The organism is Arthrobacter sp. MDT1-48-3 (assembly GCF_054511015.1).
Window position 1 is genome coordinate 171,233 of record NZ_JBTNDL010000005.1, and the last position, 57,671, is coordinate 228,903.

Consider the following 57,671-nt stretch of genomic DNA (forward strand, 5'->3'; position numbering starts at 1 on the left):
GCGCCTCGCTCGTCGCAGGATTCGCACCCTTCGCCCTGCTCGGCCCGGCCCTCGGCGCGACGTCGGTGACCCCGGCCATGGACGTCACCGCCCCGCGGACCCTGACGGCGCGGGCACTGGCCGATGCCGCGGCCGCGATCGACGCCACCGTCGTCTTCGCGTCGCCGGCGGCGCTGCGCAACGTCCTCGCGACGTCGGCCGACCTCCCTGCGGCCGGCCGGGAGGCACTGGAGCGGATCACCCTGATGCTCTCCGCCGGGGCGCCGATCCCGGTACCGCTGCTCGAGGAGGTCCAGGCACTCGTCCCGTCCGCGGCCCTCCACACGCCCTACGGCATGACCGAGTCCCTCCTCGTCGCCGATATCGACCTCGACGGCATCCGGGCCGCCGCGACGGCGGACGAGGCGGGACTGGACGGCGCCGGCAACGGCGTGTGCGTGGGTCTCCCGGTGCACGGCGCACGCGTCGCGGTCAGCCCGCTCGACGGCACGGGTGAGGCAACCGGCGAAGCCACCGGGACTCCCGGCGTGACGGGCGAGATCCTCGTCGACGCTCCGCACGTCAAGGATCGCTACTTCCGCCTCTGGCGCACCCAAGAGGACTCGGCACGGACGCGCCCGTGGTATCGCACCGGCGATGTCGGCCACTTCGACGCCGACGGCCGCCTCTGGGTCGAAGGACGGCTCGGCCACGTCATCACCGCACCGGGAGGGGTGGTGACCCCGGTGGGACTCGAGCAGTCGCTGGAGGCACTCGACGGCGTCCGCCTCGCCGCTGTCGTCGGCGTCGGCCCCTCCGGCGCGCAGGCTGTGGTGGCGGTCGTCGAGACGACGACGCCGGGTCGTCGCCCCCGGCTCGCTGATGCGTCGCTCGCCGCTGCCGCCCGCGATGCGGCCGGCGCGCGCGGCGTGGACCTCGCTGCGGTCGTCTCGGTCCCCGCGCTGCCGGTGGACATCCGGCACAATGCGAAGATCGACCGCGCACGGGTCGCGGCCTGGAGCGGACGGTTCCTCGCCGGCGGGCGGGCCGGCTCCCTGTGACCGTCCTCGTGACGGGCGCCAGCGGGATGCTCGGCCGCGCGGTCGCCGGACAGCTCCTCGCCGACGGCCACGACGTTCGGTGCTTCCAGCGCCGCCCGTCGGGTGTCGTCGGTGCCGCCGACGTCCTGGGCTCCATCGAGGACGACGCGGCGGTGACCGCCGCGGTCCGGGGGTGCGACGCCGTGATCCACCTCGCGGCGAAGGTCTCCTTCACCGGCCGCGCCGCCGACTTCGACAGGACCAACGTGGACGGGACCCGGCGCCTGCTCGATGCCGCCCGGCGCGCCGGCATCCCCGACGTCGTCCACGTCTCCTCGCCCTCCGTGGCGCACGACGGCACGTCCCTGGTCGGCGCGTCCGCCGGTCCCGCGGACCCGGGGACCGCACGAGGCGACTACGCCCGGACCAAGGCCGCGGCGGAGGTGCTGGCGCTGCGACGCTCCACGGCGTCGTTCCGCGTCGCCGCGGTGCGCCCGCACATCGTCTGGGGACCCGGTGACACGCAGCTCGTCGAGCGCGTCGTCGACCGGGCCCGGCGGGGACGGCTGCCGCTGCTCGACGGTGGCACCGCACTGATCGACACCACCTACGTGGACAACGCGGCGTCGGCGATCGTCGCCTGCCTCGCCCGTATCGGCGAGGCGCAGGGCCAGGCCTTCGTCGTGACCAACGGTGAGCCGCGGCCCATCGCGGAGCTGCTCGCAGGGATCTGCCGCGCCGCCGGCGTCCGCCCACCGGCATGGTCGGTGCCCGGATCGGTAGCACGGGCGGCGGGGACGGTCATCGAACGCGCCTGGCTGGCGCTCGGCCGCGCCGAGGAGCCGCCCATGACCCGCTTCCTGGCCGAACAGCTGTCCACCGCACACTGGTTCGACCAGCGGCGGACCCGGGCCGTGCTCGACTGGACGCCGGGGGTCAGCATCGACCAAGGGTTCCAGCGCCTCGCGGCGCACTACGGCGGCTGAGGACGCGGGCCGGGCGGGAACGCGCCGCCACGGCCTCTCGCCGGGTACGCGGAAGGGCGGGATGCCCCGCATCCCGCCCTTCTGCGTACCTGTACCTGGGACGACCGGCTGACGCCGGTCGCGATTCCTAGCGGGTGTAGTACCCGTCCACCGACATGGCGTTGACCGAGTGCACCAGCGTGCCCTGCGAGGGGTTCAGGGCGCTGACCATCTGGCCGTTGCCGAGGTAGATACCGACGTGGCTTCCACCGTTCTGGCTCACCAGGTCGCCCGGCTGCGGGTTGCTGGTGGGGGTGAGAGCAGCGAACTGCGACCAGGTGGTGCGCGGCAGGCTGATGCCGTTCTGCGCGTAGACCCACTGCACGAAGCCGGAGCAGTCCCAGCCGCCGAACGAGGTTCCGCCGTACACGTAGCCCGAGCCGATGCCCTGCATGGCCGTGCCGACGATGCCTCCGCCGGCGGGGCTGATCGAGGCGGACTGCGTGCTGAGTCCGGTGGTGTTCCCCGAGAAGACCGCGGGTGCTGCCACGGGTGCGGGTGCCGCCACGGGTGCCGGTGCCGCGATAGCTGCGGGGGCAGCGACGATCGTTGCGGACTGGGCGGAGTACTGCTGGGGAGCGGCAGTGCCGGTGAGCGCGAGGGCCTGACCCGGGTAGATGACCGAGCTGTAGCCGAGTCCGTTGGCCGTGAACAGCGTGTCGAGGCTGACGCCGTGCGAGGCAGCGATGCTGCCCAGCGTGTCGCCGGCCTGGACGGTGTAGGTGCCCGCCGCGACGGTGGACGCCGCGACCTGCTCGGGTGCGGCCTGCAGGGTGATCTCGCCTGCGGCACTCGCGGGGAGCGCTGCGCCGAACATGATCCCGGATGCTGCGACGACGACGGCGGCGGGCTTGCCGGCCACCGAGGCACTCGCGGAGATCGCGCGGGAGGCGGTGAGAAGGGGGTTGGTGCGCGTGGGGACGGCCCGGTGGCGCGCTGAAGTGCTCTTGGACATGATCATGCCTTTCCCAATGCCTGCGAAGTTAGCTGTCGGGTTCGGATGGGACATCCGGACGTGCTGTTCTCGTTCCAGCGAACATGCGCTGGTCGACGCGCGTCTTTACCCCTAGGACTCAGGACTGAGTCCGCTATCGGTTCCCCCGCCCCTGTCGAATGTGTAGTGCGAACGGTCCGTCCTCATCGACAGGGTTAGGCAGAGTGAGGAGGGGCGCCCCTCCGTTGTGGAGCGGGCGCGGGGTCAACGGTACCCGTTGAGCTTCCGGTTGTCACGTTTGGGTTACGGCGCCGACGGTGCCATAATCCCCCCGCGCCGACTAGGCCCGAGCGTTCCGCGGCCTCGGCTGGCAGTACGGGCAGAGGGACGATGACCTGTTCATGAAGGCTTCGCGCCGGATGAGGGTCGAGCGCCCTTCGGCTGCGCAGCGACGGCACGGTTGCCCGGCACGGCCGTAGGCTTCGAGGTCGCGGGCGAAGTAGCCCGACGCGCCGTTGACGTTGACGTACAGCGCGTCGAAACTCGTGCCACCGGCGTCCATGGCCCGGGTCATGACCGTGGTGACCGCCTCGACGATACGGAGGGTGTCGGGACGGCGCAGAGTGTCCGTGGGGCGCGCGTAGTGGAGTCTCGCCGCCCACAGCGCCTCGTCCGCGTAGATGTTGCCGATCCCCGAGATGAGGCCCTGGTCGAGGAGGGCACGCTTGAGGCCCGTCCTCCGCTCGCGGAGACGCCGGTGGAAGGATTCGACGGAGAACGCGGGATCGAGCGGGTCACGCGCGATGTGCGCGGCCTGGTGCGGGATGAGAGGCAGATCCGTGTCTCCGCGACCACCCGGCGCGCCGTCGGCGGTGGGCTCGAGATCGGCGACGAACATGCCCCCGAAGATCCTCTGGTCGACGAACCGGAGGTCGGCGGGGAGCGGGGCACCCTCGTCGTCGACGGCGGTGGAGAGCCGAAGGCGTACCTTCAGGTGTTTCTCGAGGGGGGCCTCCGGCTCCTCGATGAGCAGCTGACCGCTCATGCCGAGGTGCGCCATCAGTGCGACGTGCGGGACGTCACGGGGGGCGTCCGGGTCCTGGAGGGTCATCCAGAGGAACTTCCCGCGCCGCACCACGTCCGTGACGCGTGCTCCGGTGACGTTGCCGCGGAAGTCCTCGACGCCTGCGACGTGGCGTCGCAGCGACCGCGGGTCCACCACCTCGACGGCCTCGACGGTGCGGCCCGTGACCCAGCGCGCCAGCCCACGCCGTACCACCTCGACCTCGGGCAGTTCAGGCACTCAGGGTCCGGGGGGCGCTGCGGGCGCGTCGTGCGGTTCGCCGTCGGGCGTCGTCCCGGCCCCGGGTGCGAGCAGCTTCCAGGAGGCGGCAGCAGCCTCCTGCTCCGCCTCCTTCTTCGAGTGGCCGCACCCGGAGCCGTACTCGACGCCGCCGATCACGAGGCGCGCGGTGAACGTACGGGCGTGGTCGGGACCGGCGCCCACCACCTGGTAGTCGATCAGGCCGAGCCGGCGGGCGGCCGCGGTCTCCTGGATGCGGGTCTTCCAGTCCGTGCCTTCGCCGAGGACAGCGGAGTCGCGCAGGAGCGGCCCGATGAGCCTCATGACCATGGCCCTCGCGATCTCGATCCCGTGGCTCAGGTAGGCGGCACCGATGACGGCCTCCATGGTGTCCGCGAGGATGGATGCCTTGTCCCGGCCGTTGGTGAGCTTCTCGCCCTGTCCGAGCAGCACGTGGCTGCCGAGGTCGAGCGTGCGGGCCACTCCGGCGAGCGCCCTGGTGCTGACGACGGCTGACCGCCGCTTGGCGAGCTCACCCTCGGAGAGGTCGGGGTTGTCCCGGTACAGGGCGTCGGTCACCGAGAGGCCGAGCACCGAGTCGCCCAGGAATTCGAGCCGCTCGTTGGTGGGGATCCCGCCCTTCTCATAGGCGTAGGACCGGTGCGTCAGGGCAAGACGAAGCGTCTCGGTGTCGATATCGACACCGAGACGCCTCGTAAGTTCTTCTGTATTTTTCACAACCGCATCAGCTGATCCAGCATCGAACGGGTGCCCACTGCAGCACCGGGCATGCAGCGGGCCGCACCCCGTTGTCAGACGTCGGCTACCTTGCGGCCCTTGTACTCGAGGAACAGCGGGGTACCGGCTGAATCGGTGACAACCTTGGCCTGGTGGGCGAGGCTGTAGGTGACGCGACCGTTCTCGAGGGTCTTGACCAGCTTGGGGGCGGTTGCCTTCCACTGGGACCGGCGTGCACGGGTATTCGCGCGGGACATCTTCCGCTTCGGGACAGCCACGGCTAACTCTCTTCTCTCTCGTCTGACTCTGACTTGGTTGCCGCGTCGTTACCGGCGGCGGTGCCCGTCAGCCCTGCAAGGGCTGACCAGCGAGGGTCCAAAACTTCATGGTGGTGGTCCGGATCGTCATTGAGCTGCGCTCCGCATTCGGAGCACAGACCCTTGCAATCCTCCCGGCACACCGGCTGGAATGGCAGCGACGTAACCACTGCATCCCTCAGCACGGGTTCCAGATCGACCGAATCGTTCTCCACCCTGTGCTGATCTTCTTCCTCTTCCACCGACAGCGACTCGGAGTCGCTGTAGAAGAAGAGCTCCTGGACGTCCACCTCACGGTCGAACCGCAGGGGCTCCAGGCAACGGCCGCACTCGCCGGTTACCTCGACGTTTGCCGTACCCGACACCAGGATTCCCTCGTGCACCGATTCGAAACGCAGGTCCAGTTCCATCTCGGAACCCTCCTGCACGCCGATCAGCGCAACGCCGAAATCCTTCGGTGCCGGTACATGTTCTTCCACTGTCCGCATGCTTCCCGGACTGCGTCCGAGATCCTTGACGCTGAAAGTCAAAGGCGAACTGAGATCGCTGTTGATGATGACTCCTGTAGAACATATGACCGACGTACCATCCTAGCCCGATGAGGCGGGCAGTCCCAAAACGGGCGGACCCGTCTACGCTCGGACGATGACGTCCGATCCCCGCCCGGCACCGGCTGACCCGCGTCGCCGTCGGGCGGTCCGCGCCCTGCGGACAGCGGCCGGGATCGCCACCGCCTGTCTCCTCGCGTGGCTGATCCTCGCCTATGTGCTGTTCTACAACCCTCCGCTGCGGACGGTCGGGACGGCCGATGCGGTGGTGGTGCTGGCCGGAGCCGCGGGCGAGAGGCTTCCCGCGGGCCAGCGGCTGATCGAGCGCGGCGTCGCCGACGAACTCGTGCTCTCCTCGACGGGGCTGCCGGGCAACTCCGCGGCCGATGCCCTGTGCGCCGCGGAGTTACCAGGCACGACCTGCTTCCGTTCGGATCCCCTGACCACGAGGGGTGAGGCGCGTGCGATCGCCGCGCTCGCCCGCGACCGCGGCTGGGACAGGATCGTCGTCGTCACCTCGACCTACCACGTGACTCGCGCCTCCACGAACATCTCCCAGTGCTCCGAGGCCGACGTCACCATGGCCGAATCGACGCCGGACCTCGACGCCCTGGAGTGGCTCGGACGGTTCGTCGAGGAGACCACGGCACTGGCCGCCGCCCTGGCCCGCCCGGCGTGCGCTCGACCGGTCTGAGGTCCCGCCGGATCAGTGCAGGGAACGGTAGACGGCGTCCGGAACGAACGGACGGACGTCGCCGCCCAGGGACGCGACCTCCTTCAGCAGCGTGGAGGAGACATGGGCGAACGTCGTACCGGTGGGGACGAAGACGGTCTCGACGTCGGTCAGGTGGCGGTTCATGGTCGCCATGGGGAGTTCGTAGTCGAAGTCGAGCCCTGATCGCAGCCCTTTGACGAGTGCCGCCGCGCCGTGCTCCCTGCAGAAGTCGGCGACGAGGCCGGGGCCCATGGGCAGCACTGTCACGCCGGGCAGGTGCGCGAGGCCGTCGCGGCAGAAGGCGATGCGCTCGTCGACGTCGAACCGGTACTTCTTGGCGTAGTTGGTCGACACGGCGACGATCACCTCGTCGAACAACCGGGCGGCACGACCGATGACCTCGATGTGTCCGTTGTGGAGGGGGTCGAACGATCCGGGGCAGACGGCGCGGCTCATGCCCCCACGGTACCCAGTCCTCCCCACCTGCGCGCACACCCCGCCCCCCGGCATACCGCGGAGGGCACGGCGGTCTGCGGCCGGACGCGCGGGACCGGCGATACTGGTGTCATGACCACAGACGCGCGGGCGGCAGCCATTCCGAGCAGCAGTACGGCACCCTGGACGAGGGCCGCGCGCGGTGCGAACCTGCTCGGCGGCGACGGCACCCTCGGCATCACCATCTTCGAGGAGGTGACGGCGCTCGCCCAGAAGCATTCGGCGATCAACCTCGGACAGGGGTTCCCGGACGAGGACGGTCCACGCGAGATCCTCGACGCGGCCCGTGCAGCGATCGCCGACGGCGCCAACCAGTACGCACCCGGTCAGGGCCTCGCCGTCCTGCGCCATGCCATCGCCGCACACCAGGAACGCTTCTACGGACTGCACATCGATCCGCAGACCGAGGTGATCGTCAGCACGGGCGCCACGGAGTCGATCGCGGCGGCGATCCTCGCCTTCGCCGGCCCGGGCGACGAGGTGCTGACCTTCGAACCCTTCTACGACTCCTACGGGGCCGTCATCGGGCTCTCGGGCGCCACCCACACCACCGCTCCCCTGAACGCTCCGGACTTCCAGCCGGACGCGGCAAGCCTGGAGGCCGCGTTCAGCGAGCGCACGCGGATCGTCGTGGTGAACAATCCGCACAACCCGACCGGCAGCGTCCTCGCCCGGCCGGCGCTCGAGCGCATCGTGCGGCTGGCGGAACGCCACGGTGCCATCATCGTGACGGACGAGGTGTACGAGCACCTGACCTTCGGTGTGCCGCACGTCCCCATCGCCTCGCTGCCCGGGGCGGCGGAACGCACCCTCACGATCTCCTCCGCGGGCAAGACCTTCTCGGTCACGGGCTGGAAGGTGGGCTGGCTCAGCGGACCCGCCGACCTCGTGGCGCAGGTCCGTACCGTGAAGACCTTCCTGACCTACACCTCGGGAACGCCGTTCCAGGGAGCCGTCGCCCTCGGGCTGGGGCTGCCGGAGGAGTTCTTCACCTCCGCCGCGGCCATGCTGCGGAAGAAGCGGGATCTGCTGGGCGAGGGCCTCCGCGCCGCCGGGTTCGAGGTCTTCGAGCCGAAGGGCACGTTCTTCACGATGGTCGATGCCGCGCCGCTGGGTATCGACGACGCCACGGACCTGGCACGGCGCCTGCCGTCGCTGATCGGGGTCGCGGCGATCCCCGTGGCGATGTTCTGCCACGAGGAGGGTGCCCGGCGTACGCGCTCGATGCTGCGGTTCGCGTTCTGCAAGCGGTTCGACGTCATCGAGGAGGGCGCACTGCGCCTCGCGACCCTGCGGGAGCGCGTGTGAGCACGGCTCCCGGCACGGACGAAGAGTTCGAGGTCCCCACGCGCTGGCTTCCCGGCGCGGGTGCCTACGCCGAGATCGACGAGGACGCATACATCGACGGCGCGCTCATCCTCAGCATCGGAGGGGCGCAGCAGTCGCATGTCGACGTGCACCACCCGGAACGGGTGTTCTACGAGTACCTGCGTCGCGTGGCGGCAGTTCTCGACCTGGTCAAGCCACCGGGCGCTCCGCTGCGGATCCTGCACCTGGGCGCGGGAGCCCTGACCCTCGTCCGGTACGTCCAGGCGACGCGTCCGGGATCCGTGCAGGTCGCCGTCGACCTGGAAGCAGAACTGGTCGACTTCGTCCTCGATGCCATGCCGCTGGCCGAGGGCACGGTGTGCGAGGTCGTCGTCGGCGACGCCGCCGACGCCGTGCTCGAGCAGCCGGATGCGGCCTTCGACGCCGTGGTGCTGGACATCTTCGCGGGGGCCGACGCCCCCGCCCATCTCACCGGCCCGGATTTCGCCGCGCACCTCCTGAGGGTCTGCGCCGACGACGGCGTGGTCCTCGTCAACGTCGGCGACGACCCGCCGCTCGCCTTCGCCCGCGCGCAGAGCAGGCAGCTCTCCGCCCTGGCCACCGCGACGGCCGTCCTCACCGAGGCGGGCATGGTCGGCGGTGCGAGCGCCGGGAACGTCATCATCGCGGCACGCAGGACGCCGTGGCCGGAGTCCTGGACCTCCGCCCTGCGTGCCGCGGGTCCGCACCCCGCCGCCGTCCTCGTCGACGCCGAGCGGGCGGCGTTCGAGCAGCCGATGGGCCGGTAGCTCCGCCCCGACCCTTCCGACCCTGATATTCAGCACGCCATGGTCGCCCGGCGCAGTGCTTGTCAAGCACCATTCTTCCGCGCCCGGGTCCGACAGCTCCTCCTAGCCTTAAAGGGCTTGAGCAGCCGGGCATCGAGGACCGCTCTTCGGAGGACCTGGGCCATGAGCCACACATTGCGCATCACCGTCCGCCTGGACATCGACCTCCGCTGGGCACGCATGGAAGTGCGAGGGTGCCTCACAGAGGAGAACTGCCGGGCTCTCCTGCCCATCGTCCGCCGTAGCTTCCGCATCCTGCAGGAGCCGAACGTCGTGATCGATGCGAGCAGCGCGCAGCACATCGAGATCGCGGGGATCGATGCGCTCGAACGCCTCGGGATCAGCGGCCTGGAAGCCCAGCCCGTCGTCGGCGATTCCGCCGGCTCGTGCTCGCTGATCGTGCCCGAGGTCCTCCCCTCGTGCCCCTCCCGGTTCCCGCGCCCGCACGGGAGCCACCGCTTCGCCGCATGAACCTACCCCATCCCTACCCGGCAGGAGCGGACCGTGACCGCTGAATACGCAGATTCGACCCTTGCAGCGACGCCGGCGGCAACGCCCGGAACCCGGTCCCCCGGCCGGATCTTCCTCGAGTGGATGACGACCACCGACCACAAGACGATCGGCTACCTCTACATCATCACGTCGTTCGTGTGGTTCTCCCTGAGCGGCGTCGAGGCCCTGCTGATCCGGGCGGAACTCTTCGCACCGGGCATGCAGATCCTGCAGACCAAGGAGCAGTACAACCAGCTGTTCACGATGCACGGCACGATCATGCTGCTCCTCTTCGCGACACCGCTGTTCGCAGGCTTCGCGAACGTCATCATGCCGCTGCAGATCGGCGCACCCGATGTCGCCTTCCCCCGGCTCAACGCCCTGGCCTACTACTTCTACCTCTTCGGCGGGATCATCGTCGGTCTCGGCATCTTCACCCCGCAGGGCAGCGCAGGGTTCGGCTGGACCGCCTACCCGCCCCTCGCGAACGTCAGCTTCTCCCCCAGCATCGGTGGGGACCTGTGGGTCTTCGGGCTCGCCCTGGCCGGCTTCGGCACCATCCTCGGCTCGGTCAACTTCGTCACGACGATCATCTGCATGCGCGTCCCGGGCATGACCATGTGGCGCATGCCGATCTTCACCTGGAACACCCTGATCACCTCGATCCTCGTCCTGATGGCCTTCCCCGTCCTGGCCGCCGCCCTGTTCGCCCTCGGCGCGGACCGCCGCTTCGGCGCGCACATCTTCGACCCGGAGAACGGCGGGGCGATCATGTGGCAGCACCTCTTCTGGTTCTTCGGCCATCCCGAGGTGTACATCATCGCGCTGCCGTTCTTCGGCATCGTCTCGGAGATCTTCCCGGTGTTCAGCCGCAAGCCGATCTTCGGCTACAAGGGCCTGGTCTTCGCGACGATCGCCATCGCCGCGCTCTCCGTGACGGTCTGGGCACACCACATGTACGTCACCGGAGCCGTCCTGCTGCCGTTCTTCGCCTTCACGACCATGCTCATCGCCGTTCCGACGGGCGTGAAGGTCTTCAACTGGATCGGCACCATGTGGCGGGGATCGCTGACCTTCGAGACGCCGATGCTCTGGAGCCTCGGCTTCCTCGTGACCTTCATCTTCGGCGGTCTGACCGGCGTGATCCTCGCGTCGCCGCCGCTGGATTTCCACGTCTCGGACACCTACTTCGTGGTCGCGCACTTCCACTACGTGGTCTTCGGCACCGTGGTCTTCGCGATGTTCGCCGGCTTCTACTTCTGGTGGCCCAAGTTCACCGGGACCATGCTCAACGAGCGGTGGGGGAAGATCCACTTCTGGATGCTGTTCCTCGGCTTCCACGCCACGTTCCTCATCCAGCACTGGCTCGGCGTCCAGGGCATGCCCCGCCGGTACGCCGACTACCTGCCCGAGGACGGCTTCACGGGCATGCACCAGTTCTCCACCATCGGCTCCTTCCTTCTCGGCGCGTCCATCATCCCGTTCTTCTGGAACGTGTACATCACCTGGCGCAAGGGCAAGAAGGTCGAGGTCGACGATCCGTGGGGCTTCGGTGCCTCGCTGGAGTGGGCGACCTCCTGCCCGCCGCCGCGCCACAACTTCGTGTCCATCCCCCGGATCCGCTCGGAGCGTCCCGCCCTGGATCTCCACCACCCCGAACTGGTGGCGCGCTTCAACGAGACCAGCCACTCACCTGCCGCCGGCGCGCTCGGTGCGGCGGACATGGGCGAGCAGGATCCCCGCCAGCCGAACCCGAAGAACTAGGAGGAGCGCAGCGGCTCCCGTGCCCATCCACGGAACCACCCCGCGCGAAGTACTGGCGTGGAAGCCGGCGTGCCGACGGTAGCCTGAGATGGAGCCGCTGAATCCAGCGCGGCTTCCACGACTGCGCGGAGCGACGGGAAGGAGGGACGGGTGCCTGCAACGAGCCTGACCTACGTCCGGTCCGTGATCCTCGTCTCGCTGATCCTCTCGGTCTCCTCGGCGTCGCACGTCCTGGCGTCGGGACACCTGCCCGCCCCCGGGGTGATGCTGCTGCTCGCAGTCCTCCTCCTCGCGCCCGCAACGCTGCTCGCCCGGCGGACCCTCTCCGTCCGGCCCGCCCTCCTGGCGATGGGAGGCGGGCAGTTCCTGCTGCACCACGTCTTCGCGCTGACCTCCGTCCCGGCGGTCTGCCAGAGCTCCTCGACGATGCCGGACCACCACGCCGCCTTCGAGCTCGCCTGCTCCACGGTGGCACCGACCGGGATGGCCGGTGCGGTCGGCACTCCCGCCATGGTCGTCCTGCACGCGATAGCCACCGTGGTCCTGGCCCTCGCGGTCGCGCGGAGCGACCGGGCGGTCACGCTCCTCCTGGCCTGGCTACGGCCCCTGCTGACCCTGCCCTCCATCACTTCCCCGGTGCCGGCGACGCCCCGTGCCGTGACCGACGTGCCGCATCCCGTCGCGCCGCTGTCCGTGCACGCCTCCGTGCCGACCCTGCGCGGTCCGCCGCGTCCGTCGCCGCTGCCCGCCTGAACCGGCCCGTCCTGACAGGGACCGGGGTACGTCGGCGGGCCTTCCCGATGCACCCTTCCCACTTCCCTGCTGCCCCGCGCGATCCCGCTGTCGCGGACGTGGAGCAGCATCCCCGAAAGGCATTTCCATGACTTCCCACCCCAGGCGTACCCTCACCACCGGAGCCGTCGCCCTCACCACTGCCGGCCTGATGGCCCTCGGCCTCGGCGCGGCGAGCGCCCACGTGACCGTGGCGCCGGCGTCCACCACGGAGAACGGCTATGCGCAGCTCACCTTCAGCGTGCCCAACGAGTCGGAGACCGCGGCGACGAACAAGCTCGAGGTGCAGCTGCCCACCGACGAGCCCTTCACGTCCGTCCGCGTCAAGCCGGTCGAGGGGTGGACGGCGGAGGTGGTGACCGGTGACCTGCCGGAGCCGGTGACCACCTCCGACGGCGCGACCATCACGGAGGCTCCCTTGTCCGTCGTGTGGACGGCGGAGGCTGGTGCCGAGATCTCGCAGCAGGAGTACCAGACGTTCTCGATCTCGGTGGGGCGCCTGCCCGAGGCGGGATCCACGGTGCTGCTCCCGACCTCCCAGTCCTATACGGACGGTGACGTCGTCGCGTGGGACCAGGAGACCGTCGAGGGCGCCGAGGAACCCGACAAGCCGGCGCCCTCGTTCGTGACCACGGCCGCCGTCGAGGGTGACGCCCACGGCGGGTCCCACAACGCGGCCGAGGCGACCCCGGAAGCATCCCCCGAGGCGATCGACGCGGAGCAGACGGCGTCCAGCACGCCGGGGTCGACGTCGGCCGTCGGCTGGGCGGGCCTCATCGCCGGCCTGCTCGGACTCGCCGCCGGCGTCACCGCCCTGCTGAGGACACGACGCCGGGCCTAGCCCATGGCAGAAGGCGCCGTGCCGGAGGACCGGCACGGCGCCTTCTGCGCTCGGCACTTTCTGCGCCCGGCACTATCTGCGCCCGCGCGAGGGAGAGCTGCTAGTCGGCGGAGGCTTCCCCGGCGGCGTCGACATCCGACTCCACATCGGACTCCACGACGGGCTCCAGGAACCACAGGCGTGTCTCCCCGTACTTCTTGTCCGAGAAGCGTTCGAGCCACGCGGGCCACGCCGGTTCCGGGGTCCGCGCCGATCGCTCGACGACGACGACGGCACCCTCCGCCAGGCGCGTCTCGAGGGCAGCGAGGACGGCGACCACGCCGTCCTCACGCACCGTGTAGGGCGGATCCATCAGGACGAGGTCCCAGGTCAGTTCGGGGGCCACCCTATCGAGGTAGGTCTCGACCTTCGTGCGGTGCACGCGGACGGCCGTCCAGCCGAGGACGCGGTTCACGAGGTCGGCGTTCCGCTGGGCGACGGCGGCGGCCCGGTCGGCGGATTCGACGAGGTCCACGGAGGCGGCGCCGCGGCTCGCACTCTCCACCCCGAGCGAGCCCGAACCGGCATAGAGGTCCAGGACGTGGGCCCCGTGCACCACGCCGTAGGACTCGAGGCTCGAGAACAGTGCTTCCTTCACGCGGTCCGTCGTCGGCCGCGTGCCGTTTCCGTCGACGCTGGTGAGCGTCGTGCCGCCTGCGGCTCCTGAGATGATGCGCGTCATGCCTCCGACTCTATCGCCGGTCGGGGCACGGCGCGGACCGCCGTCCTACACCGGATAGACGGTTGCGTCCTCGTGCCGGAAGCCGAGGAACACCGGCACGCCGGGGGCCATGCCGAGTGCCACGATGGCGGCGGGGGCGACGTCGGCCGCCAGCCCCGCGGCGTGCACGCGCACGTGGTCGCCGCGGTGCTCGACGTCGTCGATCTCCGCTCCGACGGAGCTGAAGCCCTGCCCGCTCTCCGCCCTGCGGGACACGGCCACATCCGCCGGACGGACCGTGAGGGCGAGGCGCGCCCCGACCGGTGCGTGTTCGGCCAGCGGCACCTCCAGCCCGTTGGCCGCCCTGAATCCCGCGGGAGTCGCCTGTCCTTCCACGAGGTTCAGTCCGGCCAGCCGGGCACCGAAGGGCGTGACGGGTCGCGTGAGCACGTGTGCCGTGGCGCCGGCTTCGACGATCCTGCCGTCCTCGAGGATGAGCACGCGGTCGGCGAGCAGGAAGGCGTCGAGCGGATCGTGGGTCACGATGATCGCGGAGCGGTCCGCGAGGACGTCCCGCAGGAGGGTGCGGAGGGCGGGGGCCACGGTGACGTCGAGGGCGGCGAGCGGCTCGTCCAGCAGGAGGAGCGACGGATCGGCGGCGAGCGCACGCGCGACGGCGACGCGTTGTGCCTGTCCACCGGACAGCTGGGACGGCCTGCGGGAGGCGAGCTCGCCCATCCCGACGCGGTCGAGCCAGTCCCGGGCCGTGGACCGGGCCGCCGCCCGGTGCTGTCCGCGGCTGCGCGGACCGAAGGCCACGTTTTCCAGTGCCGTGAGGTGGGGGAACAGCAGGGCCTCCTGCGCGAGGAGCGAGACGCCACGGTGGCGGGGTTCGGTGAGGACGCTCCGGCGGGCGGTGACGTCGAAGAGGACCTTCCCGTCGAGCTCCGCGCGGCCCTCCGCCGGCGGCAGGAGCCCCGCGACGAGCGTGAGCAGCGTCGACTTCCCCGCCCCGTTGGGCCCGAGGACGGCGAGGGTCTCCCCCGGGGCGAGGTCGAAGGCGACGTCGAAACTGCGCTCCGGGAGCAGGGCCCTGAAGGTGAGGCTCATGGCCGTGCCATGGCCGGGGCGCGGAAGGGCAACGGTCCTGCCGCCCCGTCGAGGGGCCGCACGCGGTGCGCGACACCCACCACGGCGACGGCGACGAGCACGAGGATGAGGGAGAGCGCGACGGCGGCGTCCGGGTCCGTCTCACGCTGCAGGTAGACCTCCAGCGGCAGCGTCCTCGTGGTCCCCTGGAGGCTGCCCGCGAAGGTCAGCGTCGCTCCGAACTCTCCGAGCGCCCGAGCGAAGGACAGCACGGACCCCGAGATCAGCGCGGGCAGCACGAGGGGCAGCGTGATCCGCCGGAGCACCGTCCACCGTCCGGCGCCGAGGGTCGCTCCGACGGCCTCGTAGCGCGTACCGACCGAGCGGAGCGCCCCCTCGAGGCTGAGGACGAGGAACGGCAGGGCCACGAAGGCCTGCGACATCACGACCGCCGTCGTCGAGAAGGCGACGTCGATCCCGAGGACGTCCAGGCTGCTCCCCAGCAGCCCGCGCCGGCCGAAGGTGTACAGCAGGGCGATGCCGCCGACGACCGGTGGGAGGACCAGGGGCAGCAGCACGAGGGACCGGAGGACCTGCTGTCCGCGGAACGAGGTCCGGGCGAGGACGAGCGCCATCGGCACGCCGAAGACGATGCACAGGGCCGTCGCGGTGAGGGAGGTCCGCAGGCTGAGCAGTAGGGCCGCCTCGGCGCTCTCGGAGGTGACGAGGGGGATGAACCGGGGCCAGTCGACCCGGAGCGCCATGGCCGCGAGCGGGACGACGACGAACAGACCGCCGATGACGGCGATCAGCACCACCCAGCGGGGAAGGGCCGCCGTCGTCCTCACCACTGTGCCTCCCATGGCTGGACCGACAGCGGGTCAGGGCGCACCGAAACCCGCTGCCCCGAGGACGGCCCGACCGTCCGGACCGGCCACGAAGTCGACGAACGCCTGCGCCGTCGCGGGGTCCGCCGCATCGGCCAGTGCCGCGACGGGATAGGTGGTGATGGCGTCGGAGGCCTCGGGGACGTCGATGCCGAGGACCGTGTCTCCTGCCGCCCGGATGTCGGTGGCATAGACGAGGCCGGCGTCCGCCTCACCGGAGGCCACCTTCCCGAGGACGTCCGTGACGGACGATTCCTCGCTGACAGGGTCCAGGTCGATGCCTGCGGCCTCCTCGATCCTCGCCGCAGCCGCTCCGCACGGAACCTGTTCCGCGCAGACGACCGTCTTCACGCCCGGGCGGGCTGCGTCGGCGAGCGAGGCGATGACGGCGGGGTTGTCGGACGGGACGGCCAGCCGGAGCGTGTTGGTGGCGATGTCGACTGCCGTCCCGCGCAGCAGGCCCGCGGCCTCGACCCGGTCCATGCTCGCGGTGTCGGCCGGGGCGAAGACGTCCGCGGGAGCACCCTCGATGATCTGCGTGACGAGATCGGACGAACCGGCGACGTTGAGCCGGACGTCCGCGCCCGGGTGCGCCTCCTCGAACCGGGCCGCGAGGTCGGTGAAGGACGCCCGGAGGGAGGCTGCGGCGAAGACCGTCACGCTGCCGTCGGCCGCTCCGTCCGGTCCCCCGGCATCCCCGGCGGGCACGCCGGACGAGCCGCAGGCGGCGGTGAACAGGACGACGGCGACCGGCACGACGGCGGATCGGGCCACGGGTCGGGCGACGGATCGCGGGGCGGCGCGCCGGCGCGGGGCCGGGGCCGGTCGCGGCATCATCAGGCCTTCCCGCCAGGGGTCTCGATGATCACGGTGGTGGCCTTGACCACGGCAATGGCGATGGAGCCCTGCTCCAGTCCGAGGTCGCGGACGGCCTCGCTGCTCATCAGCGACACCACGCGGTGCTGCCCGCACTGGAGCTCCACCTGCGCCATGACGGTGTCCATCACGATGTCGGTGACGATGCCGACGAACCGGTTGCGGGCGGAACGCCCGATGTCCGAGGGGTCCCCGGGCAGGACGGCGTTCCGGCGTGCGAGCCGGGCCAGTTCCAGCGCGTCGACCACGGCCCTGCCCGAGGAGTCCCTGGCGCTTCCGAGGATGCCGCCGTCGATCCAGCGGCGGACGGTGTCGTCGCTGACGCCCAGGAAGCGAGCGGCGTCACCGATCCGTATCTGAGTCATGGAGAGGATGCTACATCCTCAGGTACGGGAAAAAGTCCTCAGCCCTTCTCGAGGAATGCTTCCTTCTCGGGGTTCAGGTAGAGGTCGATCGCGAGGGCGAGACCCGGGTAGTCGCGCAGGTCCGGGTCCCCCGCCACGATCTCCTGGGCATCCGCGCGCGCCTTCTCGATGACCTTCCCGTGCTGCGTGATCTTGAGGAACCGCAGGGCCGACCGGCCACCGGACTGGGAGGCGCCGAGGATGTCGCCCTCCCGCCGGAGTTCGAGGTCCTTCTGGGAGAGCTCGAAGCCGTCGGTCGTGGAGGCGACGGCGGCGAGGCGCTCACGGCTCGGGTGGTCGGGCTCGAGCTTGGTCACCAGGAGGCACGTGCCCGCGTGCCCGCCGCGACCGATGCGCCCGCGCAACTGGTGGAGCTGGGAGATGCCGAAGCGGTCGGCGTCCATGATGACCATGAGCGTGGCGTTCGGGACGTCGACGCCGACCTCGATCACCGTCGTGGCGATCAGCAGCTGCACGGTGCCGTCGGCGAAGCGCGCCATGACCTCCGACTTCTCCTGCGGATCCATGCGCCCGTGGAGCATCCCGCTGGAGACGCCCTGGAGCTGCGGGACCCCGGCCAGCGACCCGAAGAGCCCGACGACGCTCGTGAGTTCCTGCGGGCCTCCGGACTTCCGCTCGGCGCCGGGCTCCGCGTAGAGCGCCTCCGCAGCATCCTCCTCCGCCTTCCCGTCGTCGCCGATCTTGGGGCACACCACATACACCTGCCGGCCCGCGTCGATCTCCTCGCGCGCCCGAGACCAGACGCGGTCGATCCAGGCCGGGTGCTCGGTGAGGCCGACCTCGTGGGTGGCAATGGGCGAGCGGCCCGCGGGCAGCTCCGACAGCGTGGAGGTCTCGAGGTCCCCGAACACGGTCATGGCGACCGTCCGCGGGATGGGCGTCGCCGTCATGACCAGCACGTGCGGGGAGGTGCGGGCCTTGGTGCGCAGCACATCCCGCTGCTCCACCCCGAACCGGTGCTGCTCGTCCACGACGATCAGGCCGAGGTCGAAGAACTCCACGTTGTCGGACAGGAGGGCATGCGTCCCGATGACGATGCCGGCGTCTCCGGATGCGGCGTCGAGGAGGGATCTCTTCCGCTGCGCCGTGGACATCGATCCGGTGAGCAGGACCACGCGCGTGCCATCCGCGGCACCGCCGAGCATCCCGCCCTCGGCGAGCGGGCCGAGGGTCCGGGTGATGGACTGGAGGTGCTGGGCGGCGAGGACCTCGGTGGGTGCGAGGAGTGCCGCCTGTCCGCCGGCATCGATGACCTGCAGCATGGCGCGCAGTGCCACGAGGGTCTTGCCCGAGCCGACCTCCCCCTGCAGCAGCCGGTTCATCGGGTGGTCGCGGGCGAGGTCCTCGGCGAGTGTCCGTCCGACGTCGAGCTGCCCCTGCGTGAGGGTGAAGGGCAGGCGCGCGTCGAACTGGTCCAGCAGGCCCCCCGCGTGCGGCGGCCGTGCGGTGGCCTCCTCACGGGCCGCCAGTGCCCGACGGCGCGCCAGGGCCGCCTGCAGGACGAAGGCTTCCTGGTACCGGAAGCGGTGCTGGGCACGGTAGGCATCCTCCACCTGGGGCGGCCGGTGCACGAGCTCGTAGGCCGTGGCGAGGCTCATGAGCTTGTCGCGGCGCGCGATCGAGGCGGGCACCGGATCGTCGAGGTCCGAGAGCTGCAGGGTGTCGAGGATGGTGCCGACCGCGACGGCGATCTGGTCGCTGGCGAGTTTCTCCACCGCCGGATAGACGGGGATGGGCCGGTTGAGGTACTCGGGGTCGTCGTCGCCCTCGTCGAGGAGGACGTAGCGCGGATTGGTGAGCGACAGCCTCCCCCGGTACACCGTCACCTTGCCGGAGAACGTGGCGCGGACGCCGGGGCGCAGTTCGCGCTCCGCAGCGTAGCCGTTGAAGAACGTCAGGTTCATGCCGCCGATGCCGCCGTCGGCGTCGTCGGTGATGATGACCTCCAGCAGCATCCCCTTGCGCGTGTGCATCCTGCGCGAGTTCGCCGACTGCACGCGGGCGATCAGGGTCACCTCCTCGTCCACCGGGACATCCGCGATAGGCGTCAGCTCGCCCCGCTTGAGGTAGGTGCGCGGGAAATGGTTGAGCAGTTCGCCGACGGTGGAGATGGAGAAGTGCTTGGTCAGCTGCTTCGCAACCGGCCCGAGGTGACGGTCGAGCGGCGCGTCGAGCTCGGAGGCGGCCACCGACCGCACCGTGTCAGGAGTCACCGGCCTCGGCTCCTACGGGGGGCGAGGCGAGCTGGGTCACCGTGATGTTCACGGGGTTCCCGGCCTGGTGGATGAGCGCGAGGGCGGGGGCGGCGTCGGGCACGTGGACGTGGACGCGCCAACGGTAGCCCTCCTCCACCGCGGTGACGGCGCTCATGATCACGGAGTCGCCCAGCTCGTCGAGGTGGAGGCGCAGCGTGGCCGCGTCGAGGGGACTGAGGTTGATCGTGCACATGACCTCGACGCCGTCGGCGTCCCCACCGTTGTGGATGTGCGGGGACTGGATGTCGTAGCCGTGGAGGCCGTCGAGCAACTCGTCCTGCAGCTCCTCGCCGAGGGCGGAGGCACGGAGCGCGTCGAGAATGAGAAGGAAGCCCACGCCCCCGGCGTCGACCACCTTCGCGTCGGTGAGCGGGCCCAGCTGGCTCTCGGTGCGCACGACCGCCCGGAGTGCGTGCTGCACGGAGGCCCTCAGCGTGAGGGCGAGGGCATGGTTGCTGTCGTCGGCGGTAAGGCCTGCGGCGGTCTCGGCCGATCCCCGCGCGCTCGCTTCGAGGACCGAGAGCATGGTGCCGGGGACGGGATCGCTCAGCGCGGACCAGCTGCGGATCTGCGCACGGTGCAGGGAGGCCGCGAGGAGGGTGCAGGTCAGGCGGGTCGTTCCGTGAAGGGGCTCGGCGAAGGCGGTGAGGAAGACGGCGAACAGGGTCCCCGAATTGCCGAAAGCCTCCTCCATCGCTGCCCGGCCCGCGATGGTGAGCAATTCCCCGAGGTCGGAGGTCTCGGCGCCGTGTGCTGCGCGGGCTGCGGAGCGGACCGTCTGGTACAGGTTGGTCCCCGTATCGCCATCCGCCACGGGGAAGATGTTGATGGCGTTGAGCCGGTCGCTGTGGTTGCCGAGCGACTCTTCGGCCCTGCCCAACCATCGCTTCATCGCAACAGCGTTAGCGGTGACCTTAGTGTGCAAAGTGATCCCATCCCCGGAGAGCTGTCGGCCGTGACGCCAGTGTCACCAGCGGCTTGCCCGACACCATCGAGCCTACCGCAGTGAACCCGGGGGGCAGCAGGGCAGTCCGCGGGAAGGCGGCGAGGAGCCCGTGGTCCTCGCCGCCGCCGAGCACCCAGTCCATCGGGTCCTCCCCCAGCTGCTCCGCTGCCGGTGCCAGCCGAGTTGCGTACTCCCGCAGTACCTCCGGGTCGAGGTCGAGCCCGGTGCCGCTCGCCGTCGCGATCCGTCCGGCGTCGCGAACGAGCCCGTCGGAGATGTCAAGCATCGCACTCGCCCCGGCGGCCGCGGCTGCCGGTCCGGCGGCGAGCGGCGGGCAGGGGCGCAGTTGCGCGGCGACGAGCTCCTCACCGAGCGGACCGAAGTCCCCGACCGGCCGGCCGTCCTCGAGGATGGCGAGGCCCGCGGCGGCGCGGCCGAGCGTTCCCGCGACGGCGACGACATCCCCTTCCCGTGCTCCCGAGCGGAGCACAGGCGCCCTGCCTCCCAGTGTCCCGGTCACGGCCGCCGTGATGACGAGCTGCGCTCCGGCGCCGAGGTCGCCGCCGACCACGGAGCAGCCGGCGGCACCGAGACCGCGGATGGCGGCGGCGAGTCCCCTGGCGCAGTCCTCGACCCAGTCCACGGGTGTCTGCGGCGGCAGGGTCAGGCTCACCACCAGGGAGGTCGCCGAGCCGCCCATGGCGTTGATGTCGCTCAGGTTCTGGGCCGCGGACTTCCAGCCGACGTCGTACCCGGTGGTGTGGAAGCCGTTGGGTCGGAGCAGCCGGAAGTCGTGGTCCTCGACGAGGGTGTCCATGCTGATCACGGTCCTGCCGTCGGGGGACGCCACGATGGCGGCGTCGTCGCCGGGGCCGAGCAGGGCACCGCCGCCCTGCGCGTCACCCTCGTACAGACGCGACAGTATTCTGGCCAGCAGTTCGGCTTCCGAAAGGGCAGACACTGTGAGCTGTCGACCAGGGCTGGTCGAAGGGTCGAGGGGCACTCCACCACGCTACAGGGACCCGTGGCGGCTCAGCGTGCTGAGGGTCTCACCGCCCCGGCTAGAGTTGGTCGGGTTACCCGGCCGGAGTGAAATGTCGTCGGTGATGCCGATCCGCCTGGATCCTCACCGAGAGAGTGCATCGCCCGCCATTCCTTCTCATCATCTGGGGGTTCGATGCCAGTCGTCATGCCGATCTTCGGGACACGTCCCGAAGCAATCAAGATGGCTCCCATCGTCAAGGCGCTCAAGGAATCCGGCTCGCTGGAGTGTGTTGTGACAGTCACGGGACAGCACCGCGAGATGCTCGATCAGGTCCTTCGTCTTTTCGACATCGAACCGGACCACGACCTGAACATCCTCCGGTCCGGCCAGACCTTGGCCGGCATCATGACGCGCACTATCGACGGACTCGACGCACTCTTCGCCACGACACGACCCGATGCCGTCGTGGTCCAGGGTGACACCACGACGTCGACGGCGGCTGCTATCGCCGCGTTCTACCGGGGAATCCCCGTGGTGCACGTCGAGGCCGGTCTGCGGAGCGGCGATCTGTTCTCCCCGTTCCCGGAAGAAGCCAACCGGAAGATCACCAGCCAGATCGCCAGCCTCCATCTCGCCCCCACAGCAGCCAGCAAACAGAATCTCCTCGACGAGGGCATCGTCGCCGGGGACGTCGTCGTCACCGGCAATTCAGTCATCGACGCGCTGCTGGACACCGTGGGCAAGGACATCGCCTTCACCGATTCGGGACTGGAGCAGTTGGCTACCTCAGGGAAGCAGATACTGCTGGCGACAACGCATCGCAGGGAGAACCAGGGCGAGATCATGCGCGGCATGGGTCGGGCACTTGCTCGACTGGCGGACTCCGAGCCGGACCTGGCGATCGTGCTGCCGGCGCACAAGAACCCAGTGGTTCGTGAGGCCATCCTCCCCGCCATCGAGGCCAGAGCGAACGTCCTGGTGACAGAGCCGCTCGCTTACGGTGAGTTCACCCGACTTCTCTCCCTCGCCCATATCGTCCTGACGGATTCCGGCGGGGTCCAGGAAGAGGCACCCAGCCTCGGCAAGCCGGTGCTCGTGATGCGGGAGAACACCGAACGCCCCGAAGCCGTGCACGCAGGCACGGTGCGGCTGATCGGTACTGACGAACAACGCATCGTCGATGAGGTGCGCAGGCTGCTTCACCGGCCCGCCGAGTACGCGAGCATGGCGAATGCAGTCAATCCCTATGGCGACGGAAAGGCGGCGGGGCGGACTGTGGGTGCGGTTGCGGAGCTGCTCGGTGTGGGCCAGCGGATGGCCGAATTCGAGTATTGGGGACCCTAGCGGAAAGCCGCGCCCCGCGCTCAACCAAGCTTGCCGAGGCGTAGCCTGTCGCGAAGACCCGCCCAGCGCGCACCCAGGTGGCGGTACCAAGCGTATTCAGGGGTGGCTTCGTCGGATGCTGTGGCGAGGCTCTTGTAGAAGGTGTGAAGCCTCTCCGCACCCCTGGCACCACCCGCGTAGGAGTCGCCGGCCCAAGCCCGGTAGGCAAGGGCGTCCGGGCGCTCCAGCGAGCCCCGGATCTCCAATGGCGTCTCGGACAGGGCATCCGGCACCTCCGCACTGTTGCTCATCAGACGGTCGAATCTGTCCAGGGTTTCATCAGAGAAAACGAAAGTCTTCCGGTGGGTACCGCCCGGCGAATAGGTGAATTCGCCGAAAACCGGTCCCTCGGGGCTATCGAGGAGATCGATCCGGACGAAGGGGGAATCGGCCTCGAGCGAAAGCCGCTGAGCCCACCACAGCATCTCGGCCGCGTGCAGAGGAATCAGGGGTATCCCCGCTCGACCTGTGTCAGCGAGCAGGTAGTCCGAGTCACGCCTGAGCGGCTTGAAATCGCCGTCGAACAGGGCCATCTTCACAGGGTTCGTATTTCGATCGATCTGCTGGACCAACGCGACTCGGCCCTGGAAGCTATAGAATTTATAATCGAAGGGAATCGGCCCCACGCCTACAGTAGGAGTGATTTTCTCCTCGATGATCCACTGGGGCGCACTTGATTCAAAAGATTCTGCTCTCTCGAGTTGGATCTTCTTGATCGATTCAACGTCCAGGTTTTGCAGTCCCATATGGTCGAAAAATCGTCCCGCGTCGGTTCGTTCGAGAACCATCACCCCTCGCGAGGACCAGCCACTGGCCAGCTTCAGGACAAATGTCTCTGGTAGGTGCAGATCCCTTATGGAATCCAGATTGTCAAGCACGGCGAGACGCTGCGGAACCCGCATCCCAAGATTCTCGACGAAAGGATGCGAGATCATCTTCTGAGCCAGCTCGCTCCTACGCTCCGTGCCTCGCTGGCGAAACTCGGCCGCAACGAAGCTCAGGAACGACGACTCCGTTCTGGCACGTTTAAAACCAGTTGGATACATTCAGAACGCCTCCATCGTGAACCAAGCGCGCTGCCGAAACGGACTGAGCACGGTTGCTAGTCTAGTGCGCAGATTCTCCTGCAACCCAAGCGGAGATGAAGGAAGGACCCGTGGATCGACGAGATTTCCTTCGGCGCTCGCTGCTGTCGGCAGCTGGCGTACCGTTACTGGCTGGATGCAGCCCATCGAAGTCAGCGCCCCCGCATACCGCCTCACCTGACTCGACCACCACGGTGAGGGCGAGGGTGCGCCCTCCGGGCGCGCGGAAAGGGATCGGCATGGGGACGAGCAGATTGGTCGAGCTCGAGCGGCTCCACTCGCTGGAACTTGACTGGTTCTATTCCTGGGGTGCGTCTTATCCGGCAGCCAAACCGGCCCCCGAATTCGTACCGATGATCTGGGGTAGCGGGAGTGTTCGGGACGGTTCCGTCGCCGAGGTGAAAAAAAACATTCCCGAGACGAACGCCACGGAACTTCTGGGATTCAATGAGCCTGACCATCGAGGACAGGCGGACATGAGCGTTGCTGAAGCAGTCAAGTTGTGGCCCCGGCTGGAGGAATCGAAGTTACGTCTAGGATCGCCCGCTCCTGTCCAGGCCCTCGGCGACTGGCTGAGAAGATTCATGGACGAGTGTTCGGCGAAAGACTTGCGGGTCGACTTCGTCTCAATTCACTCCTATGCCGGACCGAAAACGGATGGATTTTTGGAGAATGTTCGAAAGGTTCATGAGCTGTACGGGAAACCGGTATGGATCACGGAATATGCCGTCGCGGATTGGGGGGCGTCAGCCAGGTTTCCCAGCAGACACTCCGAAAAAACGATCATGTCCTTCATGGAACAAACGGTTGCGGGTCTTCGGGAGATGCCCTTTGTCGAGCGTTTCGCCTGGAAAACCCGTGCGCAGGACGATCCGGTCATGGGCGCATCAGCGTTGTATCGTCCTGATGGCTCGCTCACAGCCACCGGCGAGTTGTATCGGTCGCTGTGAGCAATTCGATCGCCGGCAGAGGCTCGATCCTGCCATGCGCATGAGGAGTACTGCGGGCGAAGGCACGGTCAGCTTCGTGGCAGGCCCGCGCGGGATGAGCGATCTGACTACACGTTGATCCCCGCAGCAGAAGGGAGAAGCCGCAGTAGGTGCTCCCGGTCCGGTCATCAGATCTCCCGAACGTGAACGAAGCAGCCGCGGAGTCGCCACGGTCACCACCGGAACAGGATGGGAAGGATCTAGAGTACGATCAGGTGGTTTTCTGGCATCGGAATCATTAGGAATCATTTTGTTCTACGGCATCACGCGCTACAGCCTTTTCTCGCCCGGCTCGCCGGCGTGGAAGACATCACGCAACGGAGTCTTCAAGACGCCCGAGGAATATATGGAGTACCTGTTCTCCGAGCAGCGACTGAATCTGCGGGCGGAGATGTTCTTCACCAAGGCGATGCCTGCGCTGGCCGCAATGGCGAAACACCATGAATACAAGCACTTCGTGCTGTATTCAGAGCTGCTCCCTCAGCACCATCAGGAGAAGCTTCTTGCTGCAGCGGTCGAACATCCGTTCCTGATCCCTGTGGAGTGGAACGAGACGCTGAAGGGCGCCGGCATCGAGGAGGTGGCGCCATTGATCGAGGCAGACATGGCCGCCAAGTTCGAGCCTGACGACGGGTTGCAGCCCGTGGTTTGGTTCCGTCTCGACGACGACGACGTACTCGCTGCCGATTACCTCACTCACCTCGAGAAGTACCGCGCGCTGAACCACGCGGGTATGGCCGTGTCGTTCGGGCTCGGCCTGACCGCATATAAGGCGGATCGGGATTTGGTGAGCCTGCGCGAGTTCTATCATCCGAAGTCGGCCCAGGGCATGGCTTTCGTCTGTACATTCGACCCCCGCCAGCGCCATCTAACCTACGTAGCTCCGGGCCCACACCATCGCGTGGATCAAGTGATGCCGACTGTCCTCGACTCCCGCGAGCATATGTTCTTCCAGGTCCGCCACGCAGATCAGGACTCCACACTCAAGGAGACACCTCATGAACGCGTTTCGGCATCACTGGCACGACTGGAGAAGCTTCCGTCTGTCAGCGCATCCAGCCTTTCCGAAGTGAAGTGGCCGAGCCTCATCAACGACATGATCGGTGGGGAACCAGCCCTCCATGAATCTTCCTTACCAGGAGCAGAGCCACTCCGGCTGACCGACGAGACAGTACTGGCCTTTCCGCTCGACGACGAGATCGAGGCCGGGCTCGTCGAGTTCGAGTTCGAGTTCGAGTCCTCCAGCAAGCTCCTCGGAGGCTTCGCCGTGGTTACCTATGATCTGCTCGGTGCCGACGGCATAGAGCCTGAATCTCTTGGTCTCCGTTATAGCAAGGCGTTCGGGCTCCATCGGCAGGCGTGGTCCAAGCGCAATCAGGGTGTCGTGCGTCATAGCATCTTGTTGCCGGAAGGCACACGAATTTCAGGTCTCACGCTTCGAGGCAAGAATCGTCAGCCTTCGGATGTCTTCGTCCGTCTCCGCCAGCCACGGGTTGTGGCGGTTCACGCGGGAGCCTGACCTTCCTGCACGGTCGATGGAAGCAAGCGTCGCTGATTGTTTAGCCGGTGCCTGCCGTGGCTGACCCTGGCTTGGCGAGCGCCCGCGCAACGTCCCGGCCTCGTGTTCTTCAACTACCGTCAGCGCCTGCACCGGTTGCGGATGATCCACTGGAGGCCAGCAGGCTGTTCCGGCGCCGCTATCAACCACGTGGGTGGCGTCGGGACACCGAAGCCGGGAACGCGAAGTTGCGGTTATCGCCCTCGCAGGAACGTCGGTCGGGAACGGTGACACGTGTGGAGCCACTTCCACCACGCTGCTCGGGACGACCAACCTAGTCGACTGATGCCCCTTACATGAAGGATCGGCAGCCAGCACCGCTGGTGGCGGCTTCCGCACCTTTTGGCAAGGAAGTGCGCACCGATCCGGCAATACTCTCTGGGTTTATCCGAAGATTCATCGGTTCGAGTTCATCGGATGACATGCTCAAAAGCACCGACTGAGCTACTCGCTCGGCGGCCACGACGTCAGTGGAACAGTCTGTCCCGAACTGGCGCGCGGCCCCTGATGCGTAAGACCTAGGACTGCTCCGCAGCCGTTGACACTTCCCCGGAGGAAATGAATGGATCGCCGCAACTTTTTGAAACTGCCGCTGGCGGGTGCCGTCGCTGCGGGCGCCATGAGCGCTGCAGCACAATCATCGGCGCAAGCCGCCCCCCTGCTGAATCTGCCGCAGACCACCAGCGTCACACGGGCGTTGAAGGGATTTGGGAACGGTGGGAAGGACGCCCTGGCGCTTCAGCAGATCAACAGCCTCAAACTGGACTGGTACTACACCTGGCAGGCCCAATACTATGTGAACGCAAATCCGCCCTTCGTTCCGATGATCAAAGATGCCTCGAAACTTTCAGAACGCGACGCGATCGGGTGGATAACTCGTCAATTGCCGGTCACGAAGACGAAGCATCTGCTCGGTTTCAACGAACCGGATCACGCGTCTCAGGCGAATATGACACCGGACGAGGCCATAAAGCTCTGGCCACAGCTCATGGCGACTGGACTTCGACTTGGTGCGCCGGCACCCGCGGGCACTAACAGTCTTTGGCTTGAAAGCTTCATGTCCAAGGCAAAAGCCAAAGGCCTCCGCGTCGACTTCGTGACGATGCACCGCTACGCATGGCCCAAAGCGGATGAGTTCCTTCGCAAGGTGACGATGTTGCACGAGAAGTATGGCAAGCCCATTTGGGTGACCGAGTACGCGGTTGCCGACTGGGACGCCACTCCGACTCGGCCGAGCATCTACACCCGCGCGCAGACCGAGGACTTCATGCGGGCGACGGTAGCTGGCATGCGCGCCATGCCTTTCGTCGAGCGTTTCGCCTGGAAAACGCGTTCGAACACGGACCCGGCGATGCGAAGCTCGTCACTGTTCAACTCGAACGGCACCCTCACCTCGACGGGAAAGCTCTATTCTTTGCTCTGAGATGGCTCGAGCAGTCATCGAGAGGCGGAGAACTCGGGGAATTGGAACAGCCCGTCCGAACAAGATGTTCGGACGGGCTGTTCTTTTGTACTCGGCACGAGTCGAGCGTGGTGCGGCCAACCTAGATTGAACTGGAAGGTTCCAGCAGGTCGCTCTTGTGGCCGAGCGAAACGATGTCCCAACCGGCCGACGTCCATGCATCGTGATCCAAGACATTACGTCCATCGACGATCCGTTTGTGCGACACCGCGGCAGACAGTTGCTCCCGGTCCATACTCACGAACTCGGACCATTCCGTAAGCAGCATCACCAGATCAGCATCTGCTACGGCCGCCGCCAATGAATCGACGTAGTTCAGACGGGGATACCGCTTTGCTGCGTTGGCATTGGCCGCAGGATCAAATACGCTGACATCCGCACCGCTGTTGAAGAGACGAGCGGCGACGTCGAGCGCCGGGGAGTCGCGAACATCGTCGCTGTCGGGCTTGAAGGCTACGCCGAGGACAGCAACCCGCTTGCCTTCGACGTCACCAAGAAGCGTCTCTGCGACATAGACAGCACGGTCCCGGCGACGCAGGTTCACTTCATCCACTTCGTTGAGGAACCGCATGGTCGAGTCCAGGCCAAGCTCGGAGACCCTGGCCTGAAGAGCGCGAATGTCCTTCGGTAGGCAGCCACCGCCGAACCCGATTCCGGCATTCAGGAAGCGACGACCGATACGCGTATCCAGACCGATTGCATCCGCCAACGTCCGGATGTTGCCGCCGACAGTCTCCGTGACTTCGGAGAACGCGTTGATGAAAGAGATTTTCGTCGCCAAGAACGCGTTTGCCGCTACCTTGACGAGTTCAGCCGTTTCGAAGTCGGTGGAGATGAAGGGAGTCCCACGGCTGAGCGCATCGGCGTAGACCTCGCGAAGTCGCGCCTCCGCTTCGCCTGAGTCGGACCCGATTACAAGTCGGTCGGGACGTAGCGTGTCCTCTACCGCAAAACCCTCCCGCAGGAACTCAGGGTTCCAGGCGAAATCGACGGTGACGTCCTCAGATGCTTCCTCTGCGGCCAGCGCCTTCAGCCGCCGAGCGGATCCCACTGGCACTGTCGATTTGCCGACGATCAGCGAATCCTTCGTCGCGGCACGCGCGATGGCGGAGACGGATGCGTCAACATACGCCATGTCAGCCGCATGTTCGCCGGCACGCTGCGGTGTTCCCACCGCAATGAAGTGGACGTCACCGAAGGCTCCCGCTTCCTCGAATGAAGTGGTGAAGCGAAGCCGGCCGGACTGAGTGTGCTTGCGAAGGAGTTCGGGCAACCCCGGCTCGTGGATCGGAAGCTCGCCACGGCTAAGACTGTCGATCTTCACCTTGTCGACATCGACGCCCAACACCTCAAATCCGAGCTCCGCCATGCACGCGGCGTGAGTGGCTCCCAAGTATCCGGTTCCGATGACGGTGAGTTTCAGTGTCACAAATCCCCCAGTAGCTGCTGTCGTCGTTCTTGCCACGTCGCACCCCAGATGCGCGTTCAAACTGCTACAGCATACCCTTCTGGACGCAGCTCACCAATTGGCCTGCAACCCACCGAAAGTTGTCGAGTCGATCGCCCGGCACCAGGCAAGAATGCGCCTCCCCACACGACCGCTTGCCTGAAGCCTGACTCGAACTCGTCGGTCGCAGCATCAGGAACGGGCTGCGGCAACAGCACGCACGAACACTTCTGCTCGGCGGTCGAAGTTGTGCTCGTGTCGTATCTCCTCACTGATGGCCGCCATTTGTGCATCGTCAGGGAATGCACCTGGGTCGGTGAGGATACCTTCTAGATCGTCCAGCGACGAGTATGTACGGACCGCACCCCGGAAGATCTCGTCGATGCCGTCAACTTCATCGCTGATGACCTTGGCGCCGGAGGCGACCGCGTCGTAGAGGCGATTGTTGGCGAAACCCCACCTGGCCATGTCTTCGAAATGGTCATTCAGCACTAGTTCGGATGAACCGTAGAGTGCTGCCAGCTGGTCGTTGTCGATGAAATTGTCGGCCACCATCTCGGCAGGAATGAATTGCTCCCAGCGGGGGCCCCACACACTCACGGTCCTGCCGAGCGCAATACAGTCTGCGACCACTTTCCGGCCGATGGGCTTTCTGGGTCCGCCGACGAAGGTCAGTTCATAGGACGGTATCCCGGAATCACCAGTCGCTGGGTGGAACCGCCGCTGATTAGTGGCCTGCGGTAGGTACCGAGCCTCTATCCCCCACTCCCGTGCAACGAATTCGCACCAGATCCGCGATCCACCGAAAACGAGATCGTAGCCTGACAGTTCATCTTGTGTGATGAGGTCGGGGCGACTGATGGCCCACAGGACGTTCACTTTGCCAGGCTGAGGTTCGCAAGGGACAAGCCCGCGAATAGTGAGTATCACATCGTCCAGATGATTCGACGGCCGCGAGAAGGCACCGGCACGATCGACCACTACGTCCTGTCCCAAACGACGGAGTGATTCAGCGAGGTCCGCCGCGTAAGGCACGTCACCCCACCTGTCGCCACCGACACTGAAGTCCGCACCGATTTTGATCGCCCAGCGCAGACTGTCCACGGTCGAGGCCGCATCCACTAATCGTGAGATGACCGGCGACGCTGGCTGAAGCGTGGGGCGTCTTGGTGCGGTAAGAGTATGCACGTGCAGCCCGATGTCCCTGTAGTGGTCGGCAATGGCCCTGGCAGGCCTGGAAGGAGGACTCAACCATTCGGCGTCGGCATCGTTGAAGGCAGGATCCTCCGTGAACGCGTCCGCGGCATGATCCACAGCCAGTGCATCGCTCGCCGCGATGAACTCTCCCTGCGAACCTCTTTTGAGTCGACGGAGGAAATCGACGACTGCTGCGTCCCCGGCGAACAAATGCGTGAACCGACCCGTCCGGTGGAAATCTTCCGCCCGGACACAGAAGGCTGCAGGAGACAGTTCGTCCAAGCCGCGACCCGAATGCCGCCTTGCATCGTGCACGGCGAGTCCCTTGAAAAGTGGAACCGCCAAACTGTTGCGATGGCCGACGCCGCCGGCCGAGACGACAACTCCTACAGCATCCGTCAGGAGTGGCTGAACGCCGAGGGTAGAACCATCGGTCATCTTCGACGTCAACTCCACGACTGCACCATCGCGAAGCTCCACGCTCTCGCGTAAGAACAGGAGAAGATCAGCATCCGCATGCTCGGATGCGACGTTGTACGAGATGGCTGCCGTGTAGCGGCGAGGCACCTTCAGGTACTTGAGGCCGGACAAGCCCGTCAAGGCGGCACGGAGCCGAAGAGACGAGCGGAATCCGGCGACTTCGTCGACAAGTACGATTTCGACTGCCTCAGCGCCTTCGGCTTCCTGGATGTGCCGGATGTTTCGGATTGCCAAGTCCACGGAATCGGTGACGCGGATGATGATGGACACCATCGGGCTGCGCTGACCACCACCGACCAGGTCAGGAACGAAGCGATTCTGCAGATTCTTCCCCAGAACGGCAAATTCCCAGTTGGCGGATTCCTTACGCGTGATCCGGTCCTCATTGTGGTCGTCGACGTAGTCACAACCGATGAATGGAAAATAGCGTATCGACGCGGTTTCCGTTATCCGAAGGACAAGGTCGTAGTCCACCCAACGGCGAAGCGCAAGATCGAAGCCACCCAGGTCACGCAGGAGCTCCGTCTCGACGACGAGTACGTTCAGATCGACGTAATTCCGCACGAGCAGCTTCTCAGCAGTAATCGGCTGTCCGGTGTACTCCTCCTTGTCGCCAACCATCTTGACCGCAGAATAGGCTGCTGGACCACCATAGATCGACAAACCTGCGTACATCCGCTCGAGGAACTCGGGCCTCCAGGTGTTGTCCGAGTCGAGGAAAGCAAGGTAGTCCCCCCTCGCCTCTTCGAGGCCACGATTTCGGGCCGCGCATACTCCCAGATGCTCGGCAGACACAAGTCGTATACGTCTGTCGACGGCCGCGAAGGAACCGACCACTTCACGCGTCTCGTCCGTACTCCCGTCGTCTACGATGATCAATTCCCATGACTTGAGGGTCTGTCGACGTACGGAATCTATGGCTTCAGCAATGACCGTCGCGCGATTCCATGCCGGCATGACAATGCTGACAACGGGATTGTCACGGTCCGTAGGCACCGGAGCATCCCCGATACTCGACAACCACGCCTGCTCCTCGCTCTCCGACCAGGAGTATCGCCGAAGCGGCTTCTTGCCGAGTTCGATCTGTTTGGCGTTCCTGGCGTGGGCCACCATCAGGGCGCGCGCTTCCAGCCAGAGCGGTGGTTCACCGATAAGCCTCGGGGGGGCGGGTAGTCTCCGTTCCTTGCCGACTCGGTAGCGGGACAGCAGCACAGAGCCCTCCGAAGGCGAATCATTTAGGGCTGATGGATCGAACAGCGGCGACCAGAGATGGGTCCTCGACTGGGGGCTCCGAAGATATGTCAGCAGCGCCTCGACATCGCCGGACTTGTAGGCGTCACGCACCCGAACAGGGAACATCCCTAGATCGAAGAGTGGGTGGAAACTGAGTCCGGCCTTCATCCCATACTGCACGAAATGCGCCGCTGCCACCCGCTTCGACTCGAAATCACGTCCGGCCTCGGCAGCATAATACTCGGCATCGAATACCAGAGTGTTGATAAGGCGCAGACCTCGCTCCGCAAAAGATCCCAGGGTCTTGTTAGTGGTGCTCACGTATTGCTATTCCTTAATTCAACGGAGAGATTTATTCGCTCCCGGTGGTGAAGCCGACGGTGCGGCTCGATCAGCTGGTGCAGCGAAACACGAGGTCAGCTACGTTCCCGGTCATCGTCCTCGGTACGACTGATCCGCTCGGTTCCAGGACCGACAGGAAGGTCGCGCATTCAGGATCCGCTTCCGATGATGTCCGGCCGTTGTGCTTCACCTGGGGGGCGAATGGTGATGCTCGTGCCGAAGTGCGCTCGGTGTGCCTCATCGACGTGCCTGAGCAAGCGGCCGCGGGATGGTGGCGCATGTCCTTCCGCCTGACGCTCAGGATGGAAACTGATCGGGTGACGGTCGGATGGACCGCCCTGCTCAGGGTTCACCCCCATGAGAAGAGCGAACGGTACGTAGTGCGCGTCGTAGTGGAACGGATCGCGAGTGTTCTGGACATAGTGAACAAAATTGGTGTCGGCCGTGCCTCCGTAGAGCCTGAGCATGTTCATTCGTTGGCCGAACTTCGACTCGACCTCGTCGTAGGACGAGTAGTCACTGAACGAAGCTTCCAACAGTGCTCGCCTCTGGCGCGGATGGTAGCCGCCTATTGACGTTTGCGGTGAAAAGACGACGGCGACAGAATTTGTGATCGCCCGAGAAAGCGCGAGCGCGGCAAACCCTCCTGCACTGCTTCCGATGCAAACAACTCGGCTGTAATTGCCGCCGACCACGACAGACCGTACAAGTTCCGCATAATCGGATAGGAGATCATGGTCAGCGGTGCCGATATACCACCCGATCTCGATGGAGTTGTTCAACTCCAGGGTGCTGTCAGAGAGGTAGAGCTGGGCGCAATCAGTCCGGCCGAGGGTCTGCTGCCATTCGAAGCGGGGAATCGCGTACTTCCCCCGGTTCAGGGCGCCATGCATCGACACGAGCAGCGTCCTGCTGTCGGCCGGCTTGTAGAGCATTCTTCGAGCAAGCATGCCCGCCGCGTCAGGTTCGACGACCATATACGTGGTCCGATTGGGGACATTCTGAGGCGGAGCCTCCGACCGCCAGGTCATCTTCGAGACTCCGAGCGCATCGTCCCACTCGGTGGGGAGGGGTTCCGTCATCGCTGTAGCTCGCCTTGATTCGTCACGCTGAGATCACACTCTGACCATCGGAGGAGAGATCTGCAGATTCGATTGACATATCGACGCCCCGGATCAACTCGAGGTCCGAAGCCCTCGGCAAATTCCTGCTGAGGGCTTCGTAGACATCCGGCTCCGACGTCCGCCACCGGACGGGCCCCCCGAAAACAGTCTTCACGTTACGAGCGACCGTTCCTACTGAGTACCGCTGCTGTCGCGTGCGCCGGTCATAAGGCGATTCGGTCGCGTGAACGACAACGTCCATCGCGACGTGACCGCTGGGTAACTCGCGCATGAATTGGAAGGCAGTCGGGTCGAATACGATGGTCCTCCTGGAAGCTACAGAATCAGTGACTTCGACCCGTCTGAGCGCGCCCAGCTCGAACTCGTCCAGTGCTGAACGGCTGAATGAGGCGTCGATAGAGACCGTGTTGACTATGCTGGGCACATGCATCACGCCGACGCTGAGCCCGCGTGTACGCGCATCCTCTATTGCCTTCCACATCTCTGAGGTCGTGGATTCTTCGGCTGCGAAATCTCCTACGACCACAAGATCGAGCTCGATTCCTACCTCCCTGACTGGAAGGAACCTGGCGGGAGCCGGAAAGCATCGCGCGTCCGCGTCGAACGACATGTACCCGCTGTGTTCTCCGCGACCGATCTTCCGGTGCCAGTGCTCGTAGGAGTCCCGATAGGCGACTCTGTCCGGCGAGCGATAGCCCAGCCTGAAATCATCCATCGACAAGTTGTTCGCGCCTACCAGAGAGAATGTCATGGGGACGTTAGTCACCTCCAGCGGCTCGTCGCTATTCACCAGCATCTGGTAACGAAGGATGAATTCGGTGTCCGCTGCTTTCCGCACCGTGTCCCAGAATCCGAGATTCTCGCGAATCACCTGCACGGGGAAGAGCGCCGATACATGAGCGGGTGTGACATAAGCCCCGCGCCAACCGCGGTAGTGGAACATCAGATCGGCATCCGCCCTCGACCAAGGGGAGGAGACGAGTCGGTGATCGGTCTGCTGGAGGGCGGCGGAGACGAGCATCTCGATCTTTTGAGGGTGCTGCCAGTCATCCCCGTCGAAGATAGTGAGATACTCCCCGCTGGCAAGCGAGTACCCGATATTGCGAGAGGTGTATGCCCCAGCGTTGACCGTGCTCTTGATCACCCTTATTCGCGCGTCCGCCGATGCCCATTTGTCGAGGCGATCCGTATACAAGGTACCCGATCCGTCATCGACGACAATGATCTCCAGGTTCCGGTAGCTCTGACCGATCGCGGATTGAATGGCGAGATCGGTGTACTCGTCAGGCCGGAAGACCGGCATGACGACTGTGACAAGTGGTCCTGTCTCGACCATCGACACCGGATCCGTGGATAGACGTGCGAAGGCAGGGTCCGTTCCAGGGCGAAGCCTGATCGGTGCCAGACCCGCCGACTCGAATATGGCGTTGACTTCGGTCAACCATTCTTCGCCGGTATGACTCTGGTGGCGGAAAGGATTCTTCGCGTTCGCCCGAAAAAGATGGAGGTCGGTCGGATTCAACTTCTCTATGTCATAGAGTCCTTGAAATTTGAGCGTCTGATCCCCCCTTCCTGTTTGCGACAAAGAGTCGAGGTAGAATTCGCCTCTTTTTTTCCCGAGGAACGGCGAGGCACCCATCTTCTGATAAACATACCGATACAAGGTAGCTGCATTGAGCATGTCTTCTGGACGTAGATTCTGTCGATAGCAAAGATCTGCCACCAGCAATAGGCGCGTCTTGACCGTCGAATCGAGAATCTGAGCTACTGATTTGCGGGCCGGTCCTCCCGCTCGATACATCTCCAGTGCGGTTTCCATGTCCTTCCAGTCCCATTGGCCCTCCGTCACTTTGCGAACCAGGATGTCCCTGCCTTCGAAGGAACGGAGCTTCACCAGGCGCTGCACGATCTTCGGTGTTGTCAGGGTCGTATCCGAGGCCCAGGAACCTGCGGTTCCGAGAGGAAGTTGCACTGACCTCGAGGCATCGACCGGCACAGCCCGCAGTAGCTGCGCGTTCCTGCGTGCGGAAGCGCTGGCACGCTTGAGGATCGCTTCGATCCTCATGGCAGCCATGATGACGAGCAGTACAAGCAAGACCAGTGCTGGGAGGAACAAAGCCGTCATTCGATAATAGGCCGCGACGACTACCAGCATGAAGAGAGCTGCGGTCGCAACGAGCAGCAGCTTCCTCCGAGCGGAGAGCCTGACGAACCGTCGCGTGAGCGGTCGAATCGACGTCCACAACTGCCGCAACCGCGTGCTGACCGGAGACCTGTTGTTCATTGTCCTTCGTCCTCAGTTTTGAAGTAGCTCGAAAAATTGTCCGCCCGTCCGATGAGACCTGCCGGCCGCGCAGTGATTTGGGGCGGTGGAGTGAAGCCGTCCCACTGTTCGACAACGCTCTGCATGAAAGTGCTGTCCTGCGGGTTCCACGTGTGACCACCGTGCGGAGCATCAGCAGCATGACGGTGCATCAGGTAATTCTGACCATGGGACCGGTAGATCAGACCACCGTCCGCCTGAACCGCCTGCAGCAGACAGCGATCTACCGCCCGGTGGACCGGCCTCCAGCCACCCAGACGCCGCAGGTCATCGAGCCTCAGCAGCATGGTGCCGCCGGCAACATGATCGGAATACCGCTCGCCCATCGGCGGCCGGCGCGTAGTGATGTCAAGGCTCTCCAAGTAGACGAACTCGACCTGAGAACCGACGAGTTGCGCACCGCTGTATTGCATTGCACGAACCAGGTCCCTGACGTGGTGCTGCCCGTACCAGTCGTCGTCGTCCATCTTTGTGAGATATTCGCCGCTGGCCGCTTTCGTGCCTTCGGCGAGGGCAGCTCCGAAGACTGTCTGTGCCGCGACCACCACAACGGTCAGCGGCCCGCTGAAAGTTTTGATGGCCTGCTGCACAGACGGGGTTTCAGCGCTGATGCCATGCAGCACTAAGACCACTTCGATGCGGTCCCATGACTGCTGTGCAATTTGGGCCAGAGCGGAGGCCAACTTGTCCAGACGACGCGTCGCCAGCAGTATGCTCACTGTCGGTTCAGACACCTCGGCCAGGTGCAGCTCCCGAAGGATCCCGTTCCACCGCTGGACAGGACCGAAACGCTCAATGGCAGCTCGTCGGAGATTGATCGACTTCGACTCCCGCTGCACCTGAGCATCCGCAGGATCGAACGCCTCCATCAGCTCGACCAGGGTATCTCCAAGCCCGACCTGCACTCCGATCGACAGGTTCGAAGCCAGCAGCGGAACGCCGGCGACGCTGAGCTGCGCCAGCCGCCACGCAAGCTTCCATTCCAGCGAGCTGAAGCATGCCCCATCAACGGCCACGTATCGAACGGCCCGGAGTGCGGCGAGTTCCCTCTCACTGAGTCGATCACCGGCGGCAAGGTCCTCCGGCGTCAGATTCGAGACCAGTTCACCGGTGTAGGGCAGGAAGCCGCGGGGGCTTATCACGGCAGTGTCGACCGGGGGGAGGTCGTGTGGATCGGGGATCCAGACCGGCGGCGTGACCCGGCCCTCGACTCTGGGCAGCGGCACTGGCGGCTGACCCACAATGACGTCCACCGCGTAGATGTCGTCCTCGTCCGGCTGCAGCAGGTCCGACGTCAGTAGGCTCGCCAGCGCGTCCCCGGCAACCCAGTTTCGGCTTGCCGGTTCGACGATTCCTGCACGCAGGCCACCGAGCACCTGCACGCTCCCGGTTTCGGCGGCGTGGGCCAAGGCGGCAGTCGCGGCAGAATGAACGACAACCCACTTGCTGCCTTCGATCACCGCGGCGAATCCCAAGCCCGGGATGTTGGACACCTTGGTGGCCGTCTTGTCGGCCAGATGGCGGGCTGTCCAAGAGTCGGTGGTTTGATGGGGGAAGTGTCCTTCGACGACCAGGACGAAGCGTTCCGCTTTTCCTTCGCTTCGGAGCAGGGGCAGTATGCTGCGGGCTTCCGCTAGCGAGACTGCACGGACGAGGTAGGTCCCCCACCATCGGGTATCCAGAGGGGCGTCGTGCTGCCAATTCACGACCTCGTCGAGGGACCGCTGCTGCCACGGTGTGGCTGCATAGTCGAGACCGAGCGCCGCGATGGACGATGCGATGGGTCCGGATTCGAAGCCGACGGCGACACTTGTCAGTCTCACCGGCGCTCCACTCGGCGGAAAACCGCGCTCGCCCGGGAAGCCAAGTAACCGGGACCCCGCCGGGCGGCCGCAGTCAGACGCGCAACAGCGCGTGTCGGTGGAACACCTGCCGCAATACGACGCCTGGCTGCTTCCGACATGGACAATTTGGCTTCCAGCCGGCGGATACGGTGCTCGTAATCGGTTCGAACGCTGCGATCGGTCGTGTCGCGAACCAGAATCGTCAACTCGTGACGACCTGCTGCACCCTTCCGAAGGTGTAGCCGAGGAATCGGCCGCGTGTAATCGTGTAGGCCCACGGATGATCCCGAAATCCAACGCTCTCCCCCGCTGGCACGGACTGCCTGCTCCGGATCACCAAGAGACTTCAATCTTGAAAGCGTGGACGTGTCCCAGAACTCGGCTGCCGTGCTTCGGCCGTCGACGAGGGCGCGGAGGAGGGGGACACCGGTCGACAGCGATGCTTCGACGAGTGCCTCTAGTGAAAACGTACCCAGCCTCACTCCTGGATGAAGCACGAGAGTGAATTGCGCAGCCACCGGCAAATTGCGCGGTTCACTGCTCCACCGAAACCTGGTATCTCGCGAAAGCCACGCCCTTGCCCCGGACGTGGAGGACTCGGGCGCGCCCACGATGTCTACTATGAAGTCCTGGCAGGCAGAGGACAGCAGCGACGCGGCGGTCACTGCAACTTCAATGTCTGATGCGTGCTCGGCGGGAATGACGACACTGATCAGGGTGCCTTCTGCTCGCGGCCCGTGGATCGGCTTCAGATGGACGCCCAAAGCAGCCAGGGCCTCTGGAATCGTCGAGGTCACCCTTTCTCAACCCACTGGCTCTGAGACCGAGAGTACCGGGACGATAGCACGGGATGCCGCCCGCCTATCTCTCCAGAGCCCCTTCGTATCGATGATCGTCTTTCCGTGGAAGTCCTCGTCCGCGAGGTCGACAAACTGGTCATGGTCTACGAGAAGCAGGACCACGTCGGCCGCGGCCAACGCATCATCCAGTGAGTGCATTGTTCCGATTCCTGCAGCGGCGAGGGCCACCGGTATCTCTGCCACGTGTGGATCCACTGGAAGGAACGTCGACTGCGGCAGTGTGCGCGCCAACTCCTGCACGATGGTCATGGATGGCGACTCGCGCACGTCGTCGATGTTCGCTTTGAAGGTCAGTCCGAGCACAGCCACCGTGGCACCGGGCTGGGTCTTCAACAGCTCGACAACGCGAGCCACGACGTGATGTGGCTTGGCGTCATTGACCTCGCGCGCCGTTCGGATGAGATGCGATTCCTCCGGTGCTGCATCGACGATGAACCACGGATCCACGGCGATGCAGTGACCTCCAACACCGGGACCCGGCCGCAGCACGTTGACGCGTGGGTGGTGATTTGCAAGTTCGATGAGCCGCCACACGTCGATACCTAGTCGGTCGCAAATCACCGACAACTCGTTGGCGAACGCGATGTTGACATCGCGGAACGTGTTCTCCACCAGCTTGGTCATCTCCGCCGTGGTCGCATCGGTCAGTAAGATCTCGCCTTGGCAAATCACCTCGTATAGCTTCTTCGCCCGCTGAGCACCTTCATCGGTGAGACCTCCGATCACGCGGTCGTTCGTCGCCATCTCGATCATGATCCGCCCGGGAAGCACCCGCTCGGGGGAATGCACCACGTGCACCTGCTTGGCTCCCTGCCCGGACTCGGGCCACAGGTCCGGCCGCACCCTTGCCAAGTGCGCGGCCAACCGTTCAGTGGTGCCCGGAGGGGAGGTCGATTCCAGGATCACCAGCTCGCCGCCGCGAAGCATCGGAGCCAGCGCCTCGACGGCACTGGTGAGGTAGGACATGTCCGCGCCCTTGCCCTCTGCCAGTGGCGTGGGAACGGCGATGATGTAGGCGTCAGCAGGCGGTACGTTCGTCATGGCGACGAGGTTCCCCAGACTGACGGCACCGGATACGACCACCCCCATGTCGGGCTCCACGAAAGGCACCTCACCCCGATTGACGGCATCGACGGTGTCCTGCTTGACGTCTACGCCGGCGACTCGTTTGCCCTTGGCGGCGAAGATTGCAGCAGTAGGCAGTCCGATGTACCCGAGACCGATGACGGCCAGGTCGAAAACAGTGGTCTGCATGGTTCCCCTAAACTACGACGTGCTCTGCGGGTGACCCGAAGAGCTGGATCTTGGACGACGCCATCAATTGGTCGTTGGTGATGGCCCAGGTATGCGAGGCGGCGTCACGTCCGCGCATCTGACAATAGTTGAACCGGTCCGCGGAGTAGATGCGCGCCCCCGCGCCGACCGCGTCCTTCAGGAGATGCGAATCTTCGCCGGTCTGCAGCGAGCGGAATGGGATCCGCTTCAGCGTATCCGTCGCGGTGAAGATCGTCGGACCCATGACCGCCGAGACGAAGCGGTGTTCCAGCTGCGGATTGCGCAGGATGGTGGCGTCAGGACCGCCGAGATACATGTAATGTGCTCGCTTTCCGACAATGTCCGCGTCCGAGTACACAAGGGCGTGGGCAAGATCGCCGAGGTAGAGCGGTGCGTAGAAGTCGTCGTCGTCCCACTTGGTAGCCAGGTCACCGTCAGCGCGGTGCACAAGAGCGTTGAGGCATTCGCCCAGCGGCGTGCTTCGCGGTTCCCGCAGCAGAAGGGCGTCCTCGATACCCGCCTCACGGCAGCGGGCGTTGAATGCTCCTTCATCGATCTCAAAGCCGTGAGCGAGGTAGACCAACTGGACGTCCACGCCCTGCTGGCTGGCGACCCCGTCGATCACGTGCTGCAGCTGGTTCGGGCGGAAGCTTGAAACCAGGGCTGAGATTTGTGGCGCCATGGCGGGAGGCGTCAGGTCCGGGCGCACGGTAGCCACAACGGTGGCCGCTCGGTGACGGTAAGTGTGATCCGACCAGATCCGGCGCTGAGCCTTGTGGACCTGTCGCTCGGCGTACTCCGGGTTGGCGATGATACCCCTCAGAAGGTGGACTCCTTCGTCACGGGACGACACAGTCGGAACCTCGCCGGATGGGAAGTACGCGCTGATCGCCTCGCTGGGCGTGGACACCACGCAACTGCCTGACGCCGCGATCTCAAATATCCTCCTGGCGCACATCGAGGGCGAATCGGTGACGGAGTTCACGTTGAGGAAGACTTTGTACGCCTTATAGGCGGTGAGCATCTGTGGGTAGCTCAGCGAGCCCACGACATGCTTCTTGAGGATTCCGGGGAACTGGTACTGCTGTTCCTTGCCCAACTGCCGGGAGAAGATTTCGAAGTCGAAGTCTGTTCCGGCCGTAGCATCGACTGCCGCGCCCAGCAGGTAGTCCATCTGCCGCCGGCGATCCTCGTACTTGTGGGCGAAGTACATCCCGGCGAACGCTATTCCACGGGCGTGCCAGCCGTGACGGGGACGGAGCGGGTTGTGGATGCGGGGTTGTGCTGCGAAGGGCAACACTGACACGCGGTCATGACCAAGATCCCTGCGGTAGCTGGGCAGCATATTGGCGTCGGTGGTGAACACGTGGTCGAACAGCCTTGCTGCAGGCAGGAAGTCCTCGTAGTGAGGAGGGTCCTCCTTGTTCCAGAATATTGACGGGATTCCGGCCTTCCGACAGCCCGCCACGAACTCTTCGAGCACTGCCGAAGGCCCCTCCGGTCCAGTCAGCTTTCCGCGCCAAAGCCCTCCGTTGCCCGCCCAGGCTGATTCCACCATCACGAAGTCGGGTCGGTGCTCGCGCAACTGGCGTTGCCAGTCCTGGGGACTGATGGCAAGAATCGACCACTCGCCAGAGAACGCGGCAGCCGAGAAATCATCCATGATGATTCCCACTCGCAGGTCAGGATTCCTCGGAGCGAAGACGGTGGCGGGACTCGCGCGGAACATCAAACGCCGTTGACTTCCGAATCCCCGCCAGACGCCCTCGGCTCCAGCCACGCCGACGAGACTCGCCTGGTCGCGTTCCGGCGAAGTCCGATGAAGATAGCTCCTCATTTGATCGAGTCCCCCCTTTCGGACGTGCCACAGTGCTCGGCGCCAGGACGCTGCGTGCTCCCGCACTCCCATCGCTATCTGGTCCGCTTCCAGCCGTTGGGCAGGAGGGTGGTCCGCATTGCCGGAAGGCTCTCCATCAATTCCGCGCGGATCTGCCGGCCGTAGTCGGCATTGCCCTCATTCATCCGCCACACGAAATTCTTGTACTCCTTCGCCACATCGGCGGGTGAACCGTCCATGATGAAATCACCCTTGTCGATCCAGATGGCACGATTGCAGGTCGACTTGATCGTTTCCATGCTGTGGCTGACGATGAATACAGTTCCGGCTTGGTTTGTAACCTGTTCCATTCGAGCCTTCGACCGCTCCTTGAACTGAGCATCACCGGTATTGAGCGCCTCGTCGACGAGCAAGATTTCCGGGTCGACGGCGGCAGCAATGGCGAAGCGGAGCCGCGCACCCATACCTGATGAGTAAGAATTCATCGGGTGGTAGATCTCGTCCTCGAGTCCTGACATCTCGACTATGTCATTGAATTTGGCGTCGATCTGCGCATGGCTCATCCCCATGGCAAGGCAACCAAGGCGGATATTCTGCGCGCCGGAGATCGAACTGATCAGAGCGGCATTGACTCCCAGAAGAATCGGATTGCTGGCGGCATAGACCGTTCCAGTATCCGGGATGATGAGACCGGCCAGGACCTTCATCAGTGTGCTCTTCCCAGATCCATTCCGGCCTAGCACTCCAATCGAGTCACCCTGGTTGGCTACGAAGGACACATCTTTCAACGCGGTGGTACGGACCGTTCCACCGGTCACCTTGCCGCTGCGGAGGGTACCGAGGAGCGAGGTTCGGGACGTGGTTCTGCTGATCGGCTGCTGCTTCGTGCGGTACACGACGGAGATGTTGTCGACGACAACCGTAGGCTCGGCATTCGCCCTCTTCGGCTGCTCAGACCCGTCCATAAGATTCCTCTCCGCGCCAGAACACCAGAAGCCCGGCGGTGACGGTGACCAAGGCGAATAAGGCCAGAACAATCCAGTCACGCAGGGATGGCGTAGTGGCGTAGAGCACCGAGTTGCGAATACATCGAATGACCAGGTACAGCGGATTGAAGTCCATGATGGTTCGCACCACGGGGTAGGCGTCGAAACGCGTGTCGGCGAAGAAGACTGCCGAGGCGTACATCCATAGCCGCATCACGAAAGAAAGCAGCATCCCGACATCCGGGACCTTCAGTATCACTGGTGCCAGCAACATGCCGACACCGAGATTGAAGAGGAACTGCAGCAGGATGGCGGGCAGGATCAGGAGCCATCTCCAGGTGATCTCCTCGCCGGGAGCTATCAAAATCACGAACAGCAGCATGACGATGGTCACCGGTATGTTCGAGAGCAGCTCTCGGACGTTGATGGCGATAGGGAGGGACGCCCGCGGAAACTGGAACGCACGGATCATGGCCGTGTTGCCCGTCAGCGCTTTCGAACCGCCGGTAACGGCTCGCGTGCTCATCTGAAAAGTGAAGACACCGATGATCAGGTAACCGATGAAATTCTCGATGCCTTTGCTGGTGTTCAGCAGCAGGCCGAAGATCAGATAAAACGAAAGTCCCGAGAGGATCGGGGTCAAGACCAGCCAGGCGCTGCCGAGGAGATTGGACTCGTTTCCGCTCAGTACTCTGGCCCGCGCATCGAAGAAGATGAAACTCCTGCGTGCCCAGAGCTGGACCAGGTATTCGAGGAAGCCCGGACGCTGCCCGATCCTCGTAAGACGCTTGAGGTTGACCGGGACAGTGACCGCGCGCGATTCCGCCTTCTCTTCAATGCTCATCCGTCGGTGACTCCCAGCTTTTCCAGCTCACTCGCGAGAGCAGCCGCGTTGGCCGCCCATGTTCGTTCATTCAGCACACGTGCCCGTCCGGCTCGACCCAGTCTCGCTGCCAGCGCCGGGTTGGCGAGGAGGATACCCAGCCCGTCTGCGAGCGCGTTCGCACTTCCGGACTTAGTAAGGATACCGGTGACGCCCGGTTCCACGATCTCCCGAAGCGCGGGAAGATCCGCCGCCACTACCGGCCTGGCGCAGGCTAGGGCCTCGACGGGCTTGAGTGGCGTGACGTCACGAGTCACCTCGAGGTCCTCCCGAGGGACTGCGAAGACGTCCAGCGCTTGATGGTATCGGACAGCTAGCCGCCGAGGGACGCGACCGGTGAAGATGATGCGGTCCTTGTACGCACTCTGCTCGGCTTGGGCGCGCAGGGATGGCATGGAGACACCGTCGCCGACGATGAGCAGCCTGAGGTCGGGATGATCAGTTGCCAACAGTCCAAAAGCCTGGATGAGGTATTGAATTCCCTCATAGGGTACGAGGCTGGAGACGGTTCCGATGTACTGCCCTGACGCGGACAGCCCCACCTCCCGGCGGGCATCGACCTGAGTCAGTGGTTCGTCGAGGAAGTCACCTCCCACAGCATTCGGCATCAGCAGCACCTTGCTCTCCGGCACACCCACGGCCAGAATATTCGCCTTCATCGCGTGACCAAGGGTGACCACCAGACCAGCGTCGAGCATCACCTCCTTTTCCCGCTTCTGGAACTGAAGATACTTCTCACTGTGGCGTGCATCGGCGCCTCGGACCGACGCCCACGTATCGGCTAATTGCCCACGTACCTCGTATACCCAGGGAATTCCGAGCACACGCGCAACCTCACGCACGACGAGCCCGTTGATGAAGTGGGTGGTGGTATGGAGTACGGCCGGACGCACCTCGAGCGCGAGCTTCAGGAGGAGTTCCGCCTGCAACTGGAGTCGCTCGTCGAACCCTCCGGGCAGACGCGCCGTCAGTAGCCGGTGGTAGGTGACGTCCTCCACGTCGTCCTGGTCGCGGGCGAACAGTTTGCCGATCTGAACCGGGTAGCCGACCCTGGTAGCAGCATGGACATCCCAGCCGAGGGCCGCCTGCGCCTGAAGGATCGAATGGGAGCGCTGGGCGTAGCCACTGCCGGTGTGCGGCAGGGAGTTGGTCAACAGATGGAGGACCGTTCCGGCCTTCGGCGCATAAGACTCCACGGGACCGAGCGTCGGCTGCCAGTCCTGGTACACGCGCAGTTCGCTCTGCAGTCGTTCTGCTTTCCGTCGCATGCCTGCAGTCCTCAAAACGGCAATGGCACCTGTCATATCACCGGCATGCCAGCGCCGTCGCGCGCGCGTCGCCGCGGCCGCGCCCGCGCGGGCGAGCAGGGAGTCTGCCCGTTCGACGTCATTGGCCGTAAGCGCTACCTCGGCGAGCCGCGCTGCCGAGCGGCCCCCGATTCGGCCGGCGAGCGCACCGTCGATCACCTGGTCCCGTGAGTGATCGTCACCAGCCAGATGAGCGCCGAGGGCACGTGTGCTGAATGTCGGCACGGAGCCCAGGACACGCGCTGCCGCAGGACCGAAGGCCGCGGGCAGCCTGCGGACGATCTGCGCCACCAGGAGCACGGGGTCATCCCCGAGGTGCTTGGCTGCTGTTGTCGCAGCGAGCAGGACGTTGCGCAGCAGGGTCACCGCGACGAAACTCCGCGGGCCACTTCTCGAAGCAGCTCGATGTATGCCTGACCGAGTGCAGCGACGTCCGCATTGCGCTGGACCCACTGCCGACCGGCACCATTGACCCGGAGTTGCCCCCGATCGGCGGCGAGGGACAACCATAGATCAGCAAGCGCGCGAGGGTTCGCGGCGACGACGTGACCCGCTTCCGCCTCCTCGAGGATCTTCCGTGCCTCGCCGAGTACGATCCCGGTGACGTGCCGCCCGATGGACAGGACTTCATAAGTCTTCGACGGGATGGTGGTCTCGAAGGACTTCCAGTCGTCACGCAACGCCACGATGCAGCTGTCAGCCTTCTCGTAATAGTCCATGACGCTTGGCCCGTAGGCGGGATCGTCGAAATCGACAGGAGCGTCGAGGGCCGCCGCCAGGGACTTGAGGTCCTTCCGTCGGACTCCGTGTCCGACCATCGTCAGGCGCATGCGCTCCCCGACGAGTGCTGCGGCCTTGATCGGGACCTCCAGGTGCTGGCTCTCACCATGATTTCCGAGGTACAGGACGTCCAGCCTCTCCTTGTCGAGAGGCACCGGATCAAGTGTCCGCAACTGGTCGACATCGACACCGTTGGTCACGGTCGCAACGTTCTTCAGACCCCGCTCCCTCAGCGTCCGGGCGAAGCCGTACGTCACCGTCACGACGAGTTCGGCACGGTCCTGGATTGCGATGATGGCACGCTCGGCGAGACCCTTCGCACTGCCTTGGACGATGCGCGCATCACGGGCGATATCCGGCCAGGCATCACGCATGTCGACCACGAGGGGCCGCTTCAGCAGGCGCGACACCACGAAACCCGCACCGAGGATCGGCAGACTCGGCACCGTCACGATCACGACGTCGGGCCGTGGAGCGAGCAACGCGATCGGAACGGACATGCCCGCAGAGAAGAGGTGATTCAGGAGGCGCCCCATGCGGGTGGTTCCGTGCCGCAGGTATGGTACGCGGCGGATCCGCTCCCCGTGACCGCCGACATCCGTGCGGAAGGCGCGGCCCGCAATGCGCCTAGGAAGAGTCCTCCGCCCGTGGGGCGCATGGGCCACCGGGGTGACGACATCGACCGACCACCCTTCCGAGACGAACGAACGAATGAACCCCGTCCAACGACGCTGGGGAGGGCTGTGTTCGGGTGCATAGGAGTGCGTGAGCAGCATGACCCGCATTGAAGAACCCCCAGAGCTCAGCCGAGACCAAATTATCGCGCTAAGCCTAGCGCTGATCCGGGAGAATCCCGCTATTTGGTGGTTCTACCGCCTGGGCGGAGCCTTGCGTAGTAGAGAACTCCGAGACCCACGAGCAGGAGGACGACGAGGGCACGCGTAACAGGATGCTCCCCGATCGGCACGCGGGTCCCCGCCTGCTCCGCCCCGGTTGCGATTCCGGAGGGCTCCGCCGAGGGCGATTGTCGTGGGGTGGCTGACGGGTGAGCCGTCGCGCTCGGCGATGCCGTTGCAGTAGGCGTCGGCGTGGCGGTGCCCTTCGTTGGTTCAGCAGACGCCGAGGGAGTCGGCTCCTCCTCGTCCTGGACATCTTCGACAAGACCCGTGAGCGGGTCCCATCTGAAGGTCGTGTACTCGAGCGAACCAGGAAGTACCAGAACGGACGTTCCGGGCTCGATGAGGTATCCCGTGGGTGGATGGATGAGCCAACCGGTCGCAGGATCGATCGTGAAACCTGTGGCTGGATCGACATCGCTGGCGGGTTCTTCTGACGGCGAGGGTTCTGGGGCCGGCGCAGGGGAAGGCGACGGCGCAGGCGGTGCTGGAGCGGGTACGGGGGCCGGAGCCGGAGCCGGGGCGGGAGCCGGCACCGGGGCGGGAGCCGGCACCGGGGCGGGAGCCGGCACCGGAGGTGTTGTCGGAGCCGGAGGTGTTGTCGGAGCCGTTGTCGGAACAGTCGGGGTCGTTGGCAGCGCAGGGGGAGCCGTCGTTTGCTCGGGTCCCGGCACGACCGCAGTATCGTCAGCCGCGGCAGGCGCCAGCGGCACGGCGACGAGGAGGGACAACCCGAGCAGCGCGGACCCTGCTGTCCGCCGCGCAGACCTTCCGCGCGTCACGACGAGGCTTCCGGATTGGCCGCCAGGTAGTCGGCCAGGGTGTCGCCCTGCAGCGCCTCGGCAACCTGCGCGATGGCGGCGTCGTCCTTGATCACGATCGACTGCCCGTCCGCCGAGGTGCCGGTCCCGAGGTTGGGCAGCGTGAAGAAGTCGATGTCGCCGCCCCGCACGCCGCGGAGCGACACGGCCAGCGATCCGACTGCCCCGGCGTCGAGGGATGAGTCCACGGCCACGAACGGCGACACCTGGTCGACGACCTCGTAGACTTTCTGCGGATTGGTCAGCGTATCCGCGGTGAGCACCTTGCTGATGACCGACTTGACGAACAGCTGCTGGTTCTTCACCCGCTGGTAGTCGCCGTCGCTGAACGCATAGCGCTCGCGGACGAACTTCAACGCCGACTCGCCCTGCAGCGTGATCGGTCCCGCCGCGAAGGACTCGCCCTCGCTGCCGCTCGACTGGAACGCGACAGGATTGTCCACCTGCACCCCGGCGAGCGCGTCGGTGAGGCCCTTGAACCCCTCGAAGTCGATACTGGCCACGTGGTCGATACGTGTGCCGAACAGGCCTTCGACGGTCTGCACCACGAGCGGTACGCCACCGAGAGCCATGGCGGCATTGACCTTGGCCTCACCGTGCCCCGGGATGTCCGTCCAGGTGTCCCGCATGATGGACATGACCTGGATGTCCTGGCGGTCCGCGGGGATGTGCATCAGCATCATGGTGTCCGCGCGGCTGTCCGAAGGATCAGTGGATGCCGTATCGCCCAGCTCTTCCGGCGTCGCCCGTGAATCGCTCCCGAGCAGCAGGATGTTGACCGCACCCTCGGCCTCGGGGGCCACCGTGGGGCGAGATTCCTCCGCGGGGAAGGCCGTCTCGATCGTCTCGGACCCTGCATCGAAGGATCGCGCGAGCGAGAACAGGTAGCCGCCGGCGACAAGGGCGGCGACGACGACGATGGCACCGAAGACCAGCAGGGTGGTGCGCACAGGATGGCGCTGACGCCTCCGTGTCACGGGCGCGTCGGTGTCGTTCAGTGCCATCGGGGTCCCCAGTCGAAGAGCAGTGGTCGGGTCGGATTCGGGTCAATGATACGGGGCCGGGCTGAGAGGACCGCGCAGCCCGCCGGAGATCCTAGCCGGTGAGCGCGCGGACATAGGCGCCGAGTCGCTGTGAAGCCGGGGCCGGCGCGAAGCCCGATGCCTTGATCCTGGACAGGTCGAGCGTGCTCTGGAGGGGCCGCGGCGCAGCCTCCTTGCCCGCGAAGTACTCCGCCGTGCTGACGCCTGTGACGTCGGTGCGATCCCTGCCGGCGAGCGCGTACACCTCGGCCGCGATGTCCGCCCAGCTCTGCACGTCACCGTCGTTGGTCACGTTGTAGGTGCCGTACGGCGCTCCCGTGCCGAGCAGGTGCAGGATGGCACCGGCGATGTCCTCGGTGAAGGTGAGGCGGCCGATCTGGTCGTTCACCACGCTCGGCGAGATGCCCCGGCCTGCGAGGCCCGCCATCGTCCGGACGAAGTTGCTGCCCTCCCCGATGACCCAGCTGGTGCGGAGGATGTAGTGGCGCGGCACTGTCGCGACGATCGCGTCCCCTGCCGCCTTCGTCTGTCCGTAGACACCGAGTGGGCTGAAGGGCTCCCCCTCGTCGTGGAGCTCCCGCGATCCGTCGAACACGTAGTCGCTCGAGATATGGACGAGGGTCAGGCGGTGGGCCGCGGCCACCCGGGCGAGTGCTGCCACGCCGGAGACATTGACGGCCCAGGCGGCCGCGCGGCCCTCCGGCGTCTCGGCGGCGTCGACGGCTGTGTACGCAGCAGCGTTGATGATGGTGTCGTAGGCCGCCCAGGGTCGTGCGCCGTCGAGGTCGCCAGCGAGGAGGTCGAGCTCGGCGCGTCCGGCGAATTCGACGGAGGACTGGTCCGCGAGGGCGCCGCGGAGCGCCCGGCCGAGCTGCCCGTCGGCACCGACGACGAGCGTCCTGCGCGGGGCGAGCGGCGTGACCTCGGCAAGGCGCGGGTGCTTCCGGTCCTTCTCGGACAGTTCCGCATCGCCCAGCGGGATGGGCCAGTCGATGGCGGCCGTCTCGTCCGCGAGGTTGAGGAACACGTACTGGTCCTGTGCGTCGGCCGACCAGTGGTCGTTGACCAGGTAGGTGTAGGCGGTCCCGTCCTCGAGGGTCTGGAACGCGTTGCCGACGCCTCGTGGGACGAAGATCGCCGTCGACGGATCCAGCTCGGCCGTGAAGACGGCACCGAAGGACGGCCCCTCGCGCAGGTCCACCCAGGCGCCGAAGACGCGGCCCGTGGCGACCGAGATGAACTTGTCCCACGGCTCGGCATGGATCCCGCGGGTGGTGCCCGCGGTCTCGTTGAACGAGATGTTGTTCTGCACGGGACCGAAATCGGCGAGCCCGGCGGAGGTCATCTTGGCGCGCTGCCAGTTCTCCTTGAACCAGCCCCGGTTGTCACCGTGGACGGGAAGGTCGAAGAGCACGACGCCGGGGATCGGCGTCTCCCGCGCGGCCAGCGGCTTCGAGAAGGTGGGGCCCATCGTCACTGCCCCAGCTCGGTGTACTTGGACTCAGTGATTGCCTTCTGCGGACGCCACCAGTCCTCGTTGTCCCGGTACCAGGCGATGGTGTCGCGCAGGCCCTGCTCGAAGTGGTGGAACTGCGGGCTCCAGCCGAGTTCGGTGCGCAGCTTCGTCGAGTCGATGGCGTAGCGCAGGTCGTGGCCGGCGCGGTCCACCACGTGGTCGTACGCGTCGGCGGGCAAGCCCATTTCCGTGAGGATCAGCTCCACGACGTCCTTGTTGTTCCGCTCGCCGTCGGCCCCGATCAGGTAGGTGTGCCCGATCTCTCCCCGATCCAGGATCGTCCATACGGCCGAGGAGTGGTCGTTCGCGTGGATCCAGTCGCGCACGTTCAGGCCCTCGCCGTAGAGCTTGGGACGGACGCCGTCGATCACGTTCGTGATCTGGCGCGGGATGAACTTCTCCACGTGCTGGAACGGCCCGTAGTTGTTGGAGCAGTTGCTGATGGTCGCCCGGACGCCGAAGGAGCGGACCCAGGCGCGCACCAGCAGGTCCGAGCCGGCCTTCGTCGACGAGTACGGGCTCGAGGGGTTGTAGGGCGTGCTCTCGGTGAAGCGTGCGGGATCGTCGAGCTCGAGGTCGCCGTACACCTCGTCGGTGCTGATGTGGTGGAACCTCGTGCCGAACCTGCGCGCGGCCTCGAGCAGCGTGTAGGTGCCGATGATGTTCGTGTCCAGGAAGGGCCGGGGGTCGTGCAGCGAGTTGTCGTTGTGCGACTCCGCCGCATAGTGCACGACGGCGTCGGCCCGTTCGGTCAGCGGATCCACCACGGCGGCGTCCGCGATGTCCCCGACCACCAGCTCGAAGCGGTCGGCGGGCAGCCCTTCGAGCGAGGCGTGGTTGCCTGCGTAGGTCATCTTGTCCAGCACCGTGACGGAGACCTCCGTGCGCTCCATCAGGTAGTGCACGAAATTGGACCCGATGAAGCCGGCGCCGCCGGTGACCAGAAGATTTTTCACATCTTGCACCTTACCGGCCGCGCTCGGGCGTCAGGACTGGTGGCGTCCGCGTCGGCGCGCGGCCAGCAGACCGATGACGGCGAGCGCGACGGCGACGACGCCGGCACCGATCCAGGCAGCGGGTGCCAGGGACGACGTGCGCTCCTCCTCGACCGCGGCCTCCGGGCTGCTCGAGGGCGTGCGGGTACTCGACCGGCTGGGTCGCGGGGTCGGACTGGCCGAGGCGGTCGCCACGGGAGCGACCGACGTCGCGACGGGTACGGGAGCGACCGTGGGAGCGGGTGTGACCGTGGCGGGTACGGAGGCCGACGCGGTGGCGGAGGGCGCGGACGACGCCGTCGCCGTCGGACCACCCACACCGGGCTCCGGTGCTGCCGTCCCGCCGGCGGGATCGACGACCTGCCCTGTCTCGGCGTCGTAGCGCAGGTTCGTGTAGATGAGCGTATCGGCGAACAGGAGCTGCCCGGTTCCGGGTTCGATCAGGTGGCCGGTAGGCGGGTGGACCAGGAACCCGGTGCGGGTGTTGATGGCGAATCCCGTGACCGGGTCTATCCCGCTCGTCGCCGTCGGATCGGGCACCACCGGGGCCGGCTCGACGAAGGTCGACTCCGGCTGCGGCTGCTCGACGACGGCGGGCTCCTGCTGCGCGACCACGGCGGGGACGATCGCGGGTGACAGCGGGAGCGCGACGGCGGCTGTCGGCGCGGCGAGGACGGCGGTAGCGAGGAGCGCGCCGGCGGCTCCGGTGAGGGTCCTCGTGAGGGCGGGTGCGGGCAGGGGGCGGCGGTGGGGCGCGGTCATGGTTCCTCGGATCGGGCTCTCGCACGCGGCCCGCGGGAAAGCGGCACCGGGGTGCGGGGATGGTACCGGCAGCTGAGACGGACTGCGGCTCCTGAAGTTTACGGGCGGCCGGTTCCCGCTCCCGGTTCCTGCCGTGCACGGGTCTTCCGTGTCGTGCTCGACTGTTCCTTGTCGTGCTCGTGCGCACGCCGTTCCCACCCGGCGTCGGGCCACCTACTAGGGTGGAACCATGTCTGCCCTCCCCCGCGCCGCAATGCTCCTGGTGCCCGCCGCGGCCCTCCTGATGGGGGTGGCGGGCTGCGCGTCCGTCGTGGATGTGGACCCCGCCCAGGACGCCGCGAATGCCCGGTGCGCCGAGGTGATGATCGCGCTGCCGCCGACGGTCGCCGAGAACGAACAGCGCGACACGAACAGCCAGGCCACGTCCGCCTGGGGGGACCCCTCCAAGGTGGTCCTGCGGTGCGGCGTGGACGTCCCCGGCCCCACGACCGATCCGTGCGTCACGGTGAACGACGTCGACTGGGTGGTCCGCGAGGGGGATCCGGCCTGGACCGCCACCACCTACGGACGCGACCCCGCCGTCGAGGTCCTCTTCGACCCGGACGACGTCGCCTCGAGCACCGTCCTCGTCGAGCTCGGCGACGCCGTGGAGCGGGTCGAGCAGACCCGCGCGTGTGTCGGCCTGGCCGATGCGACCCCGGCTCCCTCGGGCGGCTGACGCCCCTCTCCAGAACGCACCCGCACCACTACAGGAGGCACCGTGAAGGCCGAGCAAATCTCCGACGTCTGCACCTTCCACGGCGAAGGCCCCTACTGGGATCCGCGCCGGAAGGAGCTCCTGCTCGTGGACATGATGGAGGGCGACGTCCTGGTCCGCCACGACGACGGCAGCATCGACAGGCACGACGTGCATCCGCGCCTGGCGGGTGTCATCCGCGGCCGTGCGTCAGGCGGCTACGTGATCGGGGTGGAACGGGGTTTTTTGTTCGCCGACGAGTCGTTCTCCATCCTCGAGGAGGGGCCGGCTGCCTTCAGCGACCCGGCCGTCCGCATGAACGACGGCGGCTGCGACACCGCCGGCCGCTTCCTCTGCGGGTCGATGGGATGGGAGGGCGGATTCGGCGCCGGCACCCTGTACTCCCTCGGGACGGACCACTCGGTGTCCACCGTGCTGACGGGAGGCACCATCTCGAACGGACTCCACTTCTCCCCCTCGGGCGATACCGCCTTCTACAGCGACACCCCGACAGGACGCATCGACGCCCTCGCCTACGACGTCGAGAGCGGCCGCTTCACCGACCGGCGCACCTTCGCCGTCGTCGAGCCGGCGCTCGGCATGCCCGACGGCATGGCCATCGACGCGGAGGGCGGCATCTGGACGGCGCTGTACGGGGGCGCCGCGATCGCCCGGTACGACGCCTCGGGGAAGCTCTCGGAACTCATCCACCTCCCGGTCACCAATGTGACGGCCTGCGCCTTCGGTGGGGCGGACCTGTCGACGCTGTTCATCACGACCACGCAGGAGAACGTCCCGGAGGGGTCCGAACCGCAGGCGGGCGCCCTGTTCGCCGTCGAGCCAGGGGTTGCGGGCGCTCCCCTGCCGATGTTCAGGGGGTAGGGGCCCGGGCCTACCACGGGCCGCCGCCGGGCGTCCGTGGAAGGCGAAGCGGGCCCGGTCAGAGGATCGGCTGGCCTCCGGTCACGGCGATGCGGGCGCCGGACACGTAGCTGGCCTCGTCGGAGGCGAGCAGCACGTACACCGGAGCCAGTTCGGCGGGCTGCCCGGCCCGCTGGAGGGGTACCTGCTGGCCGAAGCTCTCGACCTGGTCCTCCGGCATCGTGGCAGGGATGAGCGGTGTCCAGATGGGGCCGGGAGCCACCGAGTTGGCGCGGATGCCGCGTTCCGCGAGGAGCTGCGCCATGGACGCCGTCATATTGGCGATGCCGGCCTTCGTCGCCGAGTAGGGCAGCAGGGTGGGCACGGGATTGTCGGAGTTCACCGAACTGGACCCGATGATCGAGCCCCCCGCCCCCATGTGCGGCAGCACGGCCTTCGTGAGGTGGAAGAAGGCGCTGAGGTTGGTGGCGATCGTGTGGTCCCACTCCTCGTCGGGGATCTCCTCGATGCTCTCGTGGGTCATCTGGAAGGCGGCATTGCTGACGAGGATGTCCACCCTGCCGAACTGCTCCACGGCCTTGTCGATCACGGCCCGGCACGTCGCCGGGTCGGCGAGGTCTCCGGGGAACAGGACGGCCTGCCGTCCCGCCTCCTCCACCCAGCGGGCCGTCTCCCGCGCGTCGTCGTCCTCGTCCAGGTAGCTGATGAGGACATCCGCACCCTCACGTGCATAGGCGATCGCGACAGCGCGGCCGATCCCGCTGTCGCCACCGGTGATCACCGCCTTCTTGCCGAGAAGCCTGCCCGTGCCGCGATAGGACTGCTCACCGTGGTCGGGAGTCGGCTCCATGGCGTCGGTGGTGCCGGGCGGTTCCTGCTGCTGCGCTGGCTGCGTCACTGTTCCTCCTGGTGTCTACGGGCAATCCGGCAAGTGGGTTCCTTGCGGCCCCACCGTAAGCACCCTTAGTAATTGAAGGGAAGCGGACAACCGGTCCGGAAACCCGTTGCACGAGGAGCATGCCGACCTCCCATGCGCTACGCAGCCGAATACATCCTGCCGTTGAAGTGGACGGACGAGGGCCCGGTGGCCGAGCTGGCCCTGTACCTGCGGGACCTGGTGCGCTGGATCGATGTCACGGTGGTCGACGGCTCGGCGGACCCCTGCTTCGACCGGCACGCCCGCGCCTTCCCGCCGGACGTCCGCCACCTCCGGCCCGATCCGGAGCGGGTCCGGCAGGGCGGCAACGGGAAGGTGCAGGGCGTCCTGACCGGGCTGGCCGAGGCACGGCACGAGCTCGTCGTCCTGGCGGACGACGACGTCCGCTACCGGCGCACCGATCTGCAGCGCGTCCTCGGGCTCCTCGAGGACGCGGACGTCGTGCGGCCGCAGAACTACTTCGCCCGCCTGCCGTGGCACGCGCAGTGGGACACCGGGCGGACCCTGCTCAACCGCGCGCTGGCCTCCGACTACCCGGGGACGCTGGCGGTACGGCGCAGCACCCTGCGCGCGACGGGCGGCTACTGCGCCGACGCCCTGTTCGAGAACCTCGAGCTCATCCGCACGGTGCGTGCCGCCGGCGGCGTCGAGGCGCGCGCCGACGACCTCTTCGTGGCCCGGCTCCCCTGCTCGTCGCGGCACTTCCTCGGACAGCGCGTCCGGCAGGCCTATGACAGCTTCGCGCAGCCCGCGAGGCTCGCCGTCGAACTGAGCCTGCTGCCGGCGCTCGTCCTGGCCCGGCCGGCGGCGCGGCACCTGGCCGCGGCAGGCATCGGCGTCGTCGCGCTCGCGGAACTGGGCCGACGACGGCGGGGCGGACGGCAGGTGTTCCGCCCGACCGCCGCCCTGTGGGCGCCGGCCTGGCTCCTCGAGCGGTCGGTGTGCAGCTGGCTCGCCGTCGCCAGCAGGGCCCGCGGTGGCGTGCCGTACGCCGGAGGCAGGATGCGCCTCGCCGCGCACTCGGAGCGCCGGCTGCGGCAGCGGGGCGTGGAGCTCCCCGGAAACTAAGTACACTGATGGCTCACGCTGGAAACGAGCGAAGAGGAACCGATATGGCAGACACACTGGGAAGTCCGACGTCCGAGCCCGAGGGTGGATTCGAACGGGATCCCTCCGACTGGGTCACCGGCGACGAGCCGATGACCGCAGCACAGCGCAGCTACCTCGACACCCTCGCACGCGAGGCGGGCGAGGAGATCCCTGCGGACATCAACAAGGCCGAGGCGTCCGAACACATCGATCGGCTGCAGGGCAAGAGCAAGCGGCTGAGCGACGACTCCTGATCGTCCTGCGGTAGCCCTCCCGGCTACCGCACCGCGGCGAAGTTGAACTCCGTGCAGATGTCCTGACCGAAGACGAAGCGCCGTACCGGCGCAGTCCGCGCTTCGGCCAGGGCATCCGAGCCGGAGAAGCGGATACCGGGCACGCCGTCGCCCACCAGCACAGGAGCAGTGGTCAGGTACAGCCGGTCGAGCAGGCCGGCGTCGAGGAACCGCGAGACGGTGTTGCCCCCGCCCTCGACGAGCACTTTCTGCAGACCCCGCGTGGCGAGGATCTCCAGCACACGCCGCGGAGCGAAGTCCTCCGCGGGCAGCCGCACCACTTCCACCGAGGCCGGCAGGGCCTCCGGCACCGCGGCGTCGTGCGCGATGATCCAGAGGGTCGGGACGCCGTCGTCGGCCAGGACGCGCGCGCCGGCGTCCACCCGTGCCGCTGCATCGAGCACGACGCGCACGGGGCTGCTGCCGGGTACGTCGTCGACCGAGAGTGAGCAGTCCTCCGCGAGCACCGTGGACGCGCCGACGACGACGGCGTCCGCCAGGGCCCGCAGCCGCTGGAGGTGCCCGTGGTCGCCGCGATCCTCATGGAAGCCGGCGTCGCCGGACCGCGAGGCGATGAAGCCGTCGAGACTCTGGCGCAGCTGTCCGACGACGATCTGCCCGGTCGCGGCCGCGAGGTACCCGTAGCGGTGCGTGAGCTCCTCCGCCTCGCCCGGTGCGGGGGCCGCCGGGACGGTGCCGTCGAGGAGCGAGGCCCAGGCGTCGTCGGCCGGCGCCGCGTCGTGGCGCATGCGTGCACGCTTGGTCGCCAGGTATGCCGCGTTCTCCGACCGCTCCGACACAGGCAGTCCGCGGCGCTCGAGGACACTGATCCCCAGGTCCTCCAGCGCTTCCTCCTTCGCGGGATTCCCCGAGAGCAGCCGCACGGCGCTGATGCCGAGGTCCTGGAGGATCTCGGCCGCCTGGTCGTAGCGGCGGGCATCCACGGGCAGTCCGAGGGCGGTGTTCGCATCCACCGTGTCCACGCCCTCGTCCTGCAGCGCGTACGCCTTCAGTTTGGCGAGCAGCCCGATCCCGCGTCCCTCGTGTCCGCGCACGTAGACCACGACGCCGCGGCCCTCCTCCGAGATGGCCGCGAGCGCGGCGTCGAGCTGTTCCCCGCAGTCGCAGCGCCATGAACCGAACGCGTCGCCCGTGAGGCACTCGCTGTGGACGCGGACGAGGGGTGCCGCGTGGGCGGTACCCCGGGCGTCGTCGTCGATCCCCTGCGCCAGCGCGACGTGCTCCGTCCCGCCGTTGTCACGGTAGCCGACCATGCGGAATGTCCCGTGCCGGGTGGGGAGGACGGTCTCCACGACCCTCTCGATGGTGGCAGGCACGGAGGCGGACCCGAGCTGCGTGGACTGGATGGACATGGAACAACCTTAGAAGCGAGGCGGGGCGACACGAAAACATGCGTCTCAGGGCTTAACGGGTCCTGCGTGCCGTTTATTGCGCCTGCTGCGGAGGACGCACGCCGGCCGCGGCGTGCCCGAGGACCTCGCGGACGGCCAGGACCGCGGGCCTCCGGGCGCCGGCCGTGCGCGCGGAGGTGAAGATGGAGCGCCGGGGGCTGTCGTCGAGGTCGAGGAGCTGCACCGGCACGCTCCGTCCGGTCCACACGAGGTCCGGCATGAGGGCGACGGCGTTGCCCGATTCGATGAGCCGGATTTGCGCCTGGAGATCCGCCGTCTCGTAGCGGACGTCGGGCTCGAAGCCGGCCCGCCGGCATGCCTGTTCCGCCCAGTGCCGGGACGCCGCTCCCCGCGGTTCCATGACCCAGGCGGCACCCGACGCCTCCGCGACGGATGAGATCCCGGCGTAGTCCAGGCCGGGCGGCGGGACGGCGAGCCGGATGGCGTCCTCGGTCAGGGGGATGTGGTCGAGCTCCGCGTGCCGCGGCGCCGCGTGACCCGGATACTGCTCGGCGATCACGAGGTCGAAGTCGCGGGCGAACGTCTCGTACAGCGCGGTCTCCGGTTCGCGCTGCACCATCTCCACGCGCAC

Annotated in this window: 50 protein-coding genes and 1 riboswitch (2 of these 51 running past the window's edge); of the genes, 17 read left to right on the top strand and 33 right to left on the bottom strand. The window is 66.4% G+C overall.

Annotated elements, in window-relative coordinates; all coding sequences use genetic code 11:
• Nucleotides 1–1,040, top strand: the final stretch of a protein-coding gene (locus ACX80L_RS12820; RefSeq protein WP_459290092.1) for an alpha/beta fold hydrolase. 1,591 nt of this gene lie to the left of the window's left edge; 1,040 of the gene's 2,631 nt are visible here — the last part of the coding sequence; the start codon falls outside the window, past its left edge; the stop codon is at nucleotides 1,038–1,040.
• The gene (locus ACX80L_RS12825; RefSeq protein ID WP_459290094.1) at nucleotides 1,037–2,005 is read left to right on the top strand and encodes an NAD-dependent epimerase/dehydratase family protein; all 969 of its coding nucleotides are present in this window, start codon (nucleotides 1,037–1,039) and stop codon (nucleotides 2,003–2,005) included. The genes ACX80L_RS12820 and ACX80L_RS12825 overlap by 4 nt, the downstream gene beginning before the upstream one ends.
• Nucleotides 2,006–2,132: 127 nt before the next feature.
• On the opposite strand, the gene ACX80L_RS12830 is transcribed toward ACX80L_RS12825, so the two are convergent.
• The 5 genes from ACX80L_RS12830 to ACX80L_RS12850 form a co-directional block, all read right to left on the bottom strand.
• The gene (locus ACX80L_RS12830; RefSeq protein WP_208741385.1) at nucleotides 2,133–2,999 is read right to left on the bottom strand and encodes a C40 family peptidase; all 867 of its coding nucleotides are present in this window, start codon (nucleotides 2,997–2,999) and stop codon (nucleotides 2,133–2,135) included.
• A gap of 2 nt (nucleotides 3,000–3,001) precedes the next feature.
• Nucleotides 3,002–3,186, bottom strand: a riboswitch (cyclic di-AMP (ydaO/yuaA leader).
• Nucleotides 3,187–3,318: 132 nt separating this feature from the next.
• A complete protein-coding gene (gene mutM / locus ACX80L_RS12835; protein WP_459290096.1) occupies nucleotides 3,319–4,281 on the bottom strand; it encodes a bifunctional DNA-formamidopyrimidine glycosylase/DNA-(apurinic or apyrimidinic site) lyase in 963 nt (320 codons plus the stop codon).
• Nucleotides 4,282–5,019: a ribonuclease III gene (gene rnc, locus ACX80L_RS12840; RefSeq protein ID WP_208741390.1), complete on the bottom strand. Its 738-nt coding sequence runs from the start codon at nucleotides 5,017–5,019 to the stop codon at nucleotides 4,282–4,284.
• 74 nt (nucleotides 5,020–5,093) lie between these two features.
• On the bottom strand, nucleotides 5,094–5,297 hold the full coding sequence (gene rpmF, locus ACX80L_RS12845) for a 50S ribosomal protein L32 (protein ID WP_043445822.1): 204 nt from the start codon (nucleotides 5,295–5,297) through the stop codon (nucleotides 5,094–5,096).
• Between the two features lie 2 nt (nucleotides 5,298–5,299).
• Nucleotides 5,300–5,866, bottom strand: coding sequence for a YceD family protein (locus ACX80L_RS12850; RefSeq protein WP_133080708.1), 567 nt, complete (start codon nucleotides 5,864–5,866; stop codon nucleotides 5,300–5,302).
• Between the two features lie 115 nt (nucleotides 5,867–5,981).
• Here ACX80L_RS12850 and ACX80L_RS12855 point away from each other — a divergent pair, with 115 nt between their 5' ends.
• Nucleotides 5,982–6,578 carry an ElyC/SanA/YdcF family protein gene (locus ACX80L_RS12855; protein WP_133080709.1) on the top strand — a complete coding sequence of 199 codons (597 nt, stop codon included), beginning with the start codon at nucleotides 5,982–5,984 and terminating at the stop codon, nucleotides 6,576–6,578.
• A 12-nt stretch (nucleotides 6,579–6,590) separates the two neighbouring features.
• Here ACX80L_RS12855 and coaD read toward each other — a convergent pair whose 3' ends face one another.
• Entirely contained in the window at nucleotides 6,591–7,055 is a 465-nt protein-coding gene (gene coaD, locus ACX80L_RS12860; RefSeq protein ID WP_133080710.1) for a pantetheine-phosphate adenylyltransferase, read from the bottom strand.
• A gap of 111 nt (nucleotides 7,056–7,166) precedes the next feature.
• Between coaD and ACX80L_RS12865 the strand changes: the two genes are divergently transcribed.
• The 6 genes from ACX80L_RS12865 to ACX80L_RS12890 all read left to right on the top strand — a co-directional run bounded on the left by ACX80L_RS12865 (nucleotide 7,167) and on the right by ACX80L_RS12890 (nucleotide 13,139).
• Complete coding sequence (locus ACX80L_RS12865) at nucleotides 7,167–8,402, top strand: aminotransferase class I/II-fold pyridoxal phosphate-dependent enzyme (RefSeq protein ID WP_459290099.1); 1,236 nt, start codon at nucleotides 7,167–7,169, stop codon at nucleotides 8,400–8,402.
• Nucleotides 8,399–9,211 carry a spermidine synthase gene (locus tag ACX80L_RS12870; RefSeq protein ID WP_133080712.1) on the top strand — a complete coding sequence of 271 codons (813 nt, stop codon included), beginning with the start codon at nucleotides 8,399–8,401 and terminating at the stop codon, nucleotides 9,209–9,211. The genes ACX80L_RS12865 and ACX80L_RS12870 overlap by 4 nt, the downstream gene beginning before the upstream one ends.
• A gap of 162 nt (nucleotides 9,212–9,373) precedes the next feature.
• On the top strand, nucleotides 9,374–9,721 hold the full coding sequence (locus tag ACX80L_RS12875) for a hypothetical protein (protein WP_459268118.1): 348 nt from the start codon (nucleotides 9,374–9,376) through the stop codon (nucleotides 9,719–9,721).
• 108 nt (nucleotides 9,722–9,829) lie between these two features.
• Nucleotides 9,830–11,506 (top strand): aa3-type cytochrome oxidase subunit I, encoded by a 1,677-nt coding sequence (ctaD, locus tag ACX80L_RS12880; RefSeq protein ID WP_459290167.1) that lies wholly within the window; start codon nucleotides 9,830–9,832, stop codon nucleotides 11,504–11,506.
• Between the two features lie 150 nt (nucleotides 11,507–11,656).
• On the top strand, nucleotides 11,657–12,259 hold the full coding sequence (locus tag ACX80L_RS12885) for a hypothetical protein (RefSeq protein WP_459290101.1): 603 nt from the start codon (nucleotides 11,657–11,659) through the stop codon (nucleotides 12,257–12,259).
• Nucleotides 12,260–12,386: 127 nt separating this feature from the next.
• A complete protein-coding gene (locus ACX80L_RS12890) occupies nucleotides 12,387–13,139 on the top strand; it encodes a YcnI family copper-binding membrane protein (protein ID WP_459290103.1) in 753 nt (250 codons plus the stop codon).
• Between the two features lie 100 nt (nucleotides 13,140–13,239).
• Here the strand turns inward: ACX80L_RS12890 and rsmD are convergent, their stop codons facing one another.
• From rsmD to thiL, 8 genes are read right to left on the bottom strand one after another with little or no spacing between them, the layout of a single operon-like run.
• Nucleotides 13,240–13,860 carry a 16S rRNA (guanine(966)-N(2))-methyltransferase RsmD gene (rsmD, locus tag ACX80L_RS12895; RefSeq protein ID WP_459290105.1) on the bottom strand — a complete coding sequence of 207 codons (621 nt, stop codon included), beginning with the start codon at nucleotides 13,858–13,860 and terminating at the stop codon, nucleotides 13,240–13,242.
• Nucleotides 13,861–13,905: 45 nt separating this feature from the next.
• Nucleotides 13,906–14,949, bottom strand: a complete 1,044-nt coding sequence (locus ACX80L_RS12900) for a sulfate/molybdate ABC transporter ATP-binding protein (protein WP_459290107.1) — start codon at nucleotides 14,947–14,949, stop codon at nucleotides 13,906–13,908.
• Nucleotides 14,946–15,776: an ABC transporter permease gene (locus ACX80L_RS12905; protein WP_459290109.1), complete on the bottom strand. Its 831-nt coding sequence runs from the start codon at nucleotides 15,774–15,776 to the stop codon at nucleotides 14,946–14,948. Before ACX80L_RS12905 ends, ACX80L_RS12900 begins: the two co-directional genes overlap by 4 nt.
• A 33-nt stretch (nucleotides 15,777–15,809) precedes the next feature.
• Nucleotides 15,810–16,652 carry a molybdate ABC transporter substrate-binding protein gene (modA, locus tag ACX80L_RS12910; protein WP_459290111.1) on the bottom strand — a complete coding sequence of 281 codons (843 nt, stop codon included), beginning with the start codon at nucleotides 16,650–16,652 and terminating at the stop codon, nucleotides 15,810–15,812.
• The gene (locus ACX80L_RS12915; RefSeq protein ID WP_459268112.1) at nucleotides 16,652–17,056 is read right to left on the bottom strand and encodes a TOBE domain-containing protein; all 405 of its coding nucleotides are present in this window, start codon (nucleotides 17,054–17,056) and stop codon (nucleotides 16,652–16,654) included. The genes modA and ACX80L_RS12915 overlap by 1 nt, the downstream gene beginning before the upstream one ends.
• Before the next feature lie 38 nt (nucleotides 17,057–17,094).
• Nucleotides 17,095–19,329, bottom strand: a complete 2,235-nt coding sequence (locus ACX80L_RS12920) for an ATP-dependent DNA helicase RecG (RefSeq protein ID WP_459290113.1) — start codon at nucleotides 19,327–19,329, stop codon at nucleotides 17,095–17,097.
• Nucleotides 19,319–20,263, bottom strand: coding sequence for a DAK2 domain-containing protein (locus tag ACX80L_RS12925; protein ID WP_133080720.1), 945 nt, complete (start codon nucleotides 20,261–20,263; stop codon nucleotides 19,319–19,321). The genes ACX80L_RS12920 and ACX80L_RS12925 overlap by 11 nt, the downstream gene beginning before the upstream one ends.
• Before the next feature lie 22 nt (nucleotides 20,264–20,285).
• Nucleotides 20,286–21,278, bottom strand: coding sequence for a thiamine-phosphate kinase (thiL, locus tag ACX80L_RS12930; RefSeq protein ID WP_459290115.1), 993 nt, complete (start codon nucleotides 21,276–21,278; stop codon nucleotides 20,286–20,288).
• A 216-nt stretch (nucleotides 21,279–21,494) separates the two neighbouring features.
• Between thiL and wecB the strand changes: the two genes are divergently transcribed.
• On the top strand, nucleotides 21,495–22,646 hold the full coding sequence (gene wecB / locus ACX80L_RS12935) for a non-hydrolyzing UDP-N-acetylglucosamine 2-epimerase (RefSeq protein WP_133080722.1): 1,152 nt from the start codon (nucleotides 21,495–21,497) through the stop codon (nucleotides 22,644–22,646).
• Nucleotides 22,647–22,666: 20 nt separating this feature from the next.
• On the opposite strand, the gene ACX80L_RS12940 is transcribed toward wecB, so the two are convergent.
• Nucleotides 22,667–23,731 carry an ATP-grasp fold amidoligase family protein gene (locus tag ACX80L_RS12940; protein WP_133080723.1) on the bottom strand — a complete coding sequence of 355 codons (1,065 nt, stop codon included), beginning with the start codon at nucleotides 23,729–23,731 and terminating at the stop codon, nucleotides 22,667–22,669.
• A gap of 278 nt (nucleotides 23,732–24,009) precedes the next feature.
• Here ACX80L_RS12940 and ACX80L_RS12945 point away from each other — a divergent pair, with 278 nt between their 5' ends.
• The 3 genes from ACX80L_RS12945 to ACX80L_RS12955 all read left to right on the top strand — a co-directional run bounded on the left by ACX80L_RS12945 (nucleotide 24,010) and on the right by ACX80L_RS12955 (nucleotide 27,740).
• The gene (locus tag ACX80L_RS12945; protein ID WP_133081018.1) at nucleotides 24,010–24,720 is read left to right on the top strand and encodes a glycosyl hydrolase; all 711 of its coding nucleotides are present in this window, start codon (nucleotides 24,010–24,012) and stop codon (nucleotides 24,718–24,720) included.
• Between the two features lie 289 nt (nucleotides 24,721–25,009).
• Nucleotides 25,010–26,278 carry a glycosyltransferase gene (locus ACX80L_RS12950; RefSeq protein ID WP_459290118.1) on the top strand — a complete coding sequence of 423 codons (1,269 nt, stop codon included), beginning with the start codon at nucleotides 25,010–25,012 and terminating at the stop codon, nucleotides 26,276–26,278.
• Nucleotides 26,279–26,879: 601 nt separating this feature from the next.
• Nucleotides 26,880–27,740, top strand: coding sequence for a glycosyl hydrolase (locus tag ACX80L_RS12955; protein ID WP_133080725.1), 861 nt, complete (start codon nucleotides 26,880–26,882; stop codon nucleotides 27,738–27,740).
• A gap of 121 nt (nucleotides 27,741–27,861) precedes the next feature.
• Here ACX80L_RS12955 and ACX80L_RS12960 read toward each other — a convergent pair whose 3' ends face one another.
• The 15 genes from ACX80L_RS12960 to ACX80L_RS13030 form a co-directional block, all read right to left on the bottom strand.
• Nucleotides 27,862–29,202, bottom strand: coding sequence for a nucleotide sugar dehydrogenase (locus ACX80L_RS12960; protein WP_133081019.1), 1,341 nt, complete (start codon nucleotides 29,200–29,202; stop codon nucleotides 27,862–27,864).
• A 216-nt stretch (nucleotides 29,203–29,418) separates the two neighbouring features.
• Entirely contained in the window at nucleotides 29,419–32,457 is a 3,039-nt protein-coding gene (locus ACX80L_RS12965; protein WP_459290121.1) for a glycosyltransferase, read from the bottom strand.
• Nucleotides 32,458–32,627: 170 nt separating this feature from the next.
• Nucleotides 32,628–33,560 (bottom strand): hypothetical protein, encoded by a 933-nt coding sequence (locus ACX80L_RS12970; RefSeq protein ID WP_459290123.1) that lies wholly within the window; start codon nucleotides 33,558–33,560, stop codon nucleotides 32,628–32,630.
• 22 nt (nucleotides 33,561–33,582) lie between these two features.
• On the bottom strand, nucleotides 33,583–35,886 hold the full coding sequence (locus ACX80L_RS12975; protein ID WP_459290125.1) for a glycosyltransferase family 2 protein: 2,304 nt from the start codon (nucleotides 35,884–35,886) through the stop codon (nucleotides 33,583–33,585).
• Nucleotides 35,883–37,748, bottom strand: a complete 1,866-nt coding sequence (locus ACX80L_RS12980) for a glycosyltransferase family 2 protein (protein WP_459290127.1) — start codon at nucleotides 37,746–37,748, stop codon at nucleotides 35,883–35,885. Before ACX80L_RS12980 ends, ACX80L_RS12975 begins: the two co-directional genes overlap by 4 nt.
• An 824-nt stretch (nucleotides 37,749–38,572) precedes the next feature.
• The gene (gene wecC / locus ACX80L_RS12985; protein WP_133080730.1) at nucleotides 38,573–39,883 is read right to left on the bottom strand and encodes a UDP-N-acetyl-D-mannosamine dehydrogenase; all 1,311 of its coding nucleotides are present in this window, start codon (nucleotides 39,881–39,883) and stop codon (nucleotides 38,573–38,575) included.
• Between the two features lie 7 nt (nucleotides 39,884–39,890).
• Complete coding sequence (locus ACX80L_RS12990; RefSeq protein WP_459290129.1) at nucleotides 39,891–41,567, bottom strand: glycosyltransferase family protein; 1,677 nt, start codon at nucleotides 41,565–41,567, stop codon at nucleotides 39,891–39,893.
• Between the two features lie 248 nt (nucleotides 41,568–41,815).
• Complete coding sequence (locus ACX80L_RS12995; RefSeq protein WP_133080732.1) at nucleotides 41,816–42,706, bottom strand: ATP-binding cassette domain-containing protein; 891 nt, start codon at nucleotides 42,704–42,706, stop codon at nucleotides 41,816–41,818.
• Entirely contained in the window at nucleotides 42,693–43,571 is an 879-nt protein-coding gene (locus ACX80L_RS13000; RefSeq protein ID WP_133080733.1) for an ABC transporter permease, read from the bottom strand. Before ACX80L_RS13000 ends, ACX80L_RS12995 begins: the two co-directional genes overlap by 14 nt.
• Nucleotides 43,568–45,283, bottom strand: a complete 1,716-nt coding sequence (locus tag ACX80L_RS13005; RefSeq protein ID WP_459290132.1) for a glycosyltransferase family 4 protein — start codon at nucleotides 45,281–45,283, stop codon at nucleotides 43,568–43,570. Before ACX80L_RS13005 ends, ACX80L_RS13000 begins: the two co-directional genes overlap by 4 nt.
• On the bottom strand, nucleotides 45,280–46,482 hold the full coding sequence (locus tag ACX80L_RS13010) for a glycosyltransferase (protein ID WP_133080735.1): 1,203 nt from the start codon (nucleotides 46,480–46,482) through the stop codon (nucleotides 45,280–45,282). The genes ACX80L_RS13005 and ACX80L_RS13010 overlap by 4 nt, the downstream gene beginning before the upstream one ends.
• Before the next feature lie 889 nt (nucleotides 46,483–47,371).
• A complete protein-coding gene (locus tag ACX80L_RS13015) occupies nucleotides 47,372–48,418 on the bottom strand; it encodes an LCP family protein (RefSeq protein ID WP_459290135.1) in 1,047 nt (348 codons plus the stop codon).
• A 91-nt stretch (nucleotides 48,419–48,509) separates the two neighbouring features.
• On the bottom strand, nucleotides 48,510–49,928 hold the full coding sequence (locus tag ACX80L_RS13020; RefSeq protein WP_133081020.1) for a sugar nucleotide-binding protein: 1,419 nt from the start codon (nucleotides 49,926–49,928) through the stop codon (nucleotides 48,510–48,512).
• 2 nt (nucleotides 49,929–49,930) lie between these two features.
• On the bottom strand, nucleotides 49,931–50,929 hold the full coding sequence (rfbB, locus tag ACX80L_RS13025) for a dTDP-glucose 4,6-dehydratase (protein WP_133080738.1): 999 nt from the start codon (nucleotides 50,927–50,929) through the stop codon (nucleotides 49,931–49,933).
• A 30-nt stretch (nucleotides 50,930–50,959) separates the two neighbouring features.
• Nucleotides 50,960–51,730, bottom strand: coding sequence for a hypothetical protein (locus tag ACX80L_RS13030; RefSeq protein WP_133080739.1), 771 nt, complete (start codon nucleotides 51,728–51,730; stop codon nucleotides 50,960–50,962).
• A gap of 229 nt (nucleotides 51,731–51,959) precedes the next feature.
• Between ACX80L_RS13030 and ACX80L_RS13035 the strand changes: the two genes are divergently transcribed.
• Both ACX80L_RS13035 and ACX80L_RS13040 read left to right on the top strand, forming a co-directional pair.
• Nucleotides 51,960–52,448 carry a DUF3515 family protein gene (locus tag ACX80L_RS13035; RefSeq protein WP_133080740.1) on the top strand — a complete coding sequence of 163 codons (489 nt, stop codon included), beginning with the start codon at nucleotides 51,960–51,962 and terminating at the stop codon, nucleotides 52,446–52,448.
• A 42-nt stretch (nucleotides 52,449–52,490) separates the two neighbouring features.
• Entirely contained in the window at nucleotides 52,491–53,348 is an 858-nt protein-coding gene (locus ACX80L_RS13040) for an SMP-30/gluconolactonase/LRE family protein (protein WP_459290138.1), read from the top strand.
• 58 nt (nucleotides 53,349–53,406) lie between these two features.
• Here ACX80L_RS13040 and ACX80L_RS13045 read toward each other — a convergent pair whose 3' ends face one another.
• Nucleotides 53,407–54,246, bottom strand: a complete 840-nt coding sequence (locus ACX80L_RS13045; RefSeq protein WP_459290140.1) for an SDR family oxidoreductase — start codon at nucleotides 54,244–54,246, stop codon at nucleotides 53,407–53,409.
• Between the two features lie 132 nt (nucleotides 54,247–54,378).
• Between ACX80L_RS13045 and ACX80L_RS13050 the strand changes: the two genes are divergently transcribed.
• Both ACX80L_RS13050 and ACX80L_RS13055 read left to right on the top strand, forming a co-directional pair.
• On the top strand, nucleotides 54,379–55,353 hold the full coding sequence (locus ACX80L_RS13050) for a glycosyltransferase family 2 protein (RefSeq protein WP_459290142.1): 975 nt from the start codon (nucleotides 54,379–54,381) through the stop codon (nucleotides 55,351–55,353).
• A 44-nt stretch (nucleotides 55,354–55,397) separates the two neighbouring features.
• Nucleotides 55,398–55,628 carry a DUF3072 domain-containing protein gene (locus ACX80L_RS13055; RefSeq protein ID WP_244185908.1) on the top strand — a complete coding sequence of 77 codons (231 nt, stop codon included), beginning with the start codon at nucleotides 55,398–55,400 and terminating at the stop codon, nucleotides 55,626–55,628.
• A gap of 23 nt (nucleotides 55,629–55,651) precedes the next feature.
• Here ACX80L_RS13055 and ribA read toward each other — a convergent pair whose 3' ends face one another.
• The gene (gene ribA, locus ACX80L_RS13060; protein WP_459290144.1) at nucleotides 55,652–57,040 is read right to left on the bottom strand and encodes a GTP cyclohydrolase II; all 1,389 of its coding nucleotides are present in this window, start codon (nucleotides 57,038–57,040) and stop codon (nucleotides 55,652–55,654) included.
• Between the two features lie 73 nt (nucleotides 57,041–57,113).
• On the bottom strand, nucleotides 57,114–57,671 hold the 3' portion of the coding sequence (locus ACX80L_RS13065; RefSeq protein WP_208739333.1) for a LysR substrate-binding domain-containing protein. The gene runs 360 nt beyond the window's last position; only the last 558 of its 918 coding nucleotides appear in the window; its start codon lies off the right edge, out of view — the gene reads right to left on this strand; it ends in the stop codon at nucleotides 57,114–57,116.

Coding starts and splice junctions, on each gene's coding strand:
- ACX80L_RS12915 (WP_459268112.1), bottom strand. CDS start 17,056: ATGACTCAGATACGGATCGGTGACGCCGCTCGCTTCCTGGGCGTCAGC.
- coaD (WP_133080710.1), bottom strand. CDS start 7,055: ATGAGCCGCGCCGTCTGCCCCGGATCGTTCGACCCCCTCCACAACGGA.
- ACX80L_RS13050 (WP_459290142.1), top strand. CDS start 54,379: ATGCGCTACGCAGCCGAATACATCCTGCCGTTGAAGTGGACGGACGAG.
- ribA (WP_459290144.1), bottom strand. CDS start 57,040: ATGTCCATCCAGTCCACGCAGCTCGGGTCCGCCTCCGTGCCTGCCACC.
- wecB (WP_133080722.1), top strand. CDS start 21,495: ATGCCAGTCGTCATGCCGATCTTCGGGACACGTCCCGAAGCAATCAAG.
- rsmD (WP_459290105.1), bottom strand. CDS start 13,860: ATGACGCGCATCATCTCAGGAGCCGCAGGCGGCACGACGCTCACCAGC.
- ACX80L_RS12970 (WP_459290123.1), bottom strand. CDS start 33,560: ATGACGGAACCCCTCCCCACCGAGTGGGACGATGCGCTCGGAGTCTCG.
- ACX80L_RS12940 (WP_133080723.1), bottom strand. CDS start 23,731: ATGTATCCAACTGGTTTTAAACGTGCCAGAACGGAGTCGTCGTTCCTG.
- ACX80L_RS13030 (WP_133080739.1), bottom strand. CDS start 51,730: ATGACCGCGCCCCACCGCCGCCCCCTGCCCGCACCCGCCCTCACGAGG.
- ACX80L_RS12890 (WP_459290103.1), top strand. CDS start 12,387: ATGACTTCCCACCCCAGGCGTACCCTCACCACCGGAGCCGTCGCCCTC.
- ACX80L_RS13000 (WP_133080733.1), bottom strand. CDS start 43,571: ATGAGCATTGAAGAGAAGGCGGAATCGCGCGCGGTCACTGTCCCGGTC.
- ACX80L_RS12990 (WP_459290129.1), bottom strand. CDS start 41,567: ATGGATGATTTCTCGGCTGCCGCGTTCTCTGGCGAGTGGTCGATTCTT.
- ACX80L_RS12830 (WP_208741385.1), bottom strand. CDS start 2,999: ATGTCCAAGAGCACTTCAGCGCGCCACCGGGCCGTCCCCACGCGCACC.
- ACX80L_RS12995 (WP_133080732.1), bottom strand. CDS start 42,706: ATGGACGGGTCTGAGCAGCCGAAGAGGGCGAATGCCGAGCCTACGGTT.
- ACX80L_RS13015 (WP_459290135.1), bottom strand. CDS start 48,418: ATGGCACTGAACGACACCGACGCGCCCGTGACACGGAGGCGTCAGCGC.
- ACX80L_RS12925 (WP_133080720.1), bottom strand. CDS start 20,263: ATGAAGCGATGGTTGGGCAGGGCCGAAGAGTCGCTCGGCAACCACAGC.
- ACX80L_RS12865 (WP_459290099.1), top strand. CDS start 7,167: ATGACCACAGACGCGCGGGCGGCAGCCATTCCGAGCAGCAGTACGGCA.
- modA (WP_459290111.1), bottom strand. CDS start 16,652: ATGATGCCGCGACCGGCCCCGGCCCCGCGCCGGCGCGCCGCCCCGCGA.
- ACX80L_RS12855 (WP_133080709.1), top strand. CDS start 5,982: ATGACGTCCGATCCCCGCCCGGCACCGGCTGACCCGCGTCGCCGTCGG.
- ACX80L_RS13010 (WP_133080735.1), bottom strand. CDS start 46,482: ATGCGGGTCATGCTGCTCACGCACTCCTATGCACCCGAACACAGCCCT.
- ACX80L_RS12945 (WP_133081018.1), top strand. CDS start 24,010: ATGGGGACGAGCAGATTGGTCGAGCTCGAGCGGCTCCACTCGCTGGAA.
- ACX80L_RS13020 (WP_133081020.1), bottom strand. CDS start 49,928: ATGGGCCCCACCTTCTCGAAGCCGCTGGCCGCGCGGGAGACGCCGATC.
- ACX80L_RS12975 (WP_459290125.1), bottom strand. CDS start 35,886: ATGAACAACAGGTCTCCGGTCAGCACGCGGTTGCGGCAGTTGTGGACG.
- ACX80L_RS13055 (WP_244185908.1), top strand. CDS start 55,398: ATGGCAGACACACTGGGAAGTCCGACGTCCGAGCCCGAGGGTGGATTC.
- ACX80L_RS12900 (WP_459290107.1), bottom strand. CDS start 14,949: ATGAGCCTCACCTTCAGGGCCCTGCTCCCGGAGCGCAGTTTCGACGTC.
- ACX80L_RS12955 (WP_133080725.1), top strand. CDS start 26,880: ATGGATCGCCGCAACTTTTTGAAACTGCCGCTGGCGGGTGCCGTCGCT.
- ACX80L_RS12875 (WP_459268118.1), top strand. CDS start 9,374: ATGAGCCACACATTGCGCATCACCGTCCGCCTGGACATCGACCTCCGC.
- wecC (WP_133080730.1), bottom strand. CDS start 39,883: ATGCAGACCACTGTTTTCGACCTGGCCGTCATCGGTCTCGGGTACATC.
- ACX80L_RS13035 (WP_133080740.1), top strand. CDS start 51,960: ATGTCTGCCCTCCCCCGCGCCGCAATGCTCCTGGTGCCCGCCGCGGCC.